We start from the raw sequence: 57,276 nt of genomic DNA, 5'->3' as shown, positions 1-57,276 counted from the left end.
CCGACCCGAAGGAGCTTGAGGAATGGGGAAGCCTTGATGCTTCGCAGGAGAGTGCCTATGTGGTTGCTCCCGGCGTCGAGCATAAATATGACCAGACCGCCCTTCTCCTCCTTACCAACCGCTGTGCGGGGTACTGCCGCTACTGCTTTCGAAAGCGCCTCTTCATGCGGATGAACACCGAGGTGGCACGGGATCTCTCGCAGGGACTTGCATATATAAGGGCCCACCCGGAGATAACGAACGTTCTTCTTTCCGGCGGGGACCCGCTCTTTCTCTCCACCCGGCGTCTTGAGGCGATCATCCGGGAAGTCAGGGCTATCGAGCATGTGAAGATCGTCCGCATCGGATCACGGATCCCCGTCACAAACCCGTACCGGGTGATGAACGACCCCTCGCTGCTGGAGATGATCCGGAAGTTCAGCACCCCGGAACAGCGCATCTATGTCGTCACCCATTTCGTGCATCCGCGGGAACTGACGGATGTGGCTATCGAGGGACTCGACCTCCTCCAGAAGGCAGGCGCCATCCTCGCCAACCAGACACCACTCCTCCGCGGGATCAATGACAACCCCAGTGTCCTCGCCGACCTCCTGCGAAACCTCTCCTTTGCAGGTGTCGCCCCGTATTATATCTTCCAGTGCCGCCCGACTCTTGGAAACCGCCACTTTGCCGTTCCCGTGGAAGAGGCATATCAGATATTTGAGCAGGCAAAATCGCACTGTTCAGGGCTTGCGAAACGGCCGGTCTTTGCGATGTCGCACCGGACGGGAAAGATCCGCACCATCGGGCTCGACGATGAGTGCATCTACTTCAAGTACCATCAGGCCGCCCGCCGGGAGGATATTGGGAAGTTCATGGTATTCCCCCGCAACCCGGACGCCGTGTGGTTTGATGATTATCCAGAGCTTCTCCGGGAGTGCAGGGTGCCGGTGGATGAACCGTCTGAAAGGTAGCGGCCGAACATGCCACATCCACCCCCGGGCATCGCCAGCCTGCTCATCTCCGCATAGATCCCCTCAATTTACGTATTTAAAAATTTATCATAATAAATAAGACTAAATTATTATTGAGTAATACTTTCAAATGGATGTGATCTGCGTCGGTTCCCTATAACCCATTCGATACAGCTCATCACAAACGAGACACACCACGTCTGTTCACGCACCCCCGGCACTGCTCACATCCATATTTTCCAGTGCATCATCTGTCCTTTTGCTGACGTATAAAAATGGAGAGGGAATTCTCAGAGATACAGGGAGAACCCGTGAAGGTGGGCGGGAAGTTGACTGGTGGTTAATGTCACCTGTTCCACACCGCCCGTCTGCCCCAGACGGACAGACGAGAGCCCCGGCCCGTAGCCATCTCCTACCACCACCCGGCCCCTCAGGTCAGGGAGAGCAAACGTGGTTCTCCCGTCTCCACCGTAGGTTGTCCCGAGGATGGAGAACAGGGCCGCATTCTGGCTAATCGGAAGTAGCTGCCCCTGACAGAACGCCCAGTTCCGGGGGGCAAAATTACCGGCAAAGAGGGTCACCTCTCCCAGAGTCCCTTCGCCGATGCCACTTGCAACAACAAGACCCTCGTCATCGCCACTTGCCGAAGCAAAGGAGCGTGCTGGATACAGTCCCTGCATACAGATGATATAATTCAGCCCCATATAGGGCGCACGGTTCTCATGTGCCTGTGAACCTCCGGCCACTTCCGTGGCATATTCCGTCCCCGTAAGGGTCTGCATATCCCCTTCGAGCGTGCTCACATTCCCTTCCAGCAATGCAAGAGCTCCCTCCAGTACAGTAATGTTCGCTTCAATCGTGCTGATTCGCGCCTCGATTTCACTGAGATCTGCGCCTTCGTCGAGGTGCTCGTTGATCTCATCAATCTCGCTTTGAATCGCAACCAGTTCTCCACGGATCTCCTCCACCGAAAGTTTCTGATCTTCGGGCGGTGCCGCCACCGCCGTCCCGGCAAGAACCAGAACGGCAAGTATCAGAATTCCTCCAACTAAAAAATGTTTCTTCATCAGGATCACCCCCCCTCAGTCCGACATTGATCATCCCGTCTGAGGTTACGGGAGAATTGTCCCCCCGCCCAATAATGGTTCTGCCGGCTTTCGATGAAACCCTGATTGCACCGTATGCCCTGATGACAACTCATCCGTGGCTGGTTACACTATCTGCATGCAAAAAAGGGTACAATTTCCCAATTTTTCAGAGGCGCAGCCTGCCGATTAAAAAAATTGGCGGGGACAGGCACCGTATCTATTTGTTCTTCAGTTTTGCAATCGCCTCTTCCGCCGCTCTTCTCACATCCTCACGTTCGTCCTTGAGAAGCGGTGTCAGTGGCTCGACTGCCTTCGGGTCGCCCAACTGGCCGAGTGCCCAGGCCGCATGCGCCTTGACATCGTGATGGGTGTCGTTCAGGAGAGGTATGAGCGGGTCTATCGCACGGGAGTCGCCAATCTGGCCAAGGGAATGGGCCGCCCCCTGCCGCAGCCATTTTTCTTCGGATGTCAGACAACCGATGAGAGGTTCGACCGCCCGTTTGTCTCTTAGCATGCCCAGCGATTTTACCGTGACATACTGCACTTCAAGAGCCTTATCTTCCAGTGCTCCTATGAGAGGAACTACCGCCCGCTTGTCCCCGATCTCGCCCAGGCGGGTGGCCGCCTTTCTCCGGTAGAGCTGGTGAGGATTTTTTAGGAGTCTGATGTATTCCGGCACATCGTCCCGCCGCGTCTTCATATATGCCAGAATCTGCTCGCGATCCCTTGTGATGTCACCCGTCTGCCTGAGCATTTTATTTTGCATATCTCCCCTCCTGTACCTGAAACTTTCCGGTAAGAATATAAATATCTGGTGCCGGGTGGATGTTCCCCACTTACCGGCACACAACATCAAAGGCACGGTCGAGAATCTCAATTCCGGTATCGATATCCTCCTTTTCGATGAGGAGCGGCGGAGAGAAACGAATGACCGATTCGCCCGCGGGAAGCAGTGTCAGTCCGTTTTTGAAGGCTTCATTCAGAACCGCATTGCGCTCCTCCCTGGCGCGCTGCTTTGTTTCCCTGTCCCGTACAATCTCGATGCCGATCATCAGTCCGATGCCGCGTATGTCGCCGATGATCTCGTATTTCTCCCTGAGGATCATGAGACGATCCATCAGGTATGCTCCCATCTCCATGACGTGATCCCCAAACCCGGGGGCATCCAGGATATTCAGGACTGCAAGTCCCGCGGCACACGATACATTGTTACCACCGAAGGTGCTGGCATGGGAACCGGGGGGCCAGGTCATGATCTCATCGGACGCAACCGTCACGCCGAGGGGATACCCGCCGCCGATTGCCTTAGAGAGGGTCACGATATCGGGGACAACCCCAAAGTGCTCCGACGCGAGGAACCGGCCCGTCCGCATGCATCCGGACTGGACCTCATCGACGATGAGGAGAATGCCGTGTTCATCACAGATTTCCCGGAGCTGACGTAGAAAGTCCTTGGGCGGAACGATATACCCTCCTTCCCCCTGGACGGCTTCGACAACGATTGCCGCCACCTCCTCGGGGGAGACCTCGGTCCGGAAGATCTCCTCTTTTATATAACGGATGACGTCCACATCACAGGTTCCGGTGCTGAACCCGAAGGGACGATACGGGTCGGGATATGGGACATGGATCACGGGCAAAAACGGGCCGAATCCCTTACGCTGGATGACCTTGGCCGCAGTCAGGCTCATTGCACCATAGGTCCTGCCGTGAAATCCCCCATAGAAGGAGATGAAGTATTTGCGCTGGGTATGATAGCGGGCAAGTTTCATCGCCGCCTCCACCGTTTCGGCTCCGGAATTGGAGAGATAGATTCGGTCGAGCCCGGCGGGGAGCATTGAGACCAGTTTTTCCGCAAACCGGATGGGCATTTCGGAACAGAAATCGAGAAATGCCCCGTGAGAGAGCTTCGGAACCTGTTCCGTAACAGCCCGTACCACATCAGGGTGATTCCATCCGACATTCATCACGGCAATCCCCGCGGAGAAGTCGAGGTACCGGTTGCCGTCGACGTCCCAGAGGTTCATTCCCTCCGCACGGTCGAGGACGAGCGGATACTCGCGCACCATACACTGCGAGATCACCTCCGCATCACGTTCAAGAATGGCACGTGCCCTGGGCCCCGGGGGTTCGGTTGTAATGAGAGGTTGCATGCTCTAAGATATGCTCCAGGTTCATAATACCTGCAGTCGCCCGAAGGGAGGTGACATCCACTCATCCCCGTTCGGTCGCCGGCACGTATCCATATTTTTATCAGCTGCTCGGCAAACGTTTTAAAGCAATTAATTGGTTTTGCCATGAAACGGATCCTTCTTGTTGATGACGAGCCGGCACTGTTGGAGATCGGGAAAATTTTTCTCGAGAAAACAGGGGATATGCAGGTGATATCGGCCACGAATGCACCAGATGCTCTGGAACTGCTCTCGTCAGAACCGTTCGACGCCATCATTTCCGATTACGAGATGCCGGGAATGAACGGCATAGAATTTCTTCAGGCAGTCCGTACAAATGACCCGCATATCCCGTTCATCATATTTACCGGGAGAGGCCGCGAAGAGGTGGCCATCGAGGCCATAAACAGCGGTGCAGATTTCTATCTCCAGAAAGGAGGGGCTCCGAAAGCACAGTTTGCCGAACTGGTCCATAAGATCAACCAGGGGGTGCGGCGACGTACATCGGAGAAGAAAAACGCTCACCTCAACAGCGTTCTTCTCGCCATAAGAAACGTTCACCAGCTGATCAGTATGGAGAAGGATCCTGATCAGCTCATACACCGGGTCTGTGAACTGCTGACGGAAACACGAGGATACCATCATGTATGGATCGGACTCTCCGATGAATCGCTCCCCTTCGTGAAATTTGCAGAATCGGGCATCGGAACTGATTTTGTCCATTTCAGGGAGGAGATCATAGAGGGCAGGTTTCCCTCATGCATGAAAAAGGCCCTGAATACAGGGGGGCTCGTCATGTACGACAAACCCGAAGTTACCTGTTCCTCGTGCCCGCTCTATGCCGAGCACAGGTACATGAGCAATATGATCGTCAGGATCATGAGCAGGGGTCGCATGTTCGGGGTCATATCGGCATCCCTCCCGAAACAATTTGCAGAAGACGAGGATGAGCGTAAACTCTTTGCAGATCTGGCAGACGACCTTGCCTTCGCCTTCCACGCCATGGAGTCGGCTGAAAAACAGAGAACGGCCGAGGCAGCCCTCCAGCGCTCGGAAGAACTCTACCGGACCCTCTTTGAGACGACCGGCACGGCGACGGTAATCCTTGAAGACGACCTCACCGTCTCCCACGCCAACAGGGAAATGGCCCGGCTCTCGGGATACCCGCTTTCCAATATCGAACGGAAGATCAAATGGACGTCCGTGGTTTGTGAAAAGGATCTTCCCCGGCTCATGGAATATACCCGTCTTCGCCATATCGACCCCGCAGGTGTCCCGAATAACTACGAATTTTCAATAAAAAGTGCCAGCGGCCAGATTATTGATGTCTTTGGCACGGTAGCCCTCATCCCCGGAACCCGCCAGACCGTTGTGTCAATCATGGACCTGCGCAAACTTAAGGAGGCGGAAGGGGCCCTGCAGGAGATGACCCTTATCAAGGAGAATGCCATCGAATCCTCCCCCACGGCCATATCCATCCTCGACCCCGAGGGAAACCTTACCTACGTGAACAGGGCATTCAGAAAGATGTGGGGATATGATGCGGAAGAAGACCTGACAGGACAGAGGGGAAAGGTCATCATGCTCGCAGAGGAGGGAAAATCAGAGGAAATGGCAGAGTTCTGGAAGACGGGTTCGGTCATCGGAGAATACGAGGTGAAGAAAAAAGACGGAACGCCCTTTTTCATCCATATATCTGCAAAGATTGTGAAAACACAGGATGGGAATCCGCTCTTCATCATCGCTTCGATGATCGATATCACCGACACCAGGAACTACCGTGAAGCCCTGCAGCGGGCAAATGAGAAGCTCAATCTCCTCTCCGACATAACCCGCCACGACATCCTGAATCACCTCACGGCCCTTCTCGGCTACCTCGAGCTGATGAAGGACGTTACACAGGATGAAGCTCCGGCCTATATCGCAAAGGTTGAGGACCTTGCAAAGACGATCGAGACACAGATCTCGTTTACCAGCGACTACCAGCACATGGGGGTGCTTGCCCCCCGGTGGCAGCGTATCGACCACATCGTCAACGAGGTCTCGACCGAATCGGGCCTCTCCTCGCTGGAGATCATTTCCGCGACGGGTCCGCTGGAGGTCTATGCAGACCCGCTCCTCACCAAGGTCTTCGTCAACCTCATTGACAATGCCCTGCGCCATGGTGAGCATGTAAGCCGCATCACCATCTCATTTCATACGACACCTGCCGGTGGCGTCCTGACCATCGAGGACAATGGAAAAGGTGTCCCCGCAAGGCTCAAGACCAAAATATTTGATCGTGGATTCGGGCGCAACACAGGGTACGGACTCTTTCTGGTCCGGGCCATCCTCGACATCACCGGCATTGCCATTCATGAAACAGGAACGGAGGGAGAGGGAGCACGGTTTGAGATTTCCATGGGGCCCGATCTCTTCCGGTTTGCGTGAATAACGTCTAGTGCCCCGTTTCATTTTCTGCCGCTTCCATCACCACATCCGCCACCGCCCGGGCGACCCCGCGATCCGTCACAAAGGGCAGCAGGTGTTCTTCAGACGGTGCATGCAGATACCCGGCAAGGCCATGGGCCGCTGCAACCTTCATTTCATCGGAGATGCGGGGTGCACGGGCATCGAGGGCACCGCGGAAGACTCCCGGGAAGGCAAGGGCATTGTTGATCTGGTTCGGGAGATCGCTCCTCCCGGTGGCGACGATCCGGGCTCCTCCGCGTCGTGCTTCGTCCGGCAAAATCTCGGGAACGGGGTTTGCAAGGGCAAAAATGACAGGATCATCGTTCATGTGCCGCACCATGTCTGCACTGAGAAGTCCCGGGGCAGACACCCCGATGAATACATCCGCTCCTTCGACGGCATCGGTGAGTGTCCCCGCCATCCCTTCACGGTTGGTCTCGTCGGCGAGGATGAATTTGTACTTGTTATCATAGAGCCCTCTTCTCTGCCGGTGAATGATGCCCTGCCGGTCACACACAATAATTGCGCCTACCCTTCGGCAGATACCCTGTCGGTACCCGATACAGCAGAGGAGCCGGGCAATGGCATATCCCGCAGCCCCGGCGCCGGAGATGACGACCCTGAGATCCTCATACTCTTTCCCGGTGACGCGGCATGCGTTTATCAGGGCGGCAAGAACGGTAATCGCCGTCCCGTGCTGATCATCGTGCATGACCGGAATGCCGAGATCCTGCAGTTCTTCCTCGATTTCAAAACACCGCGGGGCGGCAATATCTTCGAGGTTGATGCCCCCGAAGACCGGGGCAATATGCCGGATGGATTCGATAATATCGGGAAAATACCGGTCAAAACAGATGGGAAATGCATCGATACCGGCAAATTCCCTGAATATTGCCGCTTTCCCCTCCATGACGGGTATTGCGGCAACACCACCGATATTTCCCAGCCCGAGGACAGCAGAACCATCGCTTATGATCGCAATGGAATTGCCTTTCAGCGTATACCGGTAGGCAAGCGAGGGATCTTTTTCGATGGCCCGGCAGACCCCGGCAACGCCGGGGGTATAGGCCCGGGACAGGTCATCCTTCGTTTCCATCGGCACCTTGACACTGACGGCAATCTTTCCATGGTGGCGTTCGTGCAGGTCAAGCGCCTCTGTATAGTATCTCTCTGCCTCTTCGGTATTCATATCCGGATCACCATCCCGGTGATGGCTGGTGTTTCCATATAAGGGTATGTCCGACCCGCTGCAGGCGACAAGGCGGAATCCGGCGCAAGCCATCTCTACCAAAAAGCAGACGACGGAGCACCGACCGGCATGCAGGGGGCATGAGCTGCGCTGGACAGAAAGGATGCGGCGATTCTATGTATCTGCCAAATATCTGCAGAATGCCGGGTATTTTCCAAGGATTTCCATCATAGCGCTGCATTTTATGGTTTACTTCCGTTCCGTGCTCTCCGATAACCATTAAGTAAATGAACACCCATTACCGCGCTATCCCATCACAGGATGGGGGGTGTATGAAATGAAATCACTGACATTGCTGGGTATCATAGTGGTGATGGCGGCGGTGCTTGTCGCCGGGTGTACAACTCCCGAAGAGCCGGAGGCGACGCCGACACCCACACCCATGCCCAAAACGATCATTGAAACTGCACAGGATGCAGGGTCGTTTACGACGCTCATTGCGGCGGTCGAGGCGGCGGGACTGACAGGAACGCTCTCCGGGGAAGGGCCGTTCACCGTCTTTGCACCGACCGATGATGCGGTTGACAAACTTCCCGAGGGAACGGTTGCGACGCTCCTCGGGGACCCTGAAGGGGATCTCAAGGACATCCTCCTCTACCATGTGGTAGCGGGAGAACTGATGGCAGAGGATGTGGCATCACAGCCGGATGCAATGACGCTTCTCGGCAAACGGCTCCGGTTTGATACGACAGAGGGGGTAATGGTCGACGGAGCCCAGGTCGTCACGGCAGATATCGTCTGCAGCAACGGCGTCATCCATGTCATCGATGCGATGATGCTGCCGAAGGGCAACATCGTGGAGACGGCGGTCGCTGACGGAAGGTTCACCACGCTCGTCACGGCAGTTCAGGCGGCAGGGCTTGACGGCGCCCTGAGCGATGAAACAAAGGACTACACGGTCTTTGCGCCGACGGATGACGCCTTTGCGGCGCTGCCCGCTGGAACGGTGGAAGGGCTCCTTGAAGAGCCGGAAGGAGCGCTCACGGACATCCTGCTCTACCACGTGGCGGAAGGACGGCTCATGGCGGCGGATGTCATCTCCACTGAAACCATCGAGACGCTCCAGGGAAGTCCCCTCACCATCGATACCGCGGAGGGTGTCAAGGTCAATGGGGCGGCCATCCTCGTCACCGATGTCGAGTGCAGCAATGGTGTCATTCATGTGATCGATGCCGTCCTGATTCCGCCCGAATCCTGACACCTCATTTCTTCTTTTTCTCAGCATTCTCGCAAAGCCCCCACTCCATGGTGGCAATTCACCGCGGGCAGTGACAAACCTTTATTCCGATTGAAAAGAAATAGTGCGATATCGAACGGTTCGTTTTCGAACAATAAGGAGTCACCCGTACCATGAAAGGCCTGCTCTCATTTACCTCGCCCCACGGAAAGGAACGGGGCTTTCTCGCCCTGTATATCCTTCACGCCCTCCGGGGAGAAGAGAAATCCGGTTATGATCTCCTGAAGGAAATCGAAGAAAAGACAAACGGCGCCTGGGTCCCAAGCAAAGGGACTCTCTATCCCATCCTCACCCATCTCGAGGAGGAGGGGCTCATCATCGTCGTGGAAACGGGCCCGCGCTCGAAGAAAATGTGCCGGACCACCGAAAAAGGCAGGGAGATCCTCCGGTATGTGAGGGAGGAGCGGCACCGTCAACGGGAAAAATTTCTCCTCCTCCGGGACCTGCATATGGAGGTCTTCGGAGAAGACCGGACGAACCTCGGGGAGGCGCTCTGGCAGATGAGAGATGCCATCGACCATATCCCCGCCGACACCACAGAGGCAGCAGTACGAATGATCAACGAATGCACAGAACAACTCAGGAGACTCGCCAGGGATGACAGCGATTCATGTTGAAGGACTTACGAAAGAATTCGACGGCTTCGTCGCCGTCGACGGTGTCACATTTGACATCAGGGAAGGGGAGATATTCGGCCTCCTCGGCCCGAACGGGGCAGGCAAGACCACGACCATCTCCATGCTTGCGACGCTTCTCGAACCGACCGCCGGAACGGCGCTTGTAAACGGCGTCGACATACGTGATGACCAGGACGGCGTGAGAAGATCAATCGGGATCGTCTTTCAGGACCAGAGCATCGATGAAGAACTGACAGCCCGGGAGAATATGGACTTTCACGGCAGGCTGTACCGCATCCCCCGTGAGGTACGGGAAGAGCGGATCACAACACTGCTGCAGCTGGTCGAACTCGACGACCGCAGGGACAGCCTTGTCAAGACCTTCTCCGGTGGCATGCGACGTCGGCTTGAGATTGCCCGCGGTCTCCTGCACGAACCGAAGGTCCTCTTCCTCGATGAACCGACCCTCGGCCTCGACCCCCAGACGAGAAATCATCTCTGGCGCTACATCAAATCGCTCAACACGGAGAAGGGAGTCACCATCATTCTCACAACCCACTATATGGATGAAGCAGACCGCCTCTCTGACCGGATCGCCATCATCGACCATGGAAAAATCATCGCAATGGATACCCCGGCCCACCTCAAGGACCAGATCGGCGGGGATGTCATCACCGTCACGTCGCCGGATGCCGCCGCCATCGCACCGCTCGTGACGGCGGACTGGATTACCCAGACAGAATGTCACGATGGTCATGTCACCATCCACCTCAGGGATGCGGAGGCCCATATCGTTGAACTGATTGGTCTTTTCGGGACCCATGGAATCGAAGTCTCGTCGGTTTCAATCCGCAAGCCCACCCTGGAAGATGTCTTCCTGTACTACACCGGCAAGACCATTCGCGAGGAAGAGGTGGGCACCGCTGCCCGCATGCGCATGATGCACAGGGCAGGGAGGCGGTAGGCATGGATATTGTCTATACCCTCTGGCTGAGAAACATCAAACGCTACCTCCGGTCGAAGAGCCGGATTGTCGGGAGCCTGGGTATGCCGCTTTTCTTCCTCCTGGTCCTCGGATTTGGGCTTGATGCGGTCGTGCGCATCCCGGGGGCAGGCGGAACGGGATATCTGGAGTTCATCATTCCCGGCATCGTTGCAATGAGCGTGCTCTTCACCTCGGTCTTCTCCGGCATCCAGGTCATCTGGGACAAACAGTTTGGATTTTTAAAAGAGACGCTCGTCGCCCCTGTCTCCCGTCTGGAGATCATGCTGGGGCAGACCTTCGGCGGGGCCACGACCGCCCTGATACAGGGAGCGATCATCCTCGTCCTCTCGCTTGCCCTCGGAATCCGCTTCTCGGGGATCTCCGGATTTTTGGTTGCCTTCGCCTTCATGCTCCTCATAGGCATCTGCTTTGCCGCCTTCGGCATCGCAATCGCCTCGAAGATGGAGGACATGCACGGCTTCCAGCTGATCATGAACTTCGTCATCTTCCCGATCTTCGGGCTTTCGGGGGCGCTCTTCCCCATCGATAGCCTCCCCGAATGGCTGCGGGCGGTAACCTACCTTGACCCCCTCACGTACGGGGTCGAGGGTATCCGCTACGGGCTCCTCGGGACATCGTCCATAAGTCCCCTCATCTGCCTGGCTGCCCTCGGAGGATGCACTGTGGTGATGATCGTTGTCGGGGCCGCCCTCTTCAGGAAGGCCTCAATCTGATTTTTTATGTCTGCCCTGCCACAGCGCAGATATCATGGTAAAGTTCCCGCAGTGAATCCACGACAGGATTTTCCACACTCATCTCACCGATATGGAGTACATCAGGTTCTGATTCGATAATCTCTTCATTGTACGGGAGATAGTGGACGGAAGTGAACTGTACGCCACCCCCGGAGAAACGCTCGATTTTACAGATGTCCGCCTCTGAACGGACCTTGTTTATCACCAGATGTACATGCCGGATGCCAAGGTCGCGGGCAAGGAAGGCGGAATGCTCGGCCACGGTATAGGCATTGAATGAGGGTTCGGTTACCACCACCGCCTGGGAGAACCCGTCCGACATGGCCCGCCCGAAATGCTCGACCCCCGCCTGTGTGTCCATTAATATCACCTCGTCTCTCCGGAGGCGGATATAGCGGATGACGCTTCCGAGAAGGGCGTTTTCCGGACATAGGCATCCTCCGGCGGCATTCAGGACGCTGCCCATCACAAGAAGGCTGATGCGATCGTCGATGGCAATGCCGAAGCGCTCCACCACATCCGCAACCTGCGGGTTGAGCCGGAGGACGCCGCCCCAGGCGCCGCCCGGCCGGACCCCTACCTTCTCCTCGATATATGCGGCATTCTGCGCGAGCGGCACGATCTCCGATGCGAATTCGGGGGGATACCCGAGGGAGAAGGCAAGGTTCTGCTGGGGATCCTCATCGACGGCGAGGACATTCATCCCGGCGCCGGCAAATATGGAGGCAAGAATGGCGCAAGTGGTCGTCTTGCCCACCCCTCCCTTCCCGGCGATGACGATACGCATCCCGCTACCCGGTGACGGTGCCCGGTGAGTCCGGAAATACCGCGTCGCCTTACGAATCCCGGAATTGTTGCCGCCCATTCCCTCTTCCTCGTTTACAGTCCCAGCTCCTTTCTCTTCGCGTCGATGTGCGCGATGATGAGCTTCGCCGCTTCTTCAGGGTCCGGTTCCACGGCAAATGCCGCCCGGACCACCCCTTCCACCCCGCCGGTAAGAAGCTCGGCAACATTCTGGCTGCCGGTGATCTTGGGCATCACGCCGAGCACGGTATAGACCCCCGAGGCGACAAAATACGACCCGATGGAGACGGCTTTCTGCGAATACCACTCCGGGGCCGCTCCTGCCACCGGCAATTGATGAATGCCGACACCCAGCGCATTAGCAAGCTCCGCAAGAAGGACGAGAATGCGGGAACAGTCCACGCACGACCCCATGTGCAGCACCGGCGGAATGCCGAGGGCCTTGCAGACCTCACGGAGACCGGGTCCGGCCAAAAACGCGGCGTCGGGCATCAGAAGTCCCGCCTTGCCGGATGCAATGGCGGCACATCCGGTCTCGACACACAGGATGTCGTGTTTTATCAGCTCCCTTGCGAGGGTCACGTGCCCGTAGTCATGCTTCACCTTCGGGTTGTTGCACCCGACAATGCCCACAGCACCCCGTATCTTCCCCGCCGCAATCGCATCGATGAGCGGCTGGAAGGTTCCGCCGAGGGCCTCCTCGATGGCCTCTACCGAAAAGCCGGCCATCAGGTCGACCGGTTGGCCGGGGATGATCACCTTTTCAGGAACCCTGTTCGGGAAGTTGTTAACCGCCATTTTCAGGATTGCCTTTGCGGTTTCATAGGCATTCTCCGGTCTGAAGTCATAGTAGTAGGAGCCGACCACCTTCGACTTCTCGCTCGTCGAGACGATCTTCGTGTGGAAGCAGCTTGCCGTTCGCGGCAGCGAGGGGAAGATGCACTGGTAGTCGATGATCATCGCCTCAAGGGCGCCGGTGGTGATCACGAGCTCCTGGTTGAAGTGGTTGCCCGCCATCGGGACGCCCTTTCGCATGAGGAGTTCATTGCCGGTGCAGCACAGCCCCACGAGATTGACGCCCTTTGCTCCCATCTTCTCCGCGAGCCTTTGAATCTCGGGGTCTTCCGACGCCCGGACGACCATCTCCGAGAGCATCGGGTTATGGCCATGGAGTGAGACGTTCACATAATCTTCCTTCAGAACGCCGAGGTTCACCTGCGAGGTCCTGATGGTTGGCGTCCCGAAGAGGACATCGGAGCACTCCGTTCCCATCATCGAACCCCCCCACCCGTCGCCGAGGGCCGTCCGCAGGCCGTGGAGGAGGATGTTCACATAACTTGCCCCCACCCCCATGTGGACGCGGTGCATCGCCTCGACGATCTCGCGGTCGACACTGCGCGGGCGGATGCCGGCAGCCTCCCAGATGGCCTGCGTCTGCCCGGGGGCACGGTTTGCAAAGCAGATCTCATTTTTCACCGTTCCGAACTCCTCGAGGAGGCCCAGGCCAACATCGACCGCGACGTCTTCATCGCTGCGGCCCTCAGTCTCAACCCCCAGTTCGACGGCGATACGCCTGAGTTTTGCCGAGTCTGTGATGGCATATCCCTGGGCCGTACCCTTGCCGGTCTTCAACAGCGTCTCGACGATGTCACGGCCATGATCCGAGTGGGCGGCAGCACCGGTTGCGATGGTGTCGAGCAGATTGCGGGCAACGACGAGATCCCTGTCCGCACCGCAGACCCCCCGTTCGCGGTTGTGCTCGGGGATGATCCGGCACGGCCCCATCGCACAACGATTGCAGGAGAGGCCGCTCGCGCAGTACTTGCACTCGGGCTGCTGCATCTCATACCGGTCCCATACCGTCTCGACACCTTCACGCAGGGTATGACGAAGCATCTCCTGGGCCATTTCATCAATCGTCCGCTCCTGAACCTTCTCCTCGATGAGTTTCGGGTCCATAAGACTCATCCGTGCCCGGTCAATCTCGCAGGTCTCAAGCTTTCGTTCGATCAAGACCGGTTTTTGTTTCTCGTCCATCCATCTCTCTCCTTCTTCCCTCACGTGAGACAAGTATCCAGTATCGGTGCAGATGGACGACATTGCATATAGTTATTATCCAGTGAAAATGAGTGCAGGAGCGGCCGGGCGAGGCAGTCGCCGGCCCGGATACCGGCTCATCATGCCGTAATTAAGAGAAATACCGCAGGATGTATGCCGAGTCAAATGCCGCATGACGAGGATACGGTATCTACAATATGGATTCTCCCGGAATATTGCCAAAGACAGACATCCGGAGTGGTCTTCAGAGGATCTTCTGCATCCAGACTTCATCGAAAAGGGTGCCGAACTTCATGCCCACCCCCACGAAGCGACCGCACTCCTGAAATCCATGGCGTGCATGAAACCTGATGCTCCCCTCGTTATGCGAAGAAATGCCTGCAAGGATGGTGACGATTCCGGATTTGGCTCCCTCTTCTTCCAAAATTCCCAGAATCCGTGCCCCGACCCCCTTTCCGGTCCTATCCGGCCGGATAAAACAGGTGAGCTCGGCAGTTCCCGCAAAGACCGCCATCGGACGATGCGGTCGGAGCAGACCAAACCCTGCCAGTGCACCGTCGGCATCCCGGACGGCCGCGGCCGGGTACCCGGCGGCATGTGCCATCAGTTGATTAAAGAAGGCAGGGGGCACCGGTTCCTCCGGATAGGCGGCGAAGGTGTGCCTTACATAGTGGTTAAAGATCTCAGTTGCCTCGTTCGCATCATCAGGCCCAAGGGGGCCGAAGGTATACTCGTTCATCGATGATCTCCCGGCGACGGACGTATGCCCGTCCCCCTCACCCGTCACAGACCAGTGAAGAGTGAATGGAAAATGTTTAGCACATATACAATATTAGTATAGCGCCTTTACGATGTCACAGGAGATGACCGGGAGGGGGGTTCTCCTGTTCCTCCCCCATCGGGTGGAGCGCGATGGCCGCTCTCGCCGACGGACATGCTGCAAAGATCTCCTCGATACGCAGAAAGAACCGCTGCAGATTCTCCAGGTCACGGGCACTCAGGGAGCGAATTTCCTCTTTGAGTCTCCGATTCACCAGTGCATGATACCGCCGGTGCCAGTTGAAGGCTTCCTCACCCCGCACGGTCAGGCGGAGCAGGACGGTTTTTTTGTCCCCTTCCTGATTCACCCGCTCGAGATATCCCTTCTCTTCGAGGCGTTTTGCAGTCTGGGAGACCGCCCCCTTGGTAATGCCCAGTCGCATCGCAAGGCGGCTGACACCCTCATCCGGATACCGCCCCGCGATATCGATCAGGTGAACTTCGGAGGGGTAGAGCAGCACTCCATGGCCGATATCGACGGGTTCGCTTTCGATGGCCGCCGCCATATTCAGTACACGGACGAACCGCTCCATCATCTCCGGTTCCTCTCCATCCTCGTCCCCAAAATTGTATAGCATGTATACCCTTCATTGGAGCTCCGCCTACCTGAATATTCCCCTGTCATCAGCCGGCACCGGCATAAGTCGCACGCCTCATTCGAACCGTTAGCGTCAGGACTGGCATAGGTTATCTTACCCGCCGACGGTATGACTCTTTGGCGTTTCATAGGAATGAAAGGTCTGATCAACACAGGGATTATACCGGAGCATCATGGAAATCCGGCAGCCTTAACAGGGATTTTACTTTCACGGGAATGTTGTACCATGTCAATCGATCCCGGTCGGCACCCGCCCGATGCTTCTGATCATCTCCCGGATGGGAAGATATGAGAGACGAAGGTCACCCAATCTATTTATTGCACCATCTCCCCATCTGAACATACCGAAAACCGGTGCATGCCCGTGACCCCAGAGATCTTCCTTGTGCTTGTTGTCCTTGCCGCCACTGTCATCCTCTTTGTCACCGACAAACTGAGGGTCGACATAATTTCCATCATCATCATGCTCACGCTCGGCTGGCTGGGTCTCGTCTCCCCGGCACAGACATTCTCCGGATTTGCCAGCAACGCCGTCATCTCGGTGATGGCGGTGATGATCCTCGGCTACGGGGTCGACCGGACAGGGGTGATGATGCGTCTGGCACGGACAATCGTGAGGGTCGCCGGTGCGAGCGAGCGGAAACTGATCACCGTAATCTATTCGGTCGTAGGAATCCTCTCCGGGTTCATGCAGAATATCGGGTCGGCGGCACTCTTCCTCCCTGCAGTTTTGCGCATCTCAAAAAAGACCGACATCCCCCGCTCGCGCCTCATCATGCCGATGGGATTCATGGCAATCCTCGGGGGAACGATCACGATGGTGGGGTCATCCCCCCTCATTCTCCTCAACGATCTTCTCATCCAGGGGGGCCTCGAACCATTCGGCATCTTTGCCGTCACTCCGATAGGCCTCGCCCTCCTTATGTCAGGAATTCTGTACTTCCTCCTTCTGGGGAGATACGTGCTCCCGTCCGGCGAAGCGGAAGCGGTCGTACCAGTTCAGCAGGAGATCATCGAAACATGGCAGCTGCCCCGGAACATGCACCACTATATCGTCCCGAAGGAGAGTCAGCTCGTCGGCATGAGCAGGGAGGATGTATCCCTTAAAGCCCGCTACTCCCTCCATCTTCTCGCGGTAAAGACCGGGCGGGACATCCTCTATGCACCGTGGAGATACTTTGTCTTCGCCGAAGGCCAGATCCTCTCCCTCCTCGGAACCGCAGAGGATGCAGAGCGGTTCGGGACAGAATACGGCCTCGTCCCCGTAGGAAACCAACAGCGCATGAGCGAGGAGGTCGGCGAAGAGCATGCCGGATTTGCCGAGATCATCGTCCGCCCCCATTCGCCGTACATGGGAAAGACCCTCAAGGAGGTTTCTTTTCGCAAAGAGCACGGCCTCGAGGTCATCATCTCTCTCACAAAGGAGGGGGAACACCGCCGGGAATTCTTCGACCTTCCGATGGAGATCGGCGACACGTTCGTCGTCTACGGTTCGTGGGAGAAGATCAACCGCATCGGCCAGGGCCCGGAGTTTGTGCTAAGCACCGTTCCCGAAGAGAAGGGCGTGGAATCCGGCAAAGGTCCATTGGCCCTTGTCTGTCTCGTCGGGGGCATTGGACTTACCTTCACGGGCGTCCCGATTGCCCTGGGTCTTTTGACCGGAGCCATTGCAATGATCCTCGGCAGGGTTCTTAGTATCGGCGAGGCGTACCGGGCCATCGACTGGCGGACCGTCTTTCTCCTCGCAGGCCTGATCCCCCTGGGCATCGCCATGGACCAGACAGGAACCGCTGCATACATCGCAGATGCGATGATGAGCGTTCTTTCGATGGCCCATCCGTTCCTCATCCTCCTCGGCATTGCAGCGCTTGCCACCTTTTTCTCCCTGTTCATGTCAAATGTCGCCGCCACCGTCCTCCTTGTTCCCCTTGTAATTATCATCGGCACATCGGCGGACCTCGACCCGAGGGGTCTTGCCCTCCTCGTTGCCATATGTGCTTCAAATTCGTTCATCCTTCCGACCCACCAGGTCAATGCATTCCTGATGACGCCGGGTGGATACCGCAATGGCGATTACCTGCGGGCCGGCGCTGGTATGACCCTCCTCTTTCTCGTCCTTGCGTCGGGTTTAGTTTATATATTATTCGTATTATAAGACAATCATTCAGATTCAGGATGGATACGATGCTCCTTAAACAGTTCTTTATCGAAAAAATTGCCCACAGCTCATACCTGATTGGAGGAAATACGAGCTGTGCGATCATTGATCCCGGCCGCGACGTGGACCGTTATATCGAGGCAGCCGCGGCAGAGGGCTTGAAGATTACTCACATTCTTGAGACGCATCTCCATGCCGACTTCGTCTCGGGACATATGGATCTTGCCGAACAGACGGGTGCGAGGATCTATGCCCCTGCCGCGGGGCACTGCACTTTCGAGCATGTCCCTCTCAGCGGCGGTGATACCTTCCGCATCGAGGACATGGAATTTCATGTCCTTGAGACCCCCGGACATACCCCCGACTGCCTGGTCTACGTTGTCGCAGACACCTCCCGTGGGGGTACGCCGGTGGCGGCATTCACGGGGGACACCCTCTTCGTCGGGGACGTGGGGCGCCCCGACCTTTTCCCGGGAAAAGCCCGCGTGCTCGCAGAACAGCTGTACGACAACCTTCACACAAAGGTCATGACCCTGCCACCCGAATGCCTGGTATTCCCGGCACACGGAGCGGGATCCCTCTGCGGAAAGGCGATGGGGGCAATGCGGTTTTCGACGATCGGATACGAAAACACCTACAACCCGGCGCTCCGAATCGGCGATACGGAAGAGTTCATCCGGTCACTGACCGTCAATATGCCCCCCGCACCCGACCACTTCGCCCGGTGCAGCGACATCAACCGGAAGGGACCGGCACTCGTAAGAACGCTGCCTTCCCTGCGGGCGATGAAACCGGCTGAATTCCACGAGAGGATGAAGGATGCGGATACCATCGTGGTGAGCATCCGCGACTATGCCACATTCGGGGGGCAGCACATCCCCGACAGCTACCACATCGACATGGGCGGCAACTTCCCGACCTTCGCGGGATGGGTGCTCCCGCCGGACAGGGACATCCTCCTCGTCACCGACAGCCCGACACAGGCCAAAGAGGCGGTCATACAACTCAGGCGGGTCGGCCTCGACCGGACCATCGGCTACCTCGAAGGGGGGACGCATGCATGGGTGATGGCAGGATACACCACCGATCACATCCATCAGCTCTCCCCTTCCGAGGTGCACGAGAAACTGAAAGACCCGGCAACCGTGCTCGTCGACGTCCGGGCACGGGAGGAGTACGAAGCCGGGCATATTCCGGGCGCCGTCAATATCATGGCAATGGACCTCAGGACACGGGCGGGAGACCTCGACCCGGACACACCCACAATCGCGATGTGCCGGAGTGGACACCGCTCGAGCCTCGCCTGCAGTATTCTAAAGCAGAAGGGCTTCTCCGACGTCTATAACGCCGCCGGGGGGATCACGGGCTACATCGCCGCAGGGTTCATGAAGACGTAAGGGTGCATTGGAAAGAAGACGAGGTGAGATACCAATGGAATGGACACCATATATCGCCGGGGCGGGAATAGGCATCCTGAGCTGGGTAGCATTTCTGCTCTCGAACAAACCGCTCGGGTGTTCGACTGCGTACGCACGGACGAGCGGGATGATCGAACGCCTCTTCCGGGGGAAGAAGACGGAGGAGAAACCCTACTACCGGAAGTTTGCCCCCGTCGTGGACTGGGAATGGATGCTGGTCGCGGGGGTCTTTCTCGGGGCATTTGCCGCGGCAATGCTGACGGGCGGATTCGCTTTGGAATGGGTGCCGACGCTCTTCGGTGACACCTTCGGGTATGACACGGCCCTCCGCCTCGCCGTCGCCTTTGCAGGCGGCATCCTCATGGGACTCGGCTCGCGCTGGGCGGGCGGATGCACCAGCGGGCACGGGATCAGCGGGACACTGCAGCTTGCGGTATCCAGCTGGATTGCCGTCGTTGTCTTCTTCATCTCAGGCATCGTGACGGCGTTTCTCCTGTACGGGGTGTTCTGGTGAGGTGTGACGATGACGCTTGACCACCTGCATGAAAACAACCGCCTGCAACTCGCCATCGGACTTCTCATCGGCCTCTGTTTCGGAGTATTCCTCTACATCGGGGGTGTGACCGAATACAACGTGATCCTCGGTCAGCTCCTCCTTACGGACTTTACGGTCGTCAAGGTGATGCTCACCGCGGTGCTCGTAGGGATGATCGGGATCTATCTGATGCTGGGCCGTGGACTGGTCGAACTGCACCCAAAGCCCGGCTCCATCGGATCGACGGTTGTAGGGGGCATCATCTTCGGGATGGGATTTGCCGTCCTCGGCTACTGCCCCGGCACCGTCGCCGGAGCGGTTGGCCACGGCGCCCTCGACGCCCTCTTCGGCGGGGTGACGGGGATTCTCGTCGGGGCGGGGATCTTTGCCGCGGCCTATCCCGCCCTCGACGAGAAGATCCTTTCCAGAGGTGTCTTCCGGTCCATGACGATCCCCGATGCCCTGAAGGTCAATCCGTGGTATGTCATCATTCCGTTCTGCATCCTGATTGCGGCGGTGCTCGCAGGACTGGAATATTTCGGCCTTTAGGCTGGCCGAGGCGTCCCGGACGGGGAATGCAGTCCGTATTGCCGTCCGGGACAAGTATTTTATTATGTTCGTCCCATTCTCTGACTATGAGTCTTCTGGCCGTCGACATCTACGCAGGCTTCTATACCCTTCTCCAGATTCTCACGTTCTTCTTTGAGGTTGCGGGAGCAGCCCTCATCATCTATGGCGGCATCAGGGCGGCCGTGTCGGTCATTCTTCTCGAATTCAACAAAGTCGACATCAAGTACAACCAGATTAGGATGTATCTGACAAGCAAGATTGTCTTCGGGCTTGAGTTTCTCATTGCAGCGGATATCCTTGCAACGATCATCGCCCCCACCCAGGAGGAGCTCATCATGCTTGCCGTGGTGGTCGTCATCAGGACCGTACTCGGGTATTTCCTTGAAAAAGAAGCAGTTGAGTTTAAAATAACATAGATGAAAAGTTGGTATAAGACTGAACAGACCGCAGGAAAGGCCCGCACCCGGTGTCGGAAACGCCTGATTGAAGGATTATCTCCTCTCTTCCCATAATACGACTATTCCCATGTACGAGCTGGTTTCCCCCGTCAAACCCATGATCGTCCTGAAGTACCTTGCAGTGCTGATGATGGGTGCGGGGGCGGCCCTTACAGTGCCCCTCATTGTTGCCATATACTTCGGGGATTTTTCCATTGCCTCCATTTACGCAGTCATCGGGTGCACAATCATCGCCCTTGGCTATCTCTTTCACCGCCTGCTTCCCGAGGCGGACCTCGAATGGAAGGAATCACTCGTCATTGCAGCGCTCATCTTCCCATTCACCGCTCTTCTGAGCGCCATCCCCTTCAGCCTCTCGACAGGGATGCCCTTTCTGGATGCCTTCTTCGAGGCGGTCTCGGGGGTGACCACAACCGGCCTCTCCGTTGCCCCGGCAGACGTCGGACCGGTATTTCTCTTCGCCCGGTCATGGCTCCAATGGATAGGCGGCATCGGCATCGTCATCATCATCCTGATGGTCTTCGTGACCCCCGGCATCAGCGCCTACCGTCTGTATGCCGTCAATGCCGGGGAGCAAAAGACCCGGCCGACAGTCATGGCAACGGCCACCCTGCTGGTGAAGATCTACTGTGTACTCACCGCAGTCTCATTTATTATCCTCATGTTCGGCGGCATGTCTCCCTTCGATGCCGTCTGTCATGCCCTCTCTTCCGTCTCCACAGGCGGCTTCTCCACAAAATCCGAGTCCGTCGCCGGATTTTCCGGATTTGTCATTCCATTTCTCATCACTATCAGCTGCCTGATGGGAGCGTTCAATTTCAGTCTCTATCCCAAAATGTTCGAGGATAAAAAGGCGTTTTTCACCGATATCCAGTTCAGGTATTTCCTGATTTTCGCTCTCGTCGGTATTCTTCTCATGATCTTCACCCTCGCAGGAAGCCTCCCGTTCGGTGAGGCGGTGTCGGTCACCGTGTTCCAGGCATTATCGGCACTGAGCACGGCCGGATTTGCTACGGTGGACATCAATATGCTGCCGGAGGGGGCAAAGGCAGTCCTTACCGTTCTGATGTGGGTCGGAGGGTCCGTCGGGTCAACGGCCGGCGGCATCAAGATCCTCAGGCTGGTCATCCTCCTGAAAGTCGTGCACCTGGTCTTCATCCGGTACTTCCTTCCAAGAGAGGCCCTCACCCCACTCAAAATTGGCGAAGAAGTGATTGAGAGCGAGATGGTCTACAACATCCTCACATTCGTCTTTCTCTACTCAATGATTCTCGTGACCTCCAGTTTTATCTTCATGCTCCATGGCTTCGGGCTGGATAACGCCCTCTTCGAGGTCTCGAGTGCGCTGGGGACCGTCGGTCTTTCCTGCGGCATCACCAGTGCAGCGATGCCGGATATCCTGAAAGGGGTGCTCATCATAGACATGCTCCTCGGAAGAATCGAGATCATACCACTCTTTATATTGTTCTTCCCCCGAACATGGGTTAAGAGGTAGGAACCATGCGGGTCATCATCGTTGAGGGCACAGCCCTCGGGGTCAACCTGGCCAAAATACTGATCCGGACCGGATCGGAAGTAATACTCATCGAGCGAAACCCGACTCTCGCAAAGGAACTCTCCGAGACGCTCGACTGCACTGTCATCAATGCGGAAGGAACCCGGCCCGATATCCTGGAGAAGGCGGAGATCGAGAAGGCGGATGCAATCGTTGCCTGCACCGATCACGACCAGGACAACATCATCATCGGGCTCATTGCAAAGGTCTTCAACGTCCCCAATATCATCATCACAACCGAAGATGTCGGATTTATGACGGTGGCAAAACGGCTGGGCTTTCATCATGTCGTCAACTCGCCGCAGACAACGTCCATTAGCATCTACCATACGCTGCGTGGCATCGACACCATAGAACTCTCGACGATGATGCGGGGAGACGTCCGGTTCATCAGCGTGATTGCAGGGAAGAAATTCGATGGGACCGAGCTGGCGGCGATTAGCCTCCCAAAAAACAGCGCCTTCATCGGCCTCTACAGGAACAGCGATTTTCTCCTGTACAACCAGAATCCGGTAGTAAAGGAGGGCGACGAGATCATCATCGCCACCCGTGTCGAGTTCGTCGAAAATATCTATGATGGATTCAGGGACGAGGAAGAAGGAGAGGAGACACCGGAACCGGCACCATAACGCCGGATACTCCAGAGGATTTCGGAGCCAACGACTGTCAATGAATTTCCTTTTTTGGTGCGGGAGTCACCCCGCATCACTTTTCTTCGCAGGAATGCAGGTCCATTTTGCAGAAATCCGTCCGGACGATGCGTCCGTTCCTGTCGACCCCATAATATTCCGGGTGGTCCAGTAGGCTGGACACATTGATGCCCAACTCGATCAGGTTTTCATAACTGAAAAGTACCGAGTGGGTTACATCACCGGAGAGGAAGGATACCTGCACGCCGTTGAAACTTTTTTGCGCCTTGAGGATCGGGTCCATGGACTCTGATATATACAGAGGAAATGATAATGGTTGCTCCACGGGCAGGCATGAATTATCGTGGGACCGGGGGATGAAAGACCCCTTTTAGTACTGGGGAGCGGGGGGAGATCCCACCTTCAATAGTCCATCGGCTGCAGATGTGCATGGGGCAGGCCGGTGACCGGGTCGTACTCGCAGATGGTGCACCCCTCCTTCGGCTCCTTTCCTTCCAGCAGTGCGATGAGGCAGTCCATGAAGGTGTTGACGCGGTTTACCATCGTTACGATGACGGTGTCCTGCCCAGCGGCCGTTTCGACGATGGTGCAGAGATCCTTCTCCGTCACACCGGCGGTGGTCTTTGCCCGCAGTTCGTCGGGCATCAGCTGCCGGAAGTGCTGCGTCCCGTGCCCGGCGAGCCATATATGGTCGATCCGGTCCCCGAAACGTTCGTTGATCTCCCTGGTGAAGTCCTCGAAAATCCGCACGCGGTCCACCCGGTCGGGGCGGAAATAGGCCACGAGCGAGAAGTTTTTCTCCGTCTTCGGAAGGATGTAATTCATGACCTGGATAAACGAGATGGGGTCGTTGATCTTCGCCCCGTCGAAATACTCGACCCCCTGAGGCCCCCTATGGATGGTGAACCGGTCCGTGATCTGCTCCAGAAAGACCTCAGGACCGAGGGATAAGCCGTAGCAGTACTCAAGGAAATAATCGATCAGATAGGCCGTTTCGGCACCCGGCAGGTGGCGTTTGCGTTTCGGAATCGGGATGTCATGGAAGGTGATGAGCCCGGGATACTGTTCTTCGAACTCACGGAACACCGGGACGACTATGTCATGCACCTGCCGGATCACCTCGCTGTAGTAGACATCCTTCTTCGACGGGGTGGCAAGCATGTTCTTCACAAAATTCGTGGTCATTTCGTGCAGGTCATCCCCGAGCCCCTCGGGGTGGTCGATCCTGATGTTCGGGATGATCACATGCTGCGGGTGAATAAGCTCGTGGACGTACTGCATCGTGTACGGGGTGATCGCCTGGTTCTCGAAGATCAGGGTATCGATATCATCGAACTCGAGGATGGCGGGGATGTTGTCGAAATCGAGGAAGACGGCAGTTTCGCGTTCGCGGTACAGGGGGATCTTCTCCCCGTTGTGGATGAGGAGCGGATGCTCCCCGGTCGTCTTGGCGAGGGTCTTTGCCCCGGCATGGATGCGGAGGGCCTCCTCGATCATCTCGACCGCCGAGGATTTACCGCGGGTGCCCTCGACGATGATGCGCTGTGGAATGGCCGCGATACGCTCACGGAAGTCCATTCCATCAATCAAGTGGTTCAGGTGGGGTACAAACGCTTTCATAGGTCACCTCGCATCAGACCACCATGGAGATACCGAATGCAAATCCCCAGACAAATATGAACTGGAGGACGAGCATCAGGACGCTGTTCGTACTGGAATCGAAGTCCACGCTGTCCTTGCGGATGTTATAGGCGATCAGCCCCGGGAAAAGGGAAAAGATCACCAGAGAGGGGATCGGTTCCGGGTACACCATCGAAACCAGCCAGGCGATGATGAAGGTCACTATGATCGAAAACATCATGACCATGTACAGGAGCCGTCTCCCGTAGAGGAGCGTCTGGCTTGAGATCACATTCACTGCGATGTAACAGAGCATGATGGCAACGATGATGACGGGCAGGGAGATCCAGTTCTCCATTGTATATACCACAATCAGCGGAACGGCAATGATCCCCCCGAGACGGTATCGCTTCCACTCATACAGGGCATACCCGAGCATGAATCCGAAAAGCATGGTCAGAACGGCTGCGGTGGTCGATATCATTAGTTGTATTTACAGAAGATTGCCATAAAGCGTTTTTGATTGGTGCAATGAAAAAATTGAGGACATTTTGTAATGAAAATGGGTTTGGGGCAAAAAAACAGGGATTATTATTGTCATGTCAGGGTAAGGAACAGGTCTCATTTTCACCACAGGTGATACCGTCGCGAAAATCCTAGCAGGAAGGGATGGCAATCACACCCGTCGAAAATCAAGTCTCCATCCACACCTTCATCTCGTACCGGTTCCCCTCGCCTGTCAGTGAATGGGTGGCCTCATCAAACGTGGACTGGAGAAGGGATGCCAGGGAAGAGCCTTCCTCCTGAAGAATATTGCGGGAGGGGGCGTGATCCGAGACCCTAATGAGAAGCTCTCCATCTTCATAGGAGCAGCTGAAGGCCAGATATCCGCGATGGGTGGGATAGCTGTTCTCCAGGATGTCCAGAAACACCTCCTCAATGGCGAGGCAGATGGCATCTATCTTCTCTTCCGGAATGCTGCAGGCGGTCATCTGTCGTTTCGTTGCATCGACAAGCGCAGATACGCCCGTGGCAGTCGCAAATTTCAGGCTGAATGCAATACAGCTGTTTCCCTCTTCGCTCATGTTTGTCTTCCTCTCCCTAAGCGGCTGGCTTTTGGATTCTATGTCATCATCACCGCCATATACCTTTTTGTCTGCCATCGGCCGGACCGGATACTCGCAGGGATGAGGAAGAGAGTGAAACAATAATGAGAATTGATTCCATATCATGACGATTGCAGGCATTCGCCGCAATTTTGTAATCTTCAGCCTGTCAATCCCTCTCATGGCATTTGTATAGGCTTCGGATGTGCCCAGAGGGTAGCGTATACCATCAATCCCCGTGAGCAGTATATTTCCGGGAGATATTCAGTAAAATACCGTCCATTTCCCCAGAGGCGCAAATATGGACCACAATCTTTAATGCGGGAAAGTCCTGTGGAGGAGGTGATCTACGGTGGCAGCCGGCCGGCACTCACCTCTGGATCGTCTCACAGCGAACCTGCGTGGCAGTTCAGAACGGGTACCCCCGAAACCGGGGACAAAACCGGCCGCATGCCCCGGGAGGTAGTACCGAAATGGCACAGATGATGAAACAGATTTCAGCAGAGCGGCGCTGGGATATAGCAACCAGGTGTGCGGACATGCTTCCGTTCGCCTATGAACAGGCGTTTATGAAGATTGCGCCGGAACATCGTAAGGAGTTCGATCAGGCGGAAAGGGAGATCTGGGGGCAGGTGGGTAGCAAACAGGGAGAAATCGCCAGACAGCTCGGATGTAATGTCTCCTCCGCAGGAGATGTGGCACGGACATTCCAGGAGATCTCCAGGGTTATGCTGGGTCCGCACCTTCGGGGACGGGTTGAAAAAGAGTCGAGTACCGGGGCGACCCTTATTACCGAGGAGTGCCCGATGGCATCAAATACCGCCCGCTTTGATGCGGAAGGGCGGCATACCTGTCAACTCTGTGGTGCGTATGGGAAGGCGGCAATCGAGAGCCTCAACCCGGATTTCCGCGTCACCTCGGACAGGCACATGTGCATGGGCGATCCCTCGTGCCGGATGACCATAGAGAAGTCCCGGAAATAACCTCTTTTTTTTCGCAGACGATTGGTATCTCTCCTCATTGCTTGTGCCTGAGTGTCTCCTCCCGTTCAATCTTGCCGTCACGCAGGCGGATAATCCGGTCAAAATATTCCCGGTGCCAGTCCTCATGGGAGACCATGATCACCGTCTGGTTCAGGTCCTCATTGATCTGACGGAAGAGATCCAGCACCACCCGTGAGTTCGTACTGTCAAGATTTGCACAGGGCTCGTCGGCAAAGAGAATGTCGGGGTTGTTCACCAGCGCACGGGCGATGGCGACCCGCTGCTGCTCCCCGCCGGAGAGTTCTGCAGGGAGGTGATCCTTCCTTTCGGAGAGCTCCACCCTATCGAGGTAATCATATCCCGATGCGTAGGCGGCGGCCAATGGCACGCCCCGTGCGATGGCGGGAAGAATGACATTCTCAATTGCCGTCAGCTCAGGGACCAGGGCATAATCCTGGAAGATGAACCCGAACGTATTGAGACGGAACTGTCCTTTCCGGTTATCGGAAAACTCCAGCACCTCCTGTCCGCCGATGGTGATATTCCCTTCGGTGGGCTCGTCCAGAAGACCAAGCATATGCAGGAGCGTCGATTTTCCCGAGCCGGACGACCCCATGATCCCGACGAATTCACCTGCTTTGATATCGAGGGAGACGCCGTTTAATGCATGCACCTTCACGAGACCCATCGTGTAGACCTTCTTCAGGTCGCGGGCGGTAATCATCAGGCACCTCTCATTGCATCGAGGATTTTTTCATTGGTGATCCGCCAGGCAGGAATGAATCCTGCAACCGCCGAGGAGACATACAGCATGACAGTGTTTTCAATGAGCATGCCCGCATCCACGATCGGGGTGACGGTCCCGTCCGGGAACTCGATCGGATAGGCGGTAAAGTAGAGCACCATCCCCTCGAGGAGGAGAAGTCCGAGAAGGACACCGAAGGTGGTGATAAAAAACACCTGCATCACGTACGAATTGATGATGACGCTTTTTTTTATCCCTATTGCCTTCAGAATTCCAATCTGCTTCCGGTTGGTGAAGGTCTTGATGGTGATCAAAATGAAGATCACCACGATTGCGATGATGAGGCTTCCGATGATGGTGATGTTGTTGATGATATTGAAGGACTCGACCGATTCGGCCACGATGTCCGATGTGGCATCCTCCCAGGTCTTCACCTGCTCACCCACCCCAAACCCGAGGATCATGCGCTTGAGGGCATTCAGGTCGGCGTCATCGGTCGCCTTGACGAGGATCTCGGTCGCCCGGGTGTTCGGCTCCGCCCCTCCGAGGACGCTCTCCATCTCATCGGCGGTCACAAACGCCATGTAGTCGGCAATATAGGATTTCGTCTGGACGATTCCCTTAATCCGGTACTCACGGACGACGCCGTTGGCGTACCTGACCGTGACCACATCGCCGACCGCGGCACCACCAAGAGAATCATAGAAATCCTTAGATTTGTCCTCATGCCCGGCCACGAGCACCCCGAGGAGGATCTCGTCCCGGTCCCCGCTCCCAAGGAAATTCCCGTCCTGCATATATTCATGAATCTTTGTCACTTCCACCTCATCGCGGGGGTCGAATGCCTTGATTTCGATGGAGACCACATTCTCCTCAAAATCCACCGAGGCGGGCATTGAATACCGTGCGGAGGCGCGGACGACGCCGGGAATCCGGTTCACCCGGCTGAGGAGGGTGTCGGCATCCTCGATATACCGTGCGTCCTCCCGCGGTTCGATCACGATATCCGAGGTCATGAAGTCGATGGTCTGGACATTGTACGACTCCACTGCCCCGGAGATGACCGATGGCAGGAAGATCATATTCGTAAAGACAAAGGCGATGACGATGATGTTCATCAGCACCCTGCCCCTGCCGCCCCGCTGCAGGGCTCGCGCCGCCAGAAACACCGAGACCCTGAGGTTCTCAAACATCAGCGCTCAGTCCTGTTCTTCCTTTTTCCGGTAGACGAAGTAGTACCAGCCACCGCCCGCCACGAGAGCGATGAGAAGGATGCCAAAGGCGACAGCCCCACCGTCACCGTTCGAGCGGACGGGCATCGTGAGGGGGAATTCCTCGATGTGCTCGCCCCAGTCATCTTCGTAGGTGACGGTCAGGGTATAGTCATAGTCCCGGGCATCCTCCGCATCGAGCGTAAATACGGCGGGGGCATCGTTGTCCGGCTTGATCTTCCCGATGAACGATTCCCTGTTGCCGGCAAACGGGAGATCGATCGACGCCTTCGTGGAGGTCGCATCCCCGGTACCGGTGTTCTCAAGGCGGATGATCAGGTCGTACTGGTCGCCCTGCATCACCCGCACCGGGTCCGTCTTGATGGAGGCGATCCCAAGTGCCGCACGACCACGGACGTCAAGGGAGACGGTATCCGTCTGGGAGACGAGAACGCCGTCGACGGTATAATAGCTCACGTCGAGGGCGACATCACGGATACCCGGTTCGAGGTCGGTGTCGGTGATCATATTCAGGATAAGGTCGGTTGACTCGCCTCCCTCAAGACTCTCCACATGATAGGAACCGGACGTCTTTGGAGCGAGCGACGGATCCGTCTCGACGATGCGGATGAATATGTCATCGGCGGAACTCTGACCGCCGTTGGTAACGCCGAGATGCACCTCCACCTCGTCACCCGGCCGCACATGGTCCTCACCGGACTGGCTGATGAGGAGCATCGGCTGCCTGACGACGGAGACCGGCACGTTCACATTGACCGGTATCGGATAGAGGAGGCTTTCGGCCCCCTGGACCCGTACCCTGAGGAGAGGGAAATAGATGCCATCCGTCTCAGGCGCCCGGATATAAAACGAGAGGCGGATGGACTGCTCCGGGCCGAGATCCCCCGAATATTGTGAGTTCCCTCCAAGCACATCGATATCCCTGCCACCATCGAGGTAGACGCTGTTGATGGTCGGGTTGACCTCGGTGCTCGTTGTCGTCTGGGTGGTGGAGGTCGTCGTCACCGACGCCTTCGCGGTATTTTCCAGTGTTACGGTAATGACACCGGTCTCCCCGGGCATGAGCACCGCGGGAGTCACCTCCGTATCGGTGATGATCACGGTCGGTTCATTGAGCCCGGCGAGTGCCGGGACGATACAGAGCAGCGCTATGCAGAGCAGAGCAGCGATTTCCTTCAACATCGTGTCTTCCTCTCCTGTTTGTGTCAATGATCCGGATTCTTATTATGGTTGCTATCTCCGGTATGACCAAATAATAATGAACATTGTTCATTATAAATTTTTGTAGTCATCATTATGAACGCGATATAGTTATAGGATAGGAGGACAAACAAACAGTATGCCAAAGGTGGTCCCGGAGTACAAGGAAGAGGCGAGGCGGCGCATCATCGGGGCAGCCCTGGAAATATTCATGAAGAAGGGCTACCGTGCGACAACGATGGCGGACATCGCCCGCGACGTAGGGGTGAGCAAGGGCGCCATCTACACCTATTTTCGCGGTAAAGAGGACCTCTTCGTCAAGGCAGCTGAATATACACGGGGAAAATTCGAACTGGAGTCGCTGGAGGAATTCCGGAACAACCGGGATCTCGATTTCTTCGATATGCTCTTCGGGATGGTAGAGACCTCGCTTTCCGGTAGGTTTACCCTGTCCCTTGAACTGATGTTTCTGTCGATCACCGACAACCACCTGAAACAATTCCTGCAGGAAGACGCCCGCGTGGATGCGGAAACCCTTCACAGATTTCTTGAGCAAATGCAAAAGGACGGGAGAATCCGGGCGGATGCCGACTGCGGGGAACTGAGCCGGTTTGTTACGACCCTTCTCTACGGACTATATCTCAGGGCGTTTCTCGGCTCCCCCCCGAGGAGTTGAGGGAGATATGGGACAACGCAATTGCTCCCTACCGGGTGCCGGAGTGAGGCATCCCCACCACCGGATCACCTGAGTCTCTCAACCTGTCGCCTCCGGGATCGCCTCCGGGAGATTATCGCCCATGGTCCCGCGGCGAGGAAATGGCGCTGAGAGTCTTATACCAGACATTCATGCTCTCAAAGGAACCGCATATACTGGTATTATTGACCAGCGTCCCCCCGAAGCGATATCCGGCGCGGGCAAAGAGAAGATTGACCGGGGGATACGCGGCGCGGGCGATGGTATAGGCGGTGCGTATCCCTGCCTCTTTCATCGCTCCTTCCATATGCCGGAGAAGGCACGACGATATCCCCTGTCCCCGGTATGCCGGAAGGACGGCCAGATCCGTCATTTCGGCGTTCATCGCCTGCGGGTCCATCTCGGCAGAAGAGGCAGCGATCACCGTCCCCTCATGTTCCACGATAAAATACCTGACGCTATCAGCCATCGTCTCACGGATATACCGCGGGTCGGTGATGGGAAACGGATAGGTCTCAAAGACCTGTCCGTAGAGTGCTGCCAGATACTTCGCATCACCAGGCCCGGCCCGGGTAATATGCCATTTCGGACAGGATGATTTGCTGCCGGAGTCGCCGGCATGTGCGAGGGCATCTGCGACCACCTGGCCGATCTCCGGGTCCGCAGAATCGCGGCGATCCTCGTGGAAATACTTCCCCAGAAAAACACCATCCTCAACACCATGGAAAAACCCGGGCACCCGTGCCTCAATACGATACCCGGCGGCTAAAAATTCCCGGACCGTGAAGGCAGGAACCTTTGCGAAGATCTTCGAGTACCCTCTGTCAGATGCGAGGTCGTCGAGGTGGGGGACAAGGGAGGACGCGTCCTCCCGCGAGAGTTTCATCAGGTAGATACGGTCGTTGAGCCGTCCGTGCTGGATGACCGAGGACCCTATCGTCGTAATGGTATCAGTCGTCATCCCTGCGGTCCACGCGGTCGGTGTTCTGCGGAACGAGAAGAATCGTCTCATCATAATCACAGAGGAGCTTTCCAATTCCCACCGCCTCCGATTCATCGGCATCGTCCAGCTTCAGCTGCAGGGTGCAGGCCTCACAGTTCCGGTCACAGAAAACATTGCGGTAGCAGTCCGGTTCACGATATGTCGAGATGACGCCCTCGTAATTACGCAGGACTACTTTGTTCGTCGACCAGGAGATGAGATAATTGGGCATGATGGGTATCTTGCCCGCTCCGCCGGGAGCATCGATGACATAGGTGGGAACGGCAAATCCACTGGTGTGGCCTATGAGGCTTTCGATGATCTCAATGCCCTTCCCAACGGGAGTGCGGAAATGCGCAAGTCCCTCCGAGAGATCGCACTGGTAGAGGTAGTAGGGGCGAACGCGGTTGTGTACGAGTTTGTGCACGAGGCTCTTCATGATCCGCGGACAGTCGTTCACCCCGGCAAGAAGGACCGTCTGGTTCCCGAGGGGGATGCCTGCATCCGCGAGTTTCTTCAGTGCTTCCCGGGATGAAGCCGTGATCTCACGTGGATGATTGAAATGCGTGTTGATATAGAGCGGGTGATGTTTTTTCAGGATGGCGACGAGCTCATCGGTAATCCTGTACGGGAGCACGACAGGCACCCGTGAACCGATACGTACCACCTCGACATGCTCGATGGCTGAAAGTTCGGACAGTATCCAGTCAAGATAATCGTCCGGAAGCATCAACGGATCGCCCCCGGAGAGAAGTACATCACGGACTTGCGGATGATCTGCGATATATGCTATGCCCTTTTTGATATCCGCGACATCAGGAATCGAATCAATATCCCCAACCTTGCGTTTTCGGGTACAGTGTCTGCAGTACATGGCGCAGATATTACTCACCAGAAAGAGCACCCTGTCGGGATACCGGTGGGTGATGCAGGGGACAGGGCTGTCCGCATCCTCGGCAAGGGGATCGGGCAGGTCGTATTCTTCGACAATGAGTTCGGAGATCGAAGGAAAGGCCTGCATGAAGACAGGATCATTATCATAATCACCTGCCTCAATGAGGGAGAGATAATATGGCGTGATGCAAAGAGGAAAGCGTGCAATGGTCTCTTCAAGCTCTTCACGGCGGTCAGCCGGGAACTGAATGCCAAGGAGGCGTTCAACCGTGTCAATGTCACGGATGGAGTGGCCAATTTGCCACTCCCAGTCTTTCCAGTTTGATTTGAGTGTTTCGGGATCGATTCGTTCGGCGATTTTCTGCTGATTTGATGAATACACGTGCATAAAAAAACATTCCCTGGAGGGTGGTCCGGTCTTCTAACCTATCTGTGCCATCCATATTAAGTGTTGAGGAAAAACCCAATAATTTTGTCCGGATGGGCAAAATACGTTCGAATTGAGATATTTTTGATCTCCCCCCCCGAATTGCAAATTGCGCTGATCTCAGCCATGGTATCCCTGTATCGGGGCAGGAGATCCCCCCCTTACATATTCCCGGACAATACCCTGATCATTTGGAAGATCACCACATTTACATGGCCAAAAGTGAGTTTCAACCCAAATTACGCATCAGTTTTCGATTCAATCCATTCCGGGGATTTTCTGTGATGCCCCATATTCCCGTATTGCCAAACCACCGTCACCGTCGCATCCGGCAACCCGAGAGGAGAGCGCAGACGGGAGGGAGGAGAAAAGCCTGACCACCCGTGCAGCAGCCGTCGTAGACGCCGGTAATATTTTTTATATCATCACCTGCACTATTCCCTCATCCTCGTAAAGGGGTGATACCATTGAAAAAAGAAGAGTACAGGAGCATATTATCCGGAGCAATTGAAAAAGAGGTGGAATCCTACACCTTCTACCGCGAGATCGAAAGCTGCACAAATGACGAGACCCTGAAGAAGATCTTTGGAGAACTCGCAGACGAAGAACGCAAACACAGGGAAACCCTTGAGGAATTCCTGACAAAACCGATCAAGTCCCTGGAGTTCGACGAGGCACAGGACTACAAGATATCCGAAACCCTCGAACTTCCGACGATGACGACGGAGATGAAACCCGCCGACGGTATTGCACTGGCCATCAAAAAAGAGGAACTCTCACGCGATATGTACCGGGAACTGGCCGAGCTGAGTACCGGGCCGCAGCAGAAGCAGATCTTCACGAACCTGGCCAACATGGAGTCGCATCACAAGGCACGCCTGGAAGACATATTCACGAACATGGCATTCCCTGAAGTCTGGTAGACGCACTGCTTAATTTCCGCAAAAACGACAACTGCCAACGGAGGGGGGGGGCGGTTGTCTCTGCGCGACAGGCATACCACAAAGACGGACGGCCGTTTCGACAGCCCCGGACCCATTCGTTGAAGGAGGACGAAACCGCACGCGGGCAACCCTTTGCCTCCGCCACGGCAGGTATTTTGGCGCGGCACCACACAATCAGATATATGGATGTGAAGAGCAGTGCTATCAGGACATACCGGACCTTCCTGCAGATAATTCCCCAGATCATCGGCATAATTCTTCTCATCAGCCTTGCACTGACACTCATTCCGCCGGAGATGTATGGGACGGTATTTACCGGAAACCCTGTTGCCGATCCCTTTGCGGGGGCGACGATCGGCAGTATTGCAGCAGGAAACCCGGTCACGAGCTACGTCATCGGAGGAGAGCTCCTGAATTTCGGCGTAAGCCTCACAGCAGTGACCGCTTTTATCATCGCCTGGGTGACGGTGGGCCTCATCCAATTGCCGGTCGAGATGAATACTCTCGGAAGCAGGTTTGCAATCACACGCAACCTCTGCGGGTTTTTCTTTGCCGTCATCATCGCCGTCCTCACACAGGCCACCCTCATCCTGATAGGGGTGGGGGCATGAACGGGATGCAGAAAAAGACCTCGCAGGGAGACAGGATGAAAGACAACGGCACCGGTCCGAAGGGCGGGAGGGGGCAACCGGCGTTTCCCATGATCTTTCTGGGAATTGCCGTTGCATGCTACCTCATCCTGGCATTCCGGGATTACGGGGTCTTCAGTGAAGCCGTCCGGACATTCATCGGGATCATCCTCCAGATTCTCCCGGTCCTGGTTCTGGTCTTCGTGTTGTTCTTCGTAATCGACCTCTTTGTTCGTCCGCAGGCGATTGCCCGCCACCTGGGATATGAATCGGGTATCAAGGGATGGATTCTTGCAGTGGTGGCAGGCATCATCGCAACCGGCCCCGTCTATGTATGGTATTCAATGCTTGCCGATTTCCAGGAAAAGGGCATGCGCATCGCATTTTCGGGGGTCTTTCTCTATATGCGTTCGGTAAAGCTGCCGTTCATCCCCCTGATGATCTACTATTTCGGCGGTGCCTTCACTGCCGTCCTGACCCTCTACCTGATTATCTTCTCCTTTTTTGCAGGCATCTGCTGCGAAAAAGCGGTCCTGTGGGTCGGCCGGAGCCGTTGACCACCGGTTCGCCCATTCAGAACACCACGTGAATAATTCGATCAGGTGACCTGGGCGCTGCGACTCGGGGCGCCCGGTCCCAATCCGCCGCTCCCACTCTTCCTTCCTGAGGATCACCTCTCCCTGAAGCGGATGACATCCTGCATATCGGAGCGCAGATAGGCCTCCGCCTCGGAGAGGACTCCTCCTTTCATCCGTGTGAATAAAAATCCAAAGACCGGATACCGGGGATACTCTACCGGACGCAATTCAAGCGGTTCGGAAAACCCTGCGACAAAGGTTTCGTAATCAAACCCGGCAATCGTCTCCGGGACCGTGCCCGCAGGCGGCTGCACCACCAAGAGGGCATACACATCATCACCCACTTCCTGCAGCAACCGATCCCAGTCGGGCACCATCCCTTCGAAATAGAACCTGTAGACATTAATGCCCCAGGCATATTCCGCAATGTCCGTCGTGCACCACCCGGCAAAGCGGAGGGGGTTCACCTCGATGGGAACGACCTTTCCGTCATCATTCACCCGCAATTCAATATGCAGGGGAAAATTTGTGATTCCCATCAGTGCCTGAATCCGCCGGAGAAGGTGGGTTACCGGCGCAAGCTGCTCCGCAACAATCTTCCTTGAGGTCAGATAGACCCGGTCGTCGACATCATCAACTGAGGAGAAGAGATGGGCAAGAATATTGAGTACCACCGGTTCACCCTGCGCATTAAAATACGCATCCACCGCAAGTTCCGTTCCTTCGATATACTCTTCGATGATGAAGGTCCCGGCGTCACAGACTTCCGGCGGATAGCCTGCAGCGATATCTTCCATACCCGTCTTTATGGCGTCAAGGACGTCCGTCCATTCCTCGTCCGTGCGGACGACATGCACACCCGCACTGAAGAAGCCAACCGCCGGTTTGATGACAAACGGTTTCGGGAGGAGCGCAACATCAAGCATATCCAGTTCTCCGAAGGGGACCGACCGGAAGAAAAACGTAGGATACAGGCCGGAGATGAGTTTTCGAAATGCTGCCTTGTCCTTGAAGAGGGCGATGGTTTTCGCAAGGTCCGTTTCGCCCAGATGCTCCGCAATCCATCCTATCGCATGCTCCGAGTTGGTATACATCCGGCAATCGCCCTCGTGTACGCACCGCACTACTTCAGCTCCGTCGACGAGGCGCATCCGTCCGTCCGTGTTCATTCTCACTGATGTTGCATTTCTGAGAACAGGAAGGTCCATCGTCACTATGGTGTCCACAAGATACCGGGATACATAGGGTTCATCCAGTACTATCAAACCTCATCAGTCCTGTATTCATTTGCAGGACGAATGGCAAAAGAATGCCGGAAGAGGCGGTATTCACCCTCCCGGCCCCCCGGACATCTTCTCAGCCCCCATGGGGATGCATCGCCGGTGACTGCTTGCCGGTGTCGCACCGGGAAGGGTCTGCCACATTTATCTGTCCGAACACTCCATTCTGCCATGTACGCTGTGCACGGCAGGTTTTGCCGGGCCATCCGCATCTGCCTGCAGCTGTCAGCCGGTGCGGGAGGAAATACTCTGAGATGGGATATTTGGAGAAGAGATGACTTTGAATGCGACAGACTGGAATACAAAATGGAAGCGGCAGTGGAACAGGTACCGCGATGCCAGCATGGAACAGACAGGGGCTGCCTACTGGGACAACGAGGATGCGGCACGTGATTATTACCGGAAATCACTGGAGCATCGTAATGCCCGTGTCGACCCCGTTCTCGCCGGCCTTCCTCTGGCCCCCACTGCCCGCGTGCTGGACATCGGGGCAGGACCGGGGTCAATTACCATCCCGCTTGCCCGGAAGGTCGCTCACGTCACCGCCGTCGAACCATCGGGGGGGATGTATACCGTACTCCGGGAGAACCTAGCGACCGAAAGTGTGTCAAACGTCGACACCCTGCAGAAACTCTGGGAGGATGTGGATGTTTCCGCCGATCTGGATGGGCCATATGACATCGTCTTTGCCAGAAACTCCCTGAACGTGCCGGATATCAAAGATGCCATCGGGACGATGATTGCAGCCTCGTCAGACTATCTCGCCATCTATTGGTTTGCGGGCCTGACCCCCTGGGAGATGATGTCATGTGCCCTGTGGCCGGCACTCCACGGCAGGGAATTTGCCAGCCCGCCGAAATGCGACATCATATACAACCTGCTCTATAGCATGGGGATTTACCCCAGTGTCGAATCCGTACCCTTCCCCCACACCTATGTCTTCCCGACCTCCGAGGCAGCCGTGGAGTACTTTGCCCCCCAGGTCCTTGCAGCCACCACGGCCCAGAAGGACGTGCTCCGACAGTATATTCTGGCCCATATGGGAAGTGACGGCACCACATACACCATCCCCGGACACTCTCATCATGTGAAGATCTGGTGGAGAAAGAGGGAGTCGCCGCCGTCGGACTGAGCACCAGATGCCATCAGGGCCCCCTTCTCCATACCACCCGCCCTCCCCGGGGAGATGAAGGACATACGATGCCGATGAAGCAGAGCAGACCCTTTCGGGAGGCATCGCGTTGCCGGTTCTCCCGTCCCTGCATCTCCGAACCCCCCCACCATACTCCTTTATACGGAGAAGAATCATTGTCCCCCCTATGGAGACGTTCACCCCTCCCCGCCCCATGATCACCTTCGCAGGATTCGACACGGGCCGCGAGAAGGCTCTGGAGGATCTCACATCAGTCATCAGGAACGGGGAGATCGACCCTCCGCTGCTGCCCCTCATACGGGCCTTCTCACGGGTGCCCTCCTGCTACACACTCCAGAGCTGCTACGGCCATTTTGTCCATGCAGGAACGCAGGACATCCACACTATCAGACGGCTGCAACCCGGCGCAACCCAGGTCAGAAGGGTAACCTACCGTATCGCCTACGTGGCATTCTGCATCGAAAACAGCCGCCGGGGCCATCTTCTCTGCGAGGATCTCCGTGTGATCGCAAGGAACGACCCGGAGTATATCCAGTTCGGGAGTGCCGACTGGTTCTGGGATCAGACTCCCAACACCTATGCCATTCAGGTTTCCCCGTCACGCTATCAGACACAGGATAGCTGTCTTTTGACCCTGGACGAGGCACTCGTCGTTCAGGATGTGAGGGACCGGTTATTCACGGAGCTGATGCGGCTCGTGAAGGAGCATACGCCGGCGGGCAGGTAGCCCCGGTTCACGGAAATTCACCACCCCTCTGCCGCGACCGAAAGAGGAGACATTCCCACTGAGGAAGGGGAGGGGGAAGGGGAGGGCCTTCCCCGCCAAAATCACTTTTTCCCCCCGTATGACCGGACATGCTTCCAGGCACGGTGATGGGCAGGGAAATGCTCCTTATCCGCGTACATGCCGATATCCTCACGACGGAAATGCACCCGATCCCGGCCAACAGGACAGACTTTCAGGCAGATACCGCAGGGGGCGATGCGCTTGCGGTGGAGGCGTTCACTGTTCTCTGCGCATGCCTTCTTGTCAGTCAGGACGGCGGGATATTCACCTTCCTCCAGTGCGCCCGCGGGACAGCGAAGCACGCACTCCATACATCTGGTACAGAGTTCCTCTTCCATGACCGGGTCCTCGGGCAGTTCGGCGGTTGTAAGTACCGAACCGAACCTGACCCGTGGCCCGTATTCCGGGGTCAGAAGCATGTTATTTACGCCGAACGTTCCCAGACCGGCCATGTACGCGGCATGCCGGTGAGAAAAGAAGGCAACGGGGTTTTCGAGCAGGACATCGATGCTCCCGTAGCCGTCGCGGGGGACGAAGACCGACGGATACCCCTCTCCATTCAGGTACGAGGCGAGCCGATAGGTATACTGGTCCAGGAGGGTATTGACAGTGGTGTAGAGCTCGTGATAATAGATGGAGGGTGCAGTCTCAAGGACAGGAAGGTCGACCGGAAGGCCGATTACGATCACCGACCTGGCCTCAGGAAAGATGGACTGCGGATAGAATGCCTCCGGCATCCATGGGGTAAAGGGCGGATGCTCCCACCGCTTCACACCGGCGATTCCCACGAGCGGGATGTCCATTGTACGGCACCGTTGACGAATCGACTCCCTGAGATCTTCATCCATTGTAATCACTATGAGCTATCGCAGTGGTATTTGAAAGATTCTCCGGAAGTCAGTGCCTCTTATCCGGTACCGGAATTCCTACATCCCTCCTGGCGATGCAACGGTCCGCCGGCACCCACGGATGATCATTCAAACCCACATTCATATCGCGATTGTTCTAAACGAACACATATCATGGCGAATACGGCATCCAGGTGATATTCACTCGTTTCATCCGATGAAATTGATAATACATACATGAATGACGAATATCTCCAAAAATACACTGCATTTTACCGATTCACTGATTCCCACAGGAGAGCATTTATCACCTCCACCACCATCATGACCCCCATGAGTGTCATTGCCGTAAGCAGGGATGACTGCACGAAATGCGGAGTCTGTGTCAATGTCTGCCCTGCCTTCATTATCTCGATGGAGAAGGGCGACTATCCTCTGGTGACCGAAGACAAGGAGAAACGCTGCATGAGATGTGGTCATTGCGAGGTTTTCTGTCCTTTTGACGCACTGAAAGTAGATTTCAAAGGAGACTATCCGGCAAACTTCAATCCCCGGGCCCTGGACATCAAACCGGACCAGTTCGGCAAGTTCATGCAGTCCCGCCGGTCCATCCGGCAATTCCGCAAAAAGCCGGTGGACCCCCGCGTCCTTGACGATGTGATGGAGACCGTGCGGTTTGCACCGACCGCTGCAAACCGGCAGAAGGTCCACTACATTGTCATCATGGACACCGAAAAGGTCCGGAGGATATCCGCCCTTGCCATCGAGTGGATGCAAAAAGTGATGAGCGAACAGCCTGATCACCCGTATGCCGACATCTTCAACGGAATGATAGAGGCCTATGATCAGGGAATCGACCTCGTCTGCCGGAATGCTCCGCATATCATCTTCGCGGCAGTACCCACCAACAACCCATTTGCCGTCACGGACGCTGCCATCGCCCTCACCTGGTTCGAACTCGTGGCCAAGGCCTACGGGGTCGGGTCATGCTGGCTGGGGACTCTCAAGCTGGCAGCGGAGGAATACCTCCCGATCCAGGAGGAACTGCATATTCCAAAAGGCTATCTCCCGAATTACGCACTGATATTTGGTTTACCCAAGCTCCGGAGCAAAGGAGTGCCGAAGAGAGATCCCCTGAGTGTCGAATACATCTGAATATTTTTTTGGATATTATACGGATCGGATGTCATTGCCCTAATGTTTCGTGCATCCCCACATCCCTCCCCCGCTCATCGGACGGGTCCTGTTCCAGCATATTCAAGTCATCAGGCAGAGAGATTTTCTGTACTATGGAGCACACGCCTGCGGCGGATTCGTCCGGAGCGCAGGAACAGGAACCCCATCACCCCGTAGACTTCCCGACGGGAAAACCACGGGTACATTCGTCCAGATGCTCGATTCTGTTTCCGGGTGACGAGGGGTCGGCCGCCATCGAAGAGGTTGGTGGAAAGGCATTCTCCCTCCTGGAGCTGTGCAGGGCAGGGCTTCCCGTCCCCCCGGGGTGTGTTCTCACCACCGCGTTCTTTGCGTCATGGTCCGCATCGGTGATGGCAACGGAGGTCTGGCGCTCCATGGCGGCATCCGGCACCCCGATCGCGGAATCCGGTGTGAAGGCACTGCAGGATCACTGCACAGGCCTTGCGTTTTCTCCACTTCAGGGAGAGGTGCTGGCGTCTGCACTCCGGCGCCTTGGCACCGATCCCGGCATCTGGGCGGTACGATCGTCGTCACCCGCGGAGGACGAGCAGGAGGCATCGTTTGCGGGCATCTACCGGACCGAGATCGGGGTGACGACGAACGGGCTCGAGGATGCGATTCGCAGGGTCTTTGCCTCTTCATTTGAGGGCCGGGTCCTCTCCTACCACAGGGCCCACCGACGCGACCCGGGCCCTCCGGCAATGGCGGTCATCGTCCAGAAACTGGTTCCCGCCGATATCTCCGGCATCGCGTTCTCCGCAAACCCGGTCACCAACAGCAGGGAGGAGATCGTTATCAATGCCGGATGGGGACTGGGGGAGACAATCGTTACCGGCCGGACATCACCCGATGAACTAGTGCTCACCCGGCAGGGGTCAACGATCGTCGACCGGAAGACCGGGGCGAAGGAGATCGCCTGCTTCGCCCGTCCCGGCGGCGGAGTGAGGGAATGTCACGGTTACCACAGCGAACGGTTCTGCCTGGATGGATACGACCCCTTCGTTCTGCGTGACCTCGTCCTGAAGGCGGAAGAGGTATTCGGTGATGCCGTCGATGTCGAATGGGCAGGAAAGGACGGCAATTTGATGATCCTCCAAGCCCGCCCCATCACCACCATGGTGCCGCTGCCGGAAGCCCTGAGGACCGGCGGCGGAGGGGAGCCGGTACGGATGTACCTTGACCTGACACTCGTCGAACACGGGATGCAGGGCGCCCTCTCGCCGCTCGGGTCTTCATGGATGGACGGGATTCTGGGTTGTACGGTAGAGTCGCTCACCGGCAACTCCTGTGCGGGCCGGGATGCAATCTGCGGCATTGCCCAGGTGACGGAGGGACGGATGTACCTTAACATCTCCAATCTCCTGTGGATCATGCATCCACGCATGATCGACCTTCTGTTTGGGGGACTGGACACCTCCTCCGCAGCGATCATACGGGACTGCGACCCCGCAGCATGGAAAAATCCCGTCCGTCCGGCTCTTCTCCGGGGCATGACGGCGGCCTCCCTCTGGCAGTCCCGCGACCTCCTTCTCCATGCGGGACGGGGATTTCTCTCCCCTGAGGCGGTATCCCGTGAGTGCAGGAGATCGGAGGCTGAGTTCCTTGCGTCACTCGATGAACTCGAGTTGCAGGATCTCCCGTTCAGTGAGTACTGTGAGAAGGCCGGGCGGCTGATCGTCTGGTGGGTGAAGGAGAAGACCGGTGCAACCCTGATCAACTCCGAGTGCGCCCGCATGACGGTCCGCAGGATGTTTGCCGGAGCACCCGATGACATCCGGGCGCTTGCCGACAGGGTTGACCGTGCCCTCCCGAATAACCGGACGACAGGGATGGCGCTCTCCCTGTCACGCCTCTCCCTTCTTGCAGGGGGCGAAATCGACGACGACGTCACCATGCTTGCGGAGCGGATTCGTCAGGGAGAGATGCCCGAGGAGTTCATGAAGGAATGGACGGACTTCATGGAAGAATACGGGTTCCGGGGACCGCGGGAGATCGATCCTGCATCACCGGGGTACGCCAACGACCCGCTCCTTGCCCTTTCCCAGATACGAACCTACAGAGAGGCAGATCTCAGGGGGCAGGGACCCGCGGAGCGGTTTGAGAACGAGCGCCGCCGCCGTGAGGAGGCGTGCCGCCTCCTGCGTGACTACAGCAGGAAAAAAGGCAGGCTGCAGGAACGTCTCTTCGTTCGGATGGAGACCCTGCTCGACATCTTCGGGGGCACCCGTGAAGATCATAAATATTACCTCGTCATGGTCACCGCAAGGGTGCGCAGGCGTGCCCTTGCCGCGGGAGAGATTCTCGCATCCAGGAACCAGATCGGGCATGCAAATGAGGTCTTCTGCCTCTCCATTGCAGATATCCAGGCCGCACTCGACAATCCCGGGGTCCGGATGCAGCCCGCCGTTGCCGCAAACCGGACACGCTTCGGCAGGATGAACCGGGTCAGCCGGTACCCACCGGTCATCGACTCCTCGGGGCGGATCATCCGCCCCAACACGGATGGGGAGGATAACGGGGCAGAGATTTCCGGATACGGCGTCTCCGACGGAACCGCCCGCGGTCCGGTCAGGGTGCTTCACCATCCGACTGAAAAAGAGGTTTTTCCGGGGGATATTCTCGTCATCAGCGCCTCGGACCCGGGGTGGACACCCCTCTTCCTGACAGCCGGCGGGGTCATCCTTGAGGTGGGGGGCTCCTCCAGCACGGGTCGATCATCGCTCGGGAGTATGGCATTCCCTGCATCGTGGGGGTCACCCGGGCGACTGAGCGGTTTGAAGACGGCCAGTGGGTGGAGATGGACGGAGGAAACGGGATCATACACAGGATTTCACCGGAGGACATCCCCTGCACCGAATAACCGACGGGCAGGATGGGACCGACACCTCTCTATTGCATCCCATTTCGTTGTTTTGACATCGTACATTCCGAAATCTTATATTTTGGCATGCCGACTTTCAGGGAATGAGGTGGAAAGAATAGTTGCGGAGAAGACCGGACCACCCGGTCTTGCCGCCGATATGGCCCGCCGGATGTTCTCCGGGGATGCCGACCCCTTTGTCCGATGGTGGTATATACAGGGTTATTTTGAGGGGGAAGATTTTGGCCGGCGGGATTTTACCATCTGTTTCTTTTCACTCCGGCTTGCGGATGATGCCGGTCCGTCGGGTGAGGCAATACGGAGCCCTGGTGCGATGTATCTCTGCTCTGTTGTCGATGCGGCAACGGGCGTTCACCACCGGGAAGTGCGGGTGGATGCGTCGCTGCACAACTGGTACCTCAGGCAGCTCGACACGTTCCCGGACAGACTCGGCGTGAGCAGGTACGTCAGTGACACCATCAGGAGGGAGATTGAGGAGCACGGCCTCTATCCCCCCATTAACTGCCCGCCGACGACGATGGAGACCGAGAAGACCCCTTTCTCGGTGACTTGGGACGACGCCCGAATCACGTTTCTTGACGAGGAGATCATCATCACCTTCCATGACCCGACCCACGGGGAGATGATGTCATGCGCCCTCATTCCCCAGGTCCCGTTTACTGACCTTTCATCCATCGCGCCGTCGGGTGCCATCGGCATGGAATATGTCACCTGCCCGCGCCTGAAGCTCAATGGTGTCGCAGGAGGGGCGCCGGTCTCCGGGGAGGCATGGTGCGATTACCAGTCCGGCGGGACTGAATGGTTCCTCACAGAGCAGGAGGAGACCGGATGTATCGAAACGGACGGCCGACCCTGTTACCATCCTCTCGGCTGGGACTGGTGCGGCATACAGCTGGATGACGGGCGCTGCCTGATGCTCATGCACCGGCGAAACCTCCGGTCAAAGGAGACGGTCTCAACATTTTGCATCCTCTTTTCTGAGGACGGCACTGCAGAATGGCACCCCCGGATAACGGCACGCCCCATTCGTACGTGGGAGAGCCCGCGGACTCACATTCACTACCCGGTGAAATGGGAGTTTGCGATACCCGCTATCGATGCGATATTGCATTTCTCTCCCGCAACGGATCAGCAGGAGATCGAGATCATCGGGATGGACGGCGGTCTCTGGGAAGGGTCGGGGAGTGTCACGGGGAAGATAGGAGAAGAAGGCGTATCCGGACGCGGCCAGCTGGAACTCTGCGGCTATGGATTCATTGCGGACGTAGCGGACTTTGTCGGACGATTTGAAGGGAAGATCAACGAACGGCTCGAACAGCTCTTCCCCCGCGAGATCGATGAAGCATGGTGCGCCTCTCTCTTCGGTGAGACACAACCCATCCTTGATTACACTCCCTTTACCGAGACCATCTCGCGACCGGTCTGGGACCTCCTCTCACGGGGCGGAAAGCACTGGCGGCCGATCTTCGGCATTCTCATAGCCGATGCGGTAGGCGTCAGGTCCACCGAAGAGACGGAGAAACTCTTCGTGATGACCGAACTCCTTCATTCGGCGGCTCTCATCATCGATGATATCGAGGACGAGTCGCTGCTCCGGCGGGGTGACACCACCATTCACCAGAGATATGGAACGGATATTGCCATCAACGCGGCAAGCACCCTCTACTTCTTTCCTCAAAGCATCGTATCGTCCTGCCCGGACCTTACCCCCGACCAGAAGCACGACGTGCTCAGGCTGATGACCAATACCTCTTTGCGGGCGCACCTCGGCCAGGGGCAGGACATCTACTGGTCAAGGAATCTCTCCCCCGCCGCTCTGACGACGTGGCGGGAGGGGCACCTCGACGAGCAGATCCTCCAGATGTACGCCTACAAGACGGCATCGGCGACGGAAGGGGTCGCGGAGCTTGCCTGCATCCTGCAGGACGTGACACCGGAGACGAGAGCGGCCTGCCTCCGGTTCGGCAGGACCATGGGAATCGGTTTTCAGATCATCGATGATGTGCTGAACTTCTCCGGCGACGAAAAATGGGGAAAGGTGGCTGGCGAGGATCTCAGAAACGGCAAACCGACCTATGTCATCCTCCGGGCCCTCGATCTGCTGGACCGGGATCGCTCCGACCGGTTGACCGCCATCCTCTGCACACCCGAACTCCGGATGCAGGATGTCGTCCTCCAGGAAGGTATCGATCTTGTACGGGCATCGGGAGCCCTGGAAGACTGTTCCGGCGAGGCTATACGACATATCGAAGCGGAGTGGGCGGCATTCTCCCGCCGGATTCCCCCCTCGCCGGGAAAGCTCATGCTCCGCGTAATTTGTGCAAATCTCGTCAATATGGCCTATGAGGTGTGATTCAGTGAATGGTTGTGGCCCAATCCTCTCTACCTCATTCCTGTTTTCTTCGCCGGACAGGAAGTTCTGAAATGCATTCATAGACCTTCTCCGCAAGGTCGGGATTTCCCAGGAAGAGACGGGAGAGGTCCCGTTTTGAAATCTTCCTCAGATAGATATTGCCGAGGGCAGCAACGATGACCGCCCCAGGAGGACGAAGATCATATCCAGCATGGTATCGTCAAGCCCGTGCTGCATCTCTATTCCCAGGAATGTGTCGACGGTATATTCAAAGATCTCCCAGAGCCCGCCGACTGCTACCGTCAGCATGACAATCAGGAAGATGATGACCGGACGGTTGAAGTTGTTCTCGGTGTATTGATCGAGGAGGAGCACCAGAGTAAATCCGATGAGCGCGACGGTCGTTCCCGATATGAAATGCGCTATTTTGTCGTAATACGGGTATAGTGTGGTATACCAGTCAAAATACTGGCCGCCGATATGGATGTAGAGGGAGAGAACGATGAGAAATGTCAGCCACCACGGGACTGTAATATGTACTTCCCGCTCCATGATCATCGGGACCATGGTGAGGAGAAGAACAATAAAACCGCCAAAGACATAGGAGTAGTTCCCGACCATCATACTGTCGATGATTATGAAGATGATCATCACCTGAAGGAATATCGTCATATATCCCCGAAACGTGAACGGGACAGGTGCGGCATAGTCTTCTATTGACCATGCACCGATATCAAACCAGAGGGCGACCAGGCAATGTGGGGGCACCCCGGCAGCCAGCGGACATCCACAGGGACAACAGGAGGCTCAGGTTGAATCGGCGATGCGCGCATGCCTTCTGCATGTGCGGCGAATTCACAGAGAACGCCTAAAAACACTTTAATAAGATGAAATTTTAGGCGGCGCAGATAGCTTTATTACGTAAACAGAGGTACCATACATTTCATAAGGCAAATTAATGAGTAAAATTGCGCCTAATTCTAAAATAACCAGTTATATTGGCCCTGTTGAAAGCCTGGAGAGCTATGTCAGGGCCGACTGGTGGAGGGAGATCTTCAACGCAAACTACCTCCGTACGGATGGTGATGTGATCGAGGACACCTCCATTACCTCGGAAGAAGTCGATCTCTTTTGCAGTGCCCTGAACCTCTGTCCCGGCGATACCATTCTTGATCTCTGCTGCGGACAGGGACGGCACTCGCTCGAGCTTGCACGACGGGGATTCTCTGACGTTACCGGGCTGGATCGCTCCCATTATCTCATCACCCGTGCGAAGAAGCAGGCAAAAAATGAAGGACTGGCTATCAGTTTCCGCGAAGGTGATGCACGAAAACTTGCCTTTCAGGCCGACACCTTCGACCATGTCCTCATCCCCGGCAACAGTTTCGGTTATTTCGAATCATATGAAGATGATCAAAGCATCCTCAAAGAAGTGTTCCGGGTGGCAAAGCCGGGAGGAACACTCCTCCTGGATATCGCCGACGGCGCGTGGCTGAAGGAACATTATGAACCCCGCAGCTGGGAGTGGATCGACCAGAACTACTTCGTCTGCCGTGAACGAAGCCTCTCGGAGGACGGCGAAAAACTCATTTCACGCGAGGTGATCACTCATGTCCGAAAAGGAGTGCTTGCGGACCAGTTTTATGCGGAGCGACTCTATAGCCGGGAACGCATCGAAGAGATGCTTGGGGCATGCGGCTACCACGACATCACCTTCCACGACACCATCATCCCGAAATCCCGGAAAAACCACGATCTCGGCATGATGGGCAGGCGTCTGGTCATCACGGCACGGGTACGGAAGGAGTGGACGTCCAGAAAGCAGGTGGCAAAGGCAAAACGCAGCGTGACCGTCGTGATGGGTGACCCGCGGCTGAAGGACAGGGTCCGTCCGTCATGCGTCTTTGACGAGGATGATTTTTACACCATCGAGCAGCTTAAATCGGCCCTTTCGAAGTGCGATGGTTACTCATTCACCTACGTAGACAACCATGCGACACTTATCAAAACCCTTCAGCAGAAGGGTAAGAAGGCGGATTTCATCTTCAACCTCTGTGATGAAGGATATTTCAACGATCCCCTCAGGGAACTTCATATTCCGGCCGTCCTGGAGATGCTCGACATCCCGTATACCGGCGGGAACCCCCAGTGTCTTGCCTACTGCTACGATAAGTCCCTTGTGCGTGGTGTTGCGCATGAACTTGACATCCCGGTCCCGAAGGCATTCATGATCACTCCCGGCGACAGTTCATTCATCGAACAGCCTCTCAGGTTCCCGGTTATCGTCAAACCCAACCTTGGGGATTCCAGTGTAGGAATTACCAGGAAGAGTGTCTGTGGAGATATCGAAGAGCTGCAGGAGGCGATCGAGGATGTCAGGACCAGGTGTGGACAGGAGACCTCCATCCTCGTCGAGGAGTTCCTCTCCGGCAGTGACATCAGTGTCGGCATCATTGGAAACCTCCCGGACATGTATGAGGTGCTGCCGATCATCGAGGAGGACTACTCCGCACTCCCCTCGTCCTACCGCGGATCTGCGGCTACGAGGCAAAGTGGGACCCGTCCTCCCCGTACTGGAACCTCAGGTCCGTACGGGCTCATCTCTCCGAGGATGTGCAGCGGTTCCTCGTGGCAAGCTGCCTCAAGCTCTTCGGGAGGCTGAAATGCAGGGACTATGCACGGTTTGACTGGCGTCTCGATCACAACGGCACCCCCCGGCTCCTTGAAGTCAACCCGAATCCCGGGTGGTGCTGGGACGGTCATCTCGCAAAGATGGCGGCCCTCGCGGGGGTATCATATCCGGAAATGCTGGAAAAGATCCTTAAGAGTGCCGAACACAGAATCCTCGACTAAAGCCCATTTCACCGTATTTTCCTTAATAATGCATCTGATTCCCCGGATATTCCCCTCATTCGGGCGAATTCCTCTTTTCAAGCAGGGATTGCCAAATAACGAGCCATCCCACAATACCCTTAAATATGAGGAATCTGTAGTTGAGGTTGGTGATTGTGATGGATGCATATGCAGGCAATATTGCGTATATCGATCTGACAGCGGGGACGGTAAAGGTCAAACCTACTCCTGCGTCATTGAAAGAGGACTATATCGGCGGGAGAGGGTTTGGGATCAGGTTCCTGACCGACATGGTGCTCCCGGATATTGACCCGCTGAGCGAGGACAATGTCCTTGTCTTTGCCTCCGGGCCGCTCACAGGGACGGGCATTCCGCTGGGAAGCAGATATGAGATCTCAACCCTCTCTCCCCTGACTGGATGCGCCATCAGTTCCAACAGCGGCGGTGTCTTCGGATGGAAGATGAAGAAGGCGGGATTCGATGCGGTGGTTATCGCCGGAAAGGCACCCCGGCCGGTCTACCTCTTCCTGGACAACGGAGAGGTGTCCCTGTATGACGCCGCGGAGATCTGGGGAAAAACGACCAGTGAGACGACGGACATCATCCAGCAGATACATGATGACAAAAAGATACGGGTCGCCTGCATCGGACCCTCCGGCGAGAAGCTTTCCCTTATCACCTGCGTCATCAATGAAAAGTACCGGGCCGCAGGAAGGGGGGCAGCGGGGCCGTCATGGGATCGAAAAACCTCAAAGCCCTTGCAGTACGGGGCGAGCAGGAGATTGCAGTCGCCGACGACGACAAACTCAATCTTGTCAAGGACCGTATACGGAAAAAGATTGAGGCCGACGGCATCGCGCAGGCCCTCCATGACTACGGAACCGCTGTTCTGGTCAACATCATCAACGAGAACTACATTCTCCCGACAAATAATTTCCAGAGCGCCCATTTTGAGGGAGCGGAGAAAGTGTCGGGAGAGACCATCAAGGAGACGATATTCAAAAAACCGAAGGGGTGTTATGCATGTATCGTCCAGTGCGGACGAATACATGATTTCGAGGGATAACCGGGGAAGGGCCCGAGTACGAACCGGACTGGGCATTCGGCCCCGACTGCGGCATTGACGACCTCAAATCGATCACCCTCGCAAATAACATCTGTAACGAGTACGGCCTTGATGCAGTCTCAGCCGGAGCGACCATCGCCTGCCTCATGGAGATGGCAGAGAAGGGGTATATCACACATCCCATCCGGTTCGGCGATGCCGAAGGGATGCTCGCCGTGCTCAGGCAGATGGCGACACGCGAGGGAATCGGGGAAGAGCTTGCGGATGGTTCCTACCGGTTTGCCGAACGCCATGGCCACCCGGAACTTTCCATGAGCGTGAAAAAACAGGAGCTTCCGGCATATGATCCGCGGGGCTCCAGGGACACGGGCTTGCCTATGCGACTTCGGTCCGGGGAGGCGATCATGTCTACGCGTATATGATATCCCCCGAGTCCTTGGTGCACCGGAGAAACTCGACCCGTACGAGACCGTAAACAAACCGGAGTGGGTGAAGACCTTCCAGGACCTCACAGCGGCAATCGATGCAAGCGGCATGTGTCTCTTCACCTCCTTTGCCCTCGATGCCGATGACTATGCCGACCTCATGACCGCCGCGACCGGCATCCGGTTCGATGCCGCAGGCTCATGAAGGTGGGCGAGCGGATTTGGAACCTCCAGAAACTCTTCAATCTCGATCGCGGGATTGGAATGGAGACCGATACCCTCCCTCCGCGGCTTCTGGCAGAACCCCTCCAGGAGGGGGCCCCGAAAGGAATGGTCTGGAAGCGTGACGAACTCCTGAAGGAATATTACGCTCTCCGGGGATGGGATGAAAAAGGAGTCCCAACCACGGAAAAACTGAAGGAACTGGCAATACACTGAAGAGAAAGGGAAATACCTGCGGAGAGCCGGGCCGGTCTGAAAATCCGGGACAGTCCATATCCGGGGAAAGACCGGCCCTTATCAAAGACCATGGCACAACAGCCCATATCGATCACCGTCAAAACCTTCGCAACCTTTCGCGAGGTTGCGGATGCGACCATTGCCCTCGACATTAACGGAGGAACCACCGTCGGCATGCTGCTGGATCTGCTCACCACCAGGTACGCCGGGCTCGGGGACATGGTGTTCACGGAAACGGGAGAACTCAAAAAGTATGTCAATATCCTGAAAAATGGACGGAACATTCATTTTTAGATGGAATGGAAACGGTGATCGAAGACGGTGATATCATTGCCCTCTTCCCCCCTGTGGCCGGTGGATGAGCATTTCGGACCAATATACCCCATTTGGCGGAGATTATCCCTTCACTTGCTTCAGGGATCCCGTTCCCGGATATATCCCGAATATTATGTAGCATGAGAGGTTACATACCAGATACCAACGGACGAGGGCATCCGGTGAAAGCGCATGACCAAAACCCCACGGGTGTACATGCCATGTCGCGATGGCACGGCCGAACCACCATAACCCATCATGGCCGAGATTGAAACAGGGGAGACACATGTCATGAAACAAACGGCTGAAACCAGCGAGGGAGCATTTCCAGGAAGGGATTGGGATCAACCCCTCTCGATCGTCATTCAGGCAGGCCTTATCATCAGTGAAGCCCATTTTGAGACCGGCCGCGTGCTTGAGGGGATACGGGCGACCATCCTTCGTCTCGAGTCCATCCTGAAGAAGACCGACCATATGTATCGGTGGGTGATGCAGGGACAGGGCTGTCCGCATCCTCGGCAAGGGGATCGGGCAGGTCGTATTCTTCGACAATGAGTTCGGAGATCGAAGGAAAGGCCTGCATGAAGACAGGATCATTATCATAATCACCTGCCTCAATGAGGGAGAGATAATATGGCGTGATGCAAAGAGGAAAGCGTGCAATGGTCTCTTCAAGCTCTTCACGGCGGTCAGCCGGGAACTGAATGCCAAGGAGGCGTTCAACCGTGTCAATGTCACGGATGGAGTGGCCAATTTGCCACTCCCAGTCTTTCCAGTTTGATTTGAGTGTTTCGGGATCGATTCGTTCGGCGATTTTCTGCTGATTTGATGAATACACGTGCATAAAAAAACATTCCCTGGAGGGTGGTCCGGTCTTCTAACCTATCTGTGCCATCCATATTAAGTGTTGAGGAAAAACCCAATAATTTTGTCCGGATGGGCAAAATACGTTCGAATTGAGATATTTTTGATCTCCCCCCCCGAATTGCAAATTGCGCTGATCTCAGCCATGTATCCCTGTATCGGGGCAGGAGATCCCCCCCCTTACATATTCCCGGACAATACCCTGATCATTTGGAAGATCACCACATTTACATGGCCAAAAGTGAGTTTCAACCCAAATTACGCATCAGTTTTCGATTCAATCCATTCCGGGGATTTCTGTGATGCCCCATATTCCCGTATTGCCAAACCACCGTCACCGTCGCATCCGGCAACCCGAGAGGAGAGCGCAGACGGGAGGGAGGAGAAAAGCCTGACCACCCGTGCAGCAGCCGTCGTAGACGCCGGTAATATTTTTTATATCATCACCTGCACTATTCCCTCATCCTCGTAAAGGGGTGATACCATTGAAAAAAGAAGAGTACAGGAGCATATTATCCGGAGCAATTGAAAAAGAGGTGGAATCCTACACCTTCTACCGCGAGATCGAAAGCTGCACAAATGACGAGACCCTGAAGAAGATCTTTGGAGAACTCGCAGACGAAGAACGCAAACACAGGGAAACCCTTGAGGAATTCCTGACAAAACCGATCAAGTCCCTGGAGTTCGACGAGGCACAGGACTACAAGATATCCGAACCCTCGAACTTCCGACGATGACGACGGAGATGAAACCCGCCGACGGTATTGCACTGGCCATCAAAAAGAGGAACTCTCACGCGATATGTACCGGGAACTGGCCGAGCTGAGTACCGGGCCGCAGCAGAAGCAGATCTTCACGAACCTGGCCAACATGGAGTCGCATCACAAGGCACGCCTGGAAGACATATTCACGAACATGGCATTCCCTGAAGTCTGGTAGACGCACTGCTTAATTTCCGCAAAAACGACAACTGCCAACGGAGGGGGGGCGGTTGTCTCTGCGCGACAGGCATACCACAAAGACGGACGGCCGTTTCGACAGCCCCGGACCCATTCGTTGAAGGAGGACGAAACCGCACGCGGGCAACCCTTTGCCTCCGCCACGGCAGGTATTTTGGCGCGGCACCACACAATCAGATATATGGATGTGAAGAGCAGTGCTATCAGGACATACCGGACCTTCCTGCAGATAATTCCCCAGATCATCGGCATAATTCTTCTCATCAGCCTTGCACTGACACTCATTCCGCCGGAGATGTATGGGACGGTATTTACCGGAAACCCTGTTGCCGATCCCTTTGCGGGGGCGACGATCGGCAGTATTGCAGCAGGAAACCCGGTCACGAGCTACGTCATCGGAGGAGAGCTCCTGAATTTCGGCGTAAGCCTCACAGCAGTGACCGCTTTTATCATCGCCTGGGTGACGGTGGGCCTCATCCAATTGCCGGTCGAGATGAATACTCTCGGAAGCAGGTTTGCAATCACACGCAACCTCTGCGGGTTTTCTTTGCCGTCATCATCGCCGTCCTCACACAGGCCACCCTCATCCTGATAGGGGTGGGGGCATGAACGGATGCAGAAAAAGACCTCGCAGGGAGACAGGATGAAAGACAACGGCACCGGTCCGAAGGCGGGAGGGGCAACCGGCGTTTCCCATGATCTTTCTGGAATTGCCGTTGCATGCTACCTCATCCTGGCATTCCGGGATTACGGGGTCTTCAGTGAAGCCGTCCGGACATTCATCGGGATCATCCTCCAGATTCTCCCGGTCCTGGTTCTGGTCTTCGTGTTGTTCTTCGTAATCGACCTCTTTGTTCGTCCGCAGGCGATTGCCCGCCACCTGGGATATGAATCGGGTATCAAGGGATGGATTCTTGCAGTGGTGGCAGGCATCATCGCAACCGCCCCGTCTATGTATGGTATTCAATGCTTGCCGATTTCCAGGAAAAGGGCATGCGCATCGCATTTTCGGGGTCTTTCTCTATATGCGTTCGGTAAAGCTGCCGTTCATCCCCCTGATGATCTACTATTTCGGCGGTGCCTTCACTGCCGTCCTGACCCTCTACCTGATTATCTTCTCCTTTTTTGCAGGCATCTGCTGCGAAAAAGCGTCCTGTGGTCGGCCGGAGCCGTTGACCACCGGTTCGCCCATTCAGAACACCACGTGAATAATTCGATCAGGTGACCTGGGCGCTGCGACTCGGGGCGCCCGGTCCCAATCCGCCGCTCCCACTCTTCCTTCCTGAGGATCACCTCTCCCTGAAGCGGATGACATCCTGCATATCGGAGCGCAGATAGGCCTCCGCCTCGGAGAGGACTCCTCTTTCATCCGTGTGAATAAAAATCCAAAGACCGGATACCGGGATACTCTACCGGACGCAATTCAAGCGGTTCGGAAAACCCTGCGACAAAGGTTTCGTAATCAAACCCGGCAATCGTCTCCGGACCGTGCCCGCAGGCGGCTGCACCACCAAGAGGGCATACACATCATCACCCACTTCCTGCAGCAACCGATCCCAGTCGGGCACCATCCCTTCGAAATAGAACCTGTAGACATTAATGCCCCAGCATATTCCGCAATGTCCGTCGTGCACCACCCGGCAAAGCGGAGGGGTTCACCTCGATGGGAACGACCTTTCCGTCATCATTCACCCGCAATTCAATATGCAGGGGAAAATTTGTGATTCCCATCAGTGCCTGAATCCGCCGGAGAAGGTGGGTTACCGGCGCAAGCTGCTCCGCAACAATCTTCCTTGAGGTCAGATAGACCCGGTCGTCGACATCATCAACTGAGGAGAAGAGATGGGCAAGAATATTGAGTACCACCGGTTCACCCTGCGCATTAAAATACGCATCCACCGCAAGTTCCGTTCCTTCGATATACTCTTCGATGATGAAGGTCCCGGCGTCACAGACTTCCGGCGGATAGCCTGCAGCGATATCTTCCATACCCGTCTTTATGGCGTCAAGGACGTCCGTCCATTCCTCGTCCGTGCGGACGACATGCACACCCGCACTGAAGAAGCCAACCGCCGGTTTGATGACAAACGGTTTCGGGAGGAGCGCAACATCAAGCATATCCAGTTCTCCGAAGGGGACCGACCGGAAGAAAAACGTAGGATACAGCCGGAGATGAGTTTTCGAAATGCTGCCTTGTCCTTGAAGAGGGCGATGGTTTTCGCAAGGTCCGTTTCGCCCAGATGCTCCGCAATCCATCCTATCGCATGCTCCGAGTTGGTATACATCCGGCAATCGCCCTCGTGTACGCACCGCACTACTTCAGCTCCGTCGACGAGGCGCATCCGTCCGTCCGTGTTCATTCTCACTGATGTTGCATTTCTGAGAACAGGAAGGTCCATCGTCACTATGGTGTCCACAAGATACCGGGATACATAGGGTTCATCCAGTACTATCAAACCTCATCAGTCCTGTATTCATTTGCAGGACGAATGGCAAAAGAATGCCGGAAGAGGCGGTATTCACCCTCCCGGCCCCCGGACATCTTCTCAGCCCCCATGGGATGCATCGCCGGTGACTGCTTGCCGGTGTCGCACCGGGAAGGGTCTGCCACATTTATCTGTCCGAACACTCCATTCTGCCATGTACGCTGTGCACGGCAGGTTTTGCCGGGCCATCCGCATCTGCCTGCAGCTGTCAGCCGGTGCGGGAGGAAATACTCTGAGATGGGATATTTGGAGAAGAGATGACTTTGAATGCGACAGACTGGAATACAAAATGGAAGCGGCAGTGGAACAGGTACCGCGATGCCAGCATGGAACAGACAGGGCTGCCTACTGGGACAACGAGGATGCGGCACGTGATTATTACCGGAAATCACTGGAGCATCGTAATGCCCGTGTCGACCCCGTTCTCGCCGGCCTTCCTCTGGCCCCCACTGCCCGCGTGCTGGACATCGGGCAGGACCGGGGTCAATTACCATCCCGCTTGCCCGGAAGGTCGCTCACGTCACCGCCGTCGAACCATCGGGGGGATGTATACCGTACTCCGGGAGAACCTAGCGACCGAAAGTGTGTCAAACGTCGACACCCTGCAGAAACTCTGGGAGGATGTGGATGTTTCCGCCGATCTGGATGGGCCATATGACATCGTCTTTGCCAGAAACTCCCTGAACGTGCCGGATATCAAAGATGCCATCGGGACGATGATTGCAGCCTCGTCAGACTATCTCGCCATCTATTGGTTTGCGGGCCTGACCCCCTGGAGATGATGTCATGTGCCCTGTGCCGGCACTCCACGGCAGGGAATTTGCCAGCCCGCCGAAATGCGACATCATATACAACCTGCTCTATAGCATGGGGATTTACCCCAGTGTCGAATCCGTACCCTTCCCCCACACCTATGTCTTCCCGACCTTCCGAGGCAGCCGTGGAGTACTTTGCCCCCCAGTCCTTGCAGCCACCACGGCCCAGAAGGACGTGCTCCGACAGTATATTCTGGCCCATATGGGAAGTGACGGCACCACATACACCATCCCCGGACACTCTCATCATGTGAAGATCTGGTGGAGAAAGAGGGAGTCGCCGCCGTCGGACTGAGCACCAGATGCCATCAGGGCCCCCTTCTCCATACCACCCGCCCTCCCGGGAGATGAAGGACATACGATGCCGATGAAGCAGAGCAGACCCTTTCGGGAGGCATCGCGTTGCCGGTTCTCCCGTCCCTGCATCTCCGAACCCCCCCACCATACTCCTTTATACGGAGAAGAATCATTGTCCCCCCTATGGAGACGTTCACCCCTCCCCGCCCCATGATCACCTTCGCAGGATTCGACACGGGCCCGAGAAGGCTCTGGAGGATCTCACATCAGTCATCAGGAACGGGGAGATCGACCCTCCGCTGCTGCCCCTCATACGGGCCTTCTCACGGGTGCCCTCCTGCTACACACTCCAGAGCTGCTACGGCCATTTTGTCCATGCAGGAACGCAGGACATCCACACTATCAGACGGCTGCAACCCGGCGCAACCCAGGTCAGAAGGGTAACCTACCGTATCGCCTACGTGGCATTCTGCATCGAAAACAGCCGCCGGGGCCATCTTCTCTGCGAGGATCTCCGTGTGATCGCAAGGAACGACCCGGAGTATATCCAGTTCGGGAGTGCCGACTGGTTCTGGGATCAGACTCCCAACACCTATGCCATTCAGGTTTCCCCGTCACGCTATCAGACACAGGATAGCTGTCTTTTGACCCTGGACGAGGCACTCGTCGTTCAGGATGTGAGGGACCGGTTATTCACGGAGCTGATGCGGCTCGTGAAGGAGCATACGCCGGCGGGCAGGTAGCCCCGGTTCACGGAAATTCACCACCCCTCTGCCGCGACCGAAAGAGGAGACATTCCCACTGAGGAAGGGGAGGGGGAAGGGAGGGCCTTCCCCGCCAAAATCACTTTTTTCCCCCCGTATGACCGGACATGCTTCCAGGCACGGTGATGGGCAGGGAAATGCTCCTTATCCGCGTACATGCCGATATCCTCACGACGGAAATGCACCCGATTTCCCGGCCAACAGGACAGACTTTCAGGCAGATACCGCCAGGGGGCGATGCGCTTGCGGTGGAGGCGTTCACTGTTCTCTGCGCATGCCTTCTTGTCAGTCAGGACGGCGGGATATTCACC

The 57,276-nt window shown here is 56.2% G+C and carries 58 protein-coding genes and 3 pseudogenes (1 of these 61 only partly in view); 37 read left to right on the top strand and 24 right to left on the bottom strand.

The annotated features are described in order from the left end of the window. On the top strand, positions 1–953 hold the 3' portion of the coding sequence (locus AZH53_RS00305) for a KamA family radical SAM protein (RefSeq protein WP_319641561.1). It extends 172 nt beyond the left edge of the window; the window shows 953 of its 1,125 coding nt (coding positions 173–1,125); the start codon falls outside the window, past its left edge; it ends in the stop codon at positions 951–953. A 290-nt stretch (positions 954–1,243) separates the two neighbouring features. Here AZH53_RS00305 and AZH53_RS00300 read toward each other — a convergent pair whose 3' ends face one another. The 3 genes from AZH53_RS00300 to AZH53_RS00290 all read right to left on the bottom strand — a co-directional run bounded on the left by AZH53_RS00300 (position 1,244) and on the right by AZH53_RS00290 (position 4,194). Then, entirely contained in the window at positions 1,244–2,020 is a 777-nt protein-coding gene (locus AZH53_RS00300; protein WP_319641560.1) for a tail fiber protein, read from the bottom strand. A 238-nt stretch (positions 2,021–2,258) separates the two neighbouring features. After that, entirely contained in the window at positions 2,259–2,807 is a 549-nt protein-coding gene (locus AZH53_RS00295; protein WP_319641559.1) for a HEAT repeat domain-containing protein, read from the bottom strand. A 70-nt stretch (positions 2,808–2,877) separates the two neighbouring features. After that, on the bottom strand, positions 2,878–4,194 hold the full coding sequence (locus AZH53_RS00290; protein WP_319641558.1) for an acetyl ornithine aminotransferase family protein: 1,317 nt from the start codon (positions 4,192–4,194) through the stop codon (positions 2,878–2,880). Positions 4,195–4,338: 144 nt separating this feature from the next. Here AZH53_RS00290 and AZH53_RS00285 point away from each other — a divergent pair, with 144 nt between their 5' ends. Then, the gene (locus tag AZH53_RS00285; protein ID WP_319641557.1) at positions 4,339–6,642 is read left to right on the top strand and encodes a PAS domain S-box protein; all 2,304 of its coding nucleotides are present in this window, start codon (positions 4,339–4,341) and stop codon (positions 6,640–6,642) included. Positions 6,643–6,649: 7 nt separating this feature from the next. On the opposite strand, the gene AZH53_RS00280 is transcribed toward AZH53_RS00285, so the two are convergent. Next, positions 6,650–7,852 (bottom strand): NAD(P)-dependent malic enzyme, encoded by a 1,203-nt coding sequence (locus AZH53_RS00280; protein WP_319641556.1) that lies wholly within the window; start codon positions 7,850–7,852, stop codon positions 6,650–6,652. A gap of 337 nt (positions 7,853–8,189) precedes the next feature. Between AZH53_RS00280 and AZH53_RS00275 the strand changes: the two genes are divergently transcribed. The 4 genes from AZH53_RS00275 (at position 8,190) to AZH53_RS00260 (ending at position 11,485) form a co-directional block, all read left to right on the top strand. Next, positions 8,190–9,110 carry a fasciclin domain-containing protein gene (locus AZH53_RS00275; RefSeq protein WP_319641555.1) on the top strand — a complete coding sequence of 307 codons (921 nt, stop codon included), beginning with the start codon at positions 8,190–8,192 and terminating at the stop codon, positions 9,108–9,110. A gap of 152 nt (positions 9,111–9,262) precedes the next feature. Next, the gene (locus tag AZH53_RS00270; protein WP_319641554.1) at positions 9,263–9,766 is read left to right on the top strand and encodes a PadR family transcriptional regulator; all 504 of its coding nucleotides are present in this window, start codon (positions 9,263–9,265) and stop codon (positions 9,764–9,766) included. Then, on the top strand, positions 9,747–10,730 hold the full coding sequence (locus tag AZH53_RS00265; RefSeq protein ID WP_319641553.1) for an ATP-binding cassette domain-containing protein: 984 nt from the start codon (positions 9,747–9,749) through the stop codon (positions 10,728–10,730). The genes AZH53_RS00270 and AZH53_RS00265 overlap by 20 nt, the downstream gene beginning before the upstream one ends. A 2-nt stretch (positions 10,731–10,732) precedes the next feature. Continuing rightward, positions 10,733–11,485, top strand: a complete 753-nt coding sequence (locus AZH53_RS00260; RefSeq protein ID WP_319641552.1) for an ABC transporter permease — start codon at positions 10,733–10,735, stop codon at positions 11,483–11,485. Positions 11,486–11,489: 4 nt separating this feature from the next. On the opposite strand, the gene AZH53_RS00255 is transcribed toward AZH53_RS00260, so the two are convergent. The 4 genes from AZH53_RS00255 to AZH53_RS00240 form a co-directional block, all read right to left on the bottom strand. After that, positions 11,490–12,371 carry an ATP-binding protein gene (locus AZH53_RS00255; RefSeq protein ID WP_319641551.1) on the bottom strand — a complete coding sequence of 294 codons (882 nt, stop codon included), beginning with the start codon at positions 12,369–12,371 and terminating at the stop codon, positions 11,490–11,492. A gap of 14 nt (positions 12,372–12,385) precedes the next feature. After that, entirely contained in the window at positions 12,386–14,347 is a 1,962-nt protein-coding gene (gene cooS / locus AZH53_RS00250) for an anaerobic carbon-monoxide dehydrogenase catalytic subunit (RefSeq protein ID WP_319641550.1), read from the bottom strand. Positions 14,348–14,612: 265 nt separating this feature from the next. Next, positions 14,613–15,155 carry a GNAT family N-acetyltransferase gene (locus AZH53_RS00245; RefSeq protein ID WP_319641549.1) on the bottom strand — a complete coding sequence of 181 codons (543 nt, stop codon included), beginning with the start codon at positions 15,153–15,155 and terminating at the stop codon, positions 14,613–14,615. A gap of 67 nt (positions 15,156–15,222) precedes the next feature. Continuing rightward, complete coding sequence (locus tag AZH53_RS00240) at positions 15,223–15,765, bottom strand: MarR family transcriptional regulator (RefSeq protein ID WP_319641548.1); 543 nt, start codon at positions 15,763–15,765, stop codon at positions 15,223–15,225. 378 nt (positions 15,766–16,143) lie between these two features. Here AZH53_RS00240 and AZH53_RS00235 point away from each other — a divergent pair, with 378 nt between their 5' ends. The 7 genes from AZH53_RS00235 (at position 16,144) to AZH53_RS00205 (ending at position 23,108) form a co-directional block, all read left to right on the top strand. Further along, on the top strand, positions 16,144–17,940 hold the full coding sequence (locus AZH53_RS00235) for an SLC13 family permease (RefSeq protein ID WP_319641547.1): 1,797 nt from the start codon (positions 16,144–16,146) through the stop codon (positions 17,938–17,940). Between the two features lie 20 nt (positions 17,941–17,960). Next, entirely contained in the window at positions 17,961–19,340 is a 1,380-nt protein-coding gene (locus AZH53_RS00230; protein ID WP_319641546.1) for an MBL fold metallo-hydrolase, read from the top strand. Positions 19,341–19,374: 34 nt separating this feature from the next. Further along, on the top strand, positions 19,375–19,875 hold the full coding sequence (locus AZH53_RS00225; protein ID WP_319641545.1) for a YeeE/YedE thiosulfate transporter family protein: 501 nt from the start codon (positions 19,375–19,377) through the stop codon (positions 19,873–19,875). 9 nt (positions 19,876–19,884) lie between these two features. Next, positions 19,885–20,445, top strand: coding sequence for a YeeE/YedE thiosulfate transporter family protein (locus AZH53_RS00220; RefSeq protein ID WP_319641544.1), 561 nt, complete (start codon positions 19,885–19,887; stop codon positions 20,443–20,445). Between the two features lie 86 nt (positions 20,446–20,531). Then, on the top strand, positions 20,532–20,882 hold the full coding sequence (locus AZH53_RS00215; protein ID WP_319641543.1) for a DUF1622 domain-containing protein: 351 nt from the start codon (positions 20,532–20,534) through the stop codon (positions 20,880–20,882). Positions 20,883–20,991: 109 nt separating this feature from the next. Continuing rightward, the gene (locus tag AZH53_RS00210; protein ID WP_319641542.1) at positions 20,992–22,419 is read left to right on the top strand and encodes a TrkH family potassium uptake protein; all 1,428 of its coding nucleotides are present in this window, start codon (positions 20,992–20,994) and stop codon (positions 22,417–22,419) included. Positions 22,420–22,424: 5 nt separating this feature from the next. Beyond that, positions 22,425–23,108, top strand: a complete 684-nt coding sequence (locus AZH53_RS00205) for a potassium channel family protein (RefSeq protein ID WP_319641541.1) — start codon at positions 22,425–22,427, stop codon at positions 23,106–23,108. Positions 23,109–23,184: 76 nt separating this feature from the next. Here AZH53_RS00205 and AZH53_RS00200 read toward each other — a convergent pair whose 3' ends face one another. From AZH53_RS00200 to AZH53_RS00185, 4 genes are all read right to left on the bottom strand, one after another. Further along, positions 23,185–23,412: a hypothetical protein gene (locus tag AZH53_RS00200; RefSeq protein ID WP_319641540.1), complete on the bottom strand. Its 228-nt coding sequence runs from the start codon at positions 23,410–23,412 to the stop codon at positions 23,185–23,187. Positions 23,413–23,531: 119 nt separating this feature from the next. Further along, complete coding sequence (locus AZH53_RS00195; protein ID WP_319641539.1) at positions 23,532–24,749, bottom strand: hypothetical protein; 1,218 nt, start codon at positions 24,747–24,749, stop codon at positions 23,532–23,534. Positions 24,750–24,762: 13 nt separating this feature from the next. Further along, positions 24,763–25,233: a poly-gamma-glutamate biosynthesis protein PgsC/CapC gene (locus AZH53_RS00190; RefSeq protein ID WP_319641538.1), complete on the bottom strand. Its 471-nt coding sequence runs from the start codon at positions 25,231–25,233 to the stop codon at positions 24,763–24,765. A gap of 208 nt (positions 25,234–25,441) precedes the next feature. Then, positions 25,442–25,912, bottom strand: coding sequence for an ATP-binding protein (locus tag AZH53_RS00185; protein WP_319641537.1), 471 nt, complete (start codon positions 25,910–25,912; stop codon positions 25,442–25,444). A 416-nt stretch (positions 25,913–26,328) separates the two neighbouring features. Here AZH53_RS00185 and AZH53_RS00180 point away from each other — a divergent pair, with 416 nt between their 5' ends. Next, positions 26,329–26,838 carry a hypothetical protein gene (locus AZH53_RS00180; RefSeq protein WP_319641536.1) on the top strand — a complete coding sequence of 170 codons (510 nt, stop codon included), beginning with the start codon at positions 26,329–26,331 and terminating at the stop codon, positions 26,836–26,838. 34 nt (positions 26,839–26,872) lie between these two features. Here AZH53_RS00180 and AZH53_RS00175 read toward each other — a convergent pair whose 3' ends face one another. Genes AZH53_RS00175 through AZH53_RS00165 form a run of 3 tightly spaced genes read right to left on the bottom strand, consistent with a single transcriptional unit; the run spans position 26,873 to position 29,997 of the window. After that, entirely contained in the window at positions 26,873–27,562 is a 690-nt protein-coding gene (locus AZH53_RS00175) for an ABC transporter ATP-binding protein (RefSeq protein WP_319641535.1), read from the bottom strand. Next, positions 27,562–28,776: an ABC transporter permease gene (locus AZH53_RS00170; protein WP_319641534.1), complete on the bottom strand. Its 1,215-nt coding sequence runs from the start codon at positions 28,774–28,776 to the stop codon at positions 27,562–27,564. Before AZH53_RS00170 ends, AZH53_RS00175 begins: the two co-directional genes overlap by 1 nt. Before the next feature lie 6 nt (positions 28,777–28,782). Beyond that, on the bottom strand, positions 28,783–29,997 hold the full coding sequence (locus AZH53_RS00165; protein ID WP_319641533.1) for a COG1361 S-layer family protein: 1,215 nt from the start codon (positions 29,995–29,997) through the stop codon (positions 28,783–28,785). 157 nt (positions 29,998–30,154) lie between these two features. Here AZH53_RS00165 and AZH53_RS00160 point away from each other — a divergent pair, with 157 nt between their 5' ends. Continuing rightward, positions 30,155–30,691 (top strand): TetR/AcrR family transcriptional regulator, encoded by a 537-nt coding sequence (locus tag AZH53_RS00160; RefSeq protein ID WP_319641532.1) that lies wholly within the window; start codon positions 30,155–30,157, stop codon positions 30,689–30,691. Positions 30,692–30,803: 112 nt separating this feature from the next. Here AZH53_RS00160 and ablB read toward each other — a convergent pair whose 3' ends face one another. Further along, entirely contained in the window at positions 30,804–31,724 is a 921-nt protein-coding gene (ablB, locus tag AZH53_RS00155; RefSeq protein WP_319641531.1) for a putative beta-lysine N-acetyltransferase, read from the bottom strand. Then, on the bottom strand, positions 31,660–32,973 hold the full coding sequence (gene kamA / locus AZH53_RS00150) for a lysine 2,3-aminomutase (RefSeq protein ID WP_319641530.1): 1,314 nt from the start codon (positions 32,971–32,973) through the stop codon (positions 31,660–31,662). Before kamA ends, ablB begins: the two co-directional genes overlap by 65 nt. 497 nt (positions 32,974–33,470) lie before the next feature. Between kamA and AZH53_RS00145 the strand changes: the two genes are divergently transcribed. The 3 genes from AZH53_RS00145 (at position 33,471) to AZH53_RS00135 (ending at position 35,142) form a co-directional block, all read left to right on the top strand. Beyond that, entirely contained in the window at positions 33,471–33,935 is a 465-nt protein-coding gene (locus AZH53_RS00145; RefSeq protein WP_319641529.1) for a ferritin family protein, read from the top strand. A 203-nt stretch (positions 33,936–34,138) separates the two neighbouring features. Further along, the gene (locus AZH53_RS00140; protein WP_319641528.1) at positions 34,139–34,567 is read left to right on the top strand and encodes a hypothetical protein; all 429 of its coding nucleotides are present in this window, start codon (positions 34,139–34,141) and stop codon (positions 34,565–34,567) included. Further along, a complete protein-coding gene (locus tag AZH53_RS00135) occupies positions 34,564–35,142 on the top strand; it encodes a hypothetical protein (protein ID WP_319641527.1) in 579 nt (192 codons plus the stop codon). The genes AZH53_RS00140 and AZH53_RS00135 overlap by 4 nt, the downstream gene beginning before the upstream one ends. Positions 35,143–35,255: 113 nt before the next feature. On the opposite strand, the gene AZH53_RS00130 is transcribed toward AZH53_RS00135, so the two are convergent. Continuing rightward, the gene (locus AZH53_RS00130; protein WP_319641526.1) at positions 35,256–36,428 is read right to left on the bottom strand and encodes an ATP-grasp domain-containing protein; all 1,173 of its coding nucleotides are present in this window, start codon (positions 36,426–36,428) and stop codon (positions 35,256–35,258) included. A gap of 289 nt (positions 36,429–36,717) precedes the next feature. Between AZH53_RS00130 and AZH53_RS00125 the strand changes: the two genes are divergently transcribed. Both AZH53_RS00125 and AZH53_RS00120 read left to right on the top strand, forming a co-directional pair. Further along, positions 36,718–37,575 (top strand): class I SAM-dependent methyltransferase, encoded by an 858-nt coding sequence (locus AZH53_RS00125; protein WP_319641525.1) that lies wholly within the window; start codon positions 36,718–36,720, stop codon positions 37,573–37,575. Between the two features lie 187 nt (positions 37,576–37,762). Continuing rightward, positions 37,763–38,323: a tRNA wybutosine-synthesizing 3 family protein gene (locus AZH53_RS00120; RefSeq protein ID WP_319641524.1), complete on the top strand. Its 561-nt coding sequence runs from the start codon at positions 37,763–37,765 to the stop codon at positions 38,321–38,323. A 101-nt stretch (positions 38,324–38,424) separates the two neighbouring features. On the opposite strand, the gene AZH53_RS00115 is transcribed toward AZH53_RS00120, so the two are convergent. Then, a complete protein-coding gene (locus AZH53_RS00115) occupies positions 38,425–39,231 on the bottom strand; it encodes a 4Fe-4S binding protein (protein WP_319641523.1) in 807 nt (268 codons plus the stop codon). Positions 39,232–39,564: 333 nt separating this feature from the next. Between AZH53_RS00115 and AZH53_RS00110 the strand changes: the two genes are divergently transcribed. Both AZH53_RS00110 and AZH53_RS11425 read left to right on the top strand, forming a co-directional pair. Beyond that, positions 39,565–40,386 carry a nitroreductase family protein gene (locus AZH53_RS00110; RefSeq protein ID WP_319641522.1) on the top strand — a complete coding sequence of 274 codons (822 nt, stop codon included), beginning with the start codon at positions 39,565–39,567 and terminating at the stop codon, positions 40,384–40,386. Between the two features lie 134 nt (positions 40,387–40,520). Further along, entirely contained in the window at positions 40,521–45,662 is a 5,142-nt protein-coding gene (locus AZH53_RS11425) for a PEP/pyruvate-binding domain-containing protein (protein WP_319641521.1), read from the top strand. Between the two features lie 147 nt (positions 45,663–45,809). On the opposite strand, the gene AZH53_RS00100 is transcribed toward AZH53_RS11425, so the two are convergent. Next, complete coding sequence (locus AZH53_RS00100) at positions 45,810–46,430, bottom strand: DUF2238 domain-containing protein (protein WP_319641520.1); 621 nt, start codon at positions 46,428–46,430, stop codon at positions 45,810–45,812. Between the two features lie 190 nt (positions 46,431–46,620). Between AZH53_RS00100 and AZH53_RS00095 the strand changes: the two are divergent. From AZH53_RS00095 to AZH53_RS11365, 8 genes and pseudogenes are all read left to right on the top strand, one after another. Beyond that, positions 46,621–48,096, top strand: a pseudogene (locus tag AZH53_RS00095) (methyltransferase domain-containing protein); the annotation flags it as partial. 98 nt (positions 48,097–48,194) lie between these two features. Next, positions 48,195–48,515, top strand: a complete 321-nt coding sequence (locus tag AZH53_RS00090) for a D-alanine--D-alanine ligase family protein (RefSeq protein WP_319643608.1) — start codon at positions 48,195–48,197, stop codon at positions 48,513–48,515. A 158-nt stretch (positions 48,516–48,673) separates the two neighbouring features. Beyond that, positions 48,674–49,189, top strand: a pseudogene (locus AZH53_RS00085) (aldehyde ferredoxin oxidoreductase N-terminal domain-containing protein); the annotation flags it as partial. A gap of 59 nt (positions 49,190–49,248) precedes the next feature. Then, entirely contained in the window at positions 49,249–49,581 is a 333-nt protein-coding gene (locus AZH53_RS00080) for an aldehyde ferredoxin oxidoreductase C-terminal domain-containing protein (protein WP_319641519.1), read from the top strand. Then, positions 49,578–50,211, top strand: a pseudogene (locus AZH53_RS00075) (aldehyde ferredoxin oxidoreductase C-terminal domain-containing protein). The gene AZH53_RS00080 and the pseudogene AZH53_RS00075 overlap by 4 nt, the downstream one beginning before the upstream one ends. Before the next feature lie 2 nt (positions 50,212–50,213). Next, on the top strand, positions 50,214–50,444 hold the full coding sequence (locus AZH53_RS11370; protein WP_406600362.1) for an aldehyde ferredoxin oxidoreductase C-terminal domain-containing protein: 231 nt from the start codon (positions 50,214–50,216) through the stop codon (positions 50,442–50,444). 90 nt (positions 50,445–50,534) lie between these two features. Next, positions 50,535–50,759, top strand: a complete 225-nt coding sequence (locus AZH53_RS00060; protein ID WP_319641518.1) for a MoaD/ThiS family protein — start codon at positions 50,535–50,537, stop codon at positions 50,757–50,759. 5 nt (positions 50,760–50,764) lie between these two features. Next, on the top strand, positions 50,765–50,827 hold the full coding sequence (locus AZH53_RS11365; protein WP_406600381.1) for a MoaD/ThiS family protein: 63 nt from the start codon (positions 50,765–50,767) through the stop codon (positions 50,825–50,827). Positions 50,828–51,162: 335 nt separating this feature from the next. Here AZH53_RS11365 and AZH53_RS00055 read toward each other — a convergent pair whose 3' ends face one another. Further along, positions 51,163–51,618, bottom strand: coding sequence for a hypothetical protein (locus tag AZH53_RS00055; RefSeq protein ID WP_319641517.1), 456 nt, complete (start codon positions 51,616–51,618; stop codon positions 51,163–51,165). 511 nt (positions 51,619–52,129) lie between these two features. Between AZH53_RS00055 and AZH53_RS00050 the strand changes: the two genes are divergently transcribed. The 4 genes from AZH53_RS00050 (at position 52,130) to AZH53_RS00035 (ending at position 53,828) form a co-directional block, all read left to right on the top strand. Then, on the top strand, positions 52,130–52,381 hold the full coding sequence (locus AZH53_RS00050; protein WP_319641516.1) for a ferritin family protein: 252 nt from the start codon (positions 52,130–52,132) through the stop codon (positions 52,379–52,381). A 64-nt stretch (positions 52,382–52,445) separates the two neighbouring features. Further along, positions 52,446–52,583 carry a ferritin family protein gene (locus tag AZH53_RS00045; RefSeq protein WP_319641515.1) on the top strand — a complete coding sequence of 46 codons (138 nt, stop codon included), beginning with the start codon at positions 52,446–52,448 and terminating at the stop codon, positions 52,581–52,583. A gap of 201 nt (positions 52,584–52,784) precedes the next feature. Continuing rightward, positions 52,785–53,195, top strand: coding sequence for a hypothetical protein (locus AZH53_RS00040; protein ID WP_319641514.1), 411 nt, complete (start codon positions 52,785–52,787; stop codon positions 53,193–53,195). A gap of 21 nt (positions 53,196–53,216) precedes the next feature. Beyond that, entirely contained in the window at positions 53,217–53,828 is a 612-nt protein-coding gene (locus tag AZH53_RS00035; RefSeq protein WP_319641513.1) for a hypothetical protein, read from the top strand. Positions 53,829–54,199: 371 nt separating this feature from the next. Here AZH53_RS00035 and AZH53_RS00030 read toward each other — a convergent pair whose 3' ends face one another. Together AZH53_RS00030 and AZH53_RS00025 are read right to left on the bottom strand one after the other, a co-directional pair. Then, positions 54,200–54,721: an ATP-grasp domain-containing protein gene (locus AZH53_RS00030; protein ID WP_319641512.1), complete on the bottom strand. Its 522-nt coding sequence runs from the start codon at positions 54,719–54,721 to the stop codon at positions 54,200–54,202. Between the two features lie 334 nt (positions 54,722–55,055). After that, a complete protein-coding gene (locus tag AZH53_RS00025; protein ID WP_319641511.1) occupies positions 55,056–55,214 on the bottom strand; it encodes a hypothetical protein in 159 nt (52 codons plus the stop codon). A 420-nt stretch (positions 55,215–55,634) separates the two neighbouring features. Between AZH53_RS00025 and AZH53_RS00020 the strand changes: the two genes are divergently transcribed. Further along, complete coding sequence (locus tag AZH53_RS00020) at positions 55,635–55,871, top strand: hypothetical protein (protein WP_319641510.1); 237 nt, start codon at positions 55,635–55,637, stop codon at positions 55,869–55,871. A 279-nt stretch (positions 55,872–56,150) separates the two neighbouring features. On the opposite strand, the gene AZH53_RS00015 is transcribed toward AZH53_RS00020, so the two are convergent. Next, a complete protein-coding gene (locus AZH53_RS00015) occupies positions 56,151–56,330 on the bottom strand; it encodes a hypothetical protein (protein WP_319641509.1) in 180 nt (59 codons plus the stop codon). 200 nt (positions 56,331–56,530) lie between these two features. Here AZH53_RS00015 and AZH53_RS00010 point away from each other — a divergent pair, with 200 nt between their 5' ends. After that, a complete protein-coding gene (locus AZH53_RS00010) occupies positions 56,531–56,944 on the top strand; it encodes a hypothetical protein (protein ID WP_319641508.1) in 414 nt (137 codons plus the stop codon). 128 nt (positions 56,945–57,072) lie between these two features. Further along, positions 57,073–57,276: hypothetical protein (locus tag AZH53_RS00005; protein WP_319641507.1), on the top strand; the 204-nt coding region annotated here is incomplete at its 3' end.

It is taken from the genome of Methanovulcanius yangii, from assembly GCF_018687785.1.
GTDB classification, from domain to species: Archaea; Halobacteriota; Methanomicrobia; order Methanomicrobiales; family Methanomicrobiaceae; genus Methanovulcanius; species Methanovulcanius yangii.
This window is presented reverse-complemented; position numbering and strand designations above follow the sequence as displayed.

Coding starts and splice junctions, on each gene's coding strand:
- AZH53_RS00110 (WP_319641522.1), top strand. CDS start 39,565: ATGAGTGTCATTGCCGTAAGCAGGGATGACTGCACGAAATGCGGAGTC.
- AZH53_RS00220 (WP_319641544.1), top strand. CDS start 19,885: ATGACGCTTGACCACCTGCATGAAAACAACCGCCTGCAACTCGCCATC.
- AZH53_RS00195 (WP_319641539.1), bottom strand. CDS start 24,749: ATGAAAGCGTTTGTACCCCACCTGAACCACTTGATTGATGGAATGGAC.
- AZH53_RS00235 (WP_319641547.1), top strand. CDS start 16,144: ATGCCCGTGACCCCAGAGATCTTCCTTGTGCTTGTTGTCCTTGCCGCC.
- AZH53_RS00020 (WP_319641510.1), top strand. CDS start 55,635: ATGTATACCGTACTCCGGGAGAACCTAGCGACCGAAAGTGTGTCAAAC.
- cooS (WP_319641550.1), bottom strand. CDS start 14,347: ATGGACGAGAAACAAAAACCGGTCTTGATCGAACGAAAGCTTGAGACC.
- AZH53_RS00190 (WP_319641538.1), bottom strand. CDS start 25,233: ATGATATCGACCACCGCAGCCGTTCTGACCATGCTTTTCGGATTCATG.
- AZH53_RS00295 (WP_319641559.1), bottom strand. CDS start 2,807: ATGCAAAATAAAATGCTCAGGCAGACGGGTGACATCACAAGGGATCGC.
- AZH53_RS00140 (WP_319641528.1), top strand. CDS start 34,139: ATGGATGTGAAGAGCAGTGCTATCAGGACATACCGGACCTTCCTGCAG.
- AZH53_RS00300 (WP_319641560.1), bottom strand. CDS start 2,020: ATGAAGAAACATTTTTTAGTTGGAGGAATTCTGATACTTGCCGTTCTG.
- AZH53_RS11425 (WP_319641521.1), top strand. CDS start 40,521: ATGGAGCACACGCCTGCGGCGGATTCGTCCGGAGCGCAGGAACAGGAA.
- AZH53_RS00135 (WP_319641527.1), top strand. CDS start 34,564: ATGAACGGGATGCAGAAAAAGACCTCGCAGGGAGACAGGATGAAAGAC.
- AZH53_RS00260 (WP_319641552.1), top strand. CDS start 10,733: ATGGATATTGTCTATACCCTCTGGCTGAGAAACATCAAACGCTACCTC.
- AZH53_RS00200 (WP_319641540.1), bottom strand. CDS start 23,412: ATGGACCCGATCCTCAAGGCGCAAAAAAGTTTCAACGGCGTGCAGGTA.
- AZH53_RS00165 (WP_319641533.1), bottom strand. CDS start 29,997: ATGTTGAAGGAAATCGCTGCTCTGCTCTGCATAGCGCTGCTCTGTATC.
- AZH53_RS00205 (WP_319641541.1), top strand. CDS start 22,425: ATGCGGGTCATCATCGTTGAGGGCACAGCCCTCGGGGTCAACCTGGCC.
- AZH53_RS00125 (WP_319641525.1), top strand. CDS start 36,718: ATGACTTTGAATGCGACAGACTGGAATACAAAATGGAAGCGGCAGTGG.
- AZH53_RS00185 (WP_319641537.1), bottom strand. CDS start 25,912: ATGGCAGACAAAAAGGTATATGGCGGTGATGATGACATAGAATCCAAA.
- AZH53_RS00175 (WP_319641535.1), bottom strand. CDS start 27,562: ATGATTACCGCCCGCGACCTGAAGAAGGTCTACACGATGGGTCTCGTG.
- AZH53_RS00230 (WP_319641546.1), top strand. CDS start 17,961: ATGGATACGATGCTCCTTAAACAGTTCTTTATCGAAAAAATTGCCCAC.
- ablB (WP_319641531.1), bottom strand. CDS start 31,724: ATGATGAGACGATTCTTCTCGTTCCGCAGAACACCGACCGCGTGGACC.
- AZH53_RS00170 (WP_319641534.1), bottom strand. CDS start 28,776: ATGTTTGAGAACCTCAGGGTCTCGGTGTTTCTGGCGGCGCGAGCCCTG.
- AZH53_RS00120 (WP_319641524.1), top strand. CDS start 37,763: ATGGAGACGTTCACCCCTCCCCGCCCCATGATCACCTTCGCAGGATTC.
- AZH53_RS00275 (WP_319641555.1), top strand. CDS start 8,190: ATGAAATCACTGACATTGCTGGGTATCATAGTGGTGATGGCGGCGGTG.
- AZH53_RS00060 (WP_319641518.1), top strand. CDS start 50,535: ATGGCACAACAGCCCATATCGATCACCGTCAAAACCTTCGCAACCTTT.
- AZH53_RS00035 (WP_319641513.1), top strand. CDS start 53,217: ATGCAGAAAAAGACCTCGCAGGGAGACAGGATGAAAGACAACGGCACC.
- AZH53_RS00265 (WP_319641553.1), top strand. CDS start 9,747: ATGACAGCGATTCATGTTGAAGGACTTACGAAAGAATTCGACGGCTTC.
- AZH53_RS00115 (WP_319641523.1), bottom strand. CDS start 39,231: ATGGATGAAGATCTCAGGGAGTCGATTCGTCAACGGTGCCGTACAATG.
- AZH53_RS00160 (WP_319641532.1), top strand. CDS start 30,155: ATGCCAAAGGTGGTCCCGGAGTACAAGGAAGAGGCGAGGCGGCGCATC.
- AZH53_RS00015 (WP_319641509.1), bottom strand. CDS start 56,330: ATGCAGGGACGGGAGAACCGGCAACGCGATGCCTCCCGAAAGGGTCTG.
- AZH53_RS00080 (WP_319641519.1), top strand. CDS start 49,249: ATGGGATCGAAAAACCTCAAAGCCCTTGCAGTACGGGGCGAGCAGGAG.
- AZH53_RS00215 (WP_319641543.1), top strand. CDS start 20,532: ATGAGTCTTCTGGCCGTCGACATCTACGCAGGCTTCTATACCCTTCTC.
- AZH53_RS00290 (WP_319641558.1), bottom strand. CDS start 4,194: ATGCAACCTCTCATTACAACCGAACCCCCGGGGCCCAGGGCACGTGCC.
- AZH53_RS00240 (WP_319641548.1), bottom strand. CDS start 15,765: ATGCTATACAATTTTGGGGACGAGGATGGAGAGGAACCGGAGATGATG.
- AZH53_RS00210 (WP_319641542.1), top strand. CDS start 20,992: ATGTACGAGCTGGTTTCCCCCGTCAAACCCATGATCGTCCTGAAGTAC.
- AZH53_RS00040 (WP_319641514.1), top strand. CDS start 52,785: ATGGATGTGAAGAGCAGTGCTATCAGGACATACCGGACCTTCCTGCAG.
- AZH53_RS00030 (WP_319641512.1), bottom strand. CDS start 54,721: ATGCTTGATGTTGCGCTCCTCCCGAAACCGTTTGTCATCAAACCGGCG.
- AZH53_RS00280 (WP_319641556.1), bottom strand. CDS start 7,852: ATGAATACCGAAGAGGCAGAGAGATACTATACAGAGGCGCTTGACCTG.
- AZH53_RS00270 (WP_319641554.1), top strand. CDS start 9,263: ATGAAAGGCCTGCTCTCATTTACCTCGCCCCACGGAAAGGAACGGGGC.
- AZH53_RS00045 (WP_319641515.1), top strand. CDS start 52,446: ATGTACCGGGAACTGGCCGAGCTGAGTACCGGGCCGCAGCAGAAGCAG.
- AZH53_RS00225 (WP_319641545.1), top strand. CDS start 19,375: ATGGAATGGACACCATATATCGCCGGGGCGGGAATAGGCATCCTGAGC.
- AZH53_RS00180 (WP_319641536.1), top strand. CDS start 26,329: ATGGCACAGATGATGAAACAGATTTCAGCAGAGCGGCGCTGGGATATA.
- kamA (WP_319641530.1), bottom strand. CDS start 32,973: ATGCACGTGTATTCATCAAATCAGCAGAAAATCGCCGAACGAATCGAT.
- AZH53_RS00285 (WP_319641557.1), top strand. CDS start 4,339: ATGAAACGGATCCTTCTTGTTGATGACGAGCCGGCACTGTTGGAGATC.
- AZH53_RS00255 (WP_319641551.1), bottom strand. CDS start 12,371: ATGGGCGGCAACAATTCCGGGATTCGTAAGGCGACGCGGTATTTCCGG.